Annotated in this window: 50 protein-coding genes (2 of these 50 cut by a window edge); 26 read left to right on the top strand and 24 right to left on the bottom strand. The window is 69.2% G+C overall.

Annotated elements, in window-relative coordinates; genetic code table 11:
• Nucleotides 1-49 carry the final stretch of a hypothetical protein gene (locus tag ABEA24_RS21310; RefSeq protein WP_345432706.1) on the top strand. Its footprint begins 185 nt before the window's first position, so 49 of the gene's 234 nt are visible here — the last part of the coding sequence; the start codon falls outside the window, past its left edge; its stop codon occupies nucleotides 47-49.
• Nucleotides 50-88: 39 nt separating this feature from the next.
• Here ABEA24_RS21310 and pqqE read toward each other — a convergent pair whose 3' ends face one another.
• From pqqE to ABEA24_RS21370, 12 genes are all read right to left on the bottom strand, one after another.
• On the bottom strand, nucleotides 89-1213 hold the full coding sequence (gene pqqE / locus ABEA24_RS21315; RefSeq protein ID WP_345432707.1) for a pyrroloquinoline quinone biosynthesis protein PqqE: 1125 nt from the start codon (nucleotides 1211-1213) through the stop codon (nucleotides 89-91).
• On the bottom strand, nucleotides 1210-1470 hold the full coding sequence (gene pqqD / locus ABEA24_RS21320; protein ID WP_345432708.1) for a pyrroloquinoline quinone biosynthesis peptide chaperone PqqD: 261 nt from the start codon (nucleotides 1468-1470) through the stop codon (nucleotides 1210-1212). The genes pqqE and pqqD overlap by 4 nt, the downstream gene beginning before the upstream one ends.
• Nucleotides 1467-2168, bottom strand: coding sequence for a pyrroloquinoline-quinone synthase PqqC (gene pqqC / locus ABEA24_RS21325; RefSeq protein ID WP_345432709.1), 702 nt, complete (start codon nucleotides 2166-2168; stop codon nucleotides 1467-1469). The genes pqqD and pqqC overlap by 4 nt, the downstream gene beginning before the upstream one ends.
• Nucleotides 2165-3034 carry a pyrroloquinoline quinone biosynthesis protein PqqB gene (pqqB, locus tag ABEA24_RS21330; protein ID WP_345432710.1) on the bottom strand — a complete coding sequence of 290 codons (870 nt, stop codon included), beginning with the start codon at nucleotides 3032-3034 and terminating at the stop codon, nucleotides 2165-2167. Before pqqB ends, pqqC begins: the two co-directional genes overlap by 4 nt.
• 5 nt (nucleotides 3035-3039) lie before the next feature.
• On the bottom strand, nucleotides 3040-3162 hold the full coding sequence (pqqA, locus tag ABEA24_RS21335) for a pyrroloquinoline quinone precursor peptide PqqA (protein ID WP_345432711.1): 123 nt from the start codon (nucleotides 3160-3162) through the stop codon (nucleotides 3040-3042).
• Nucleotides 3163-3220: 58 nt separating this feature from the next.
• Nucleotides 3221-5008 (bottom strand): discoidin domain-containing protein, encoded by a 1788-nt coding sequence (locus ABEA24_RS21340; RefSeq protein WP_345432712.1) that lies wholly within the window; start codon nucleotides 5006-5008, stop codon nucleotides 3221-3223.
• Nucleotides 5009-5133: 125 nt separating this feature from the next.
• Nucleotides 5134-6459, bottom strand: coding sequence for a glycoside hydrolase family 27 protein (locus ABEA24_RS21345; RefSeq protein WP_345432713.1), 1326 nt, complete (start codon nucleotides 6457-6459; stop codon nucleotides 5134-5136).
• A 2-nt stretch (nucleotides 6460-6461) separates the two neighbouring features.
• Nucleotides 6462-7979: a glycoside hydrolase family 28 protein gene (locus ABEA24_RS21350; RefSeq protein ID WP_345432714.1), complete on the bottom strand. Its 1518-nt coding sequence runs from the start codon at nucleotides 7977-7979 to the stop codon at nucleotides 6462-6464.
• Between the two features lie 31 nt (nucleotides 7980-8010).
• Nucleotides 8011-9219, bottom strand: a complete 1209-nt coding sequence (locus ABEA24_RS21355; protein WP_345432715.1) for a glycoside hydrolase family 88/105 protein — start codon at nucleotides 9217-9219, stop codon at nucleotides 8011-8013.
• Entirely contained in the window at nucleotides 9212-10972 is a 1761-nt protein-coding gene (locus tag ABEA24_RS21360) for an alpha-L-fucosidase (RefSeq protein WP_345432716.1), read from the bottom strand. Before ABEA24_RS21360 ends, ABEA24_RS21355 begins: the two co-directional genes overlap by 8 nt.
• Nucleotides 10973-11101: 129 nt before the next feature.
• Nucleotides 11102-13138 (bottom strand): PQQ-dependent sugar dehydrogenase, encoded by a 2037-nt coding sequence (locus ABEA24_RS21365; RefSeq protein ID WP_345432717.1) that lies wholly within the window; start codon nucleotides 13136-13138, stop codon nucleotides 11102-11104.
• A 258-nt stretch (nucleotides 13139-13396) separates the two neighbouring features.
• Nucleotides 13397-14401 (bottom strand): chitinase, encoded by a 1005-nt coding sequence (locus tag ABEA24_RS21370; RefSeq protein ID WP_345432718.1) that lies wholly within the window; start codon nucleotides 14399-14401, stop codon nucleotides 13397-13399.
• Between the two features lie 387 nt (nucleotides 14402-14788).
• Between ABEA24_RS21370 and ABEA24_RS21375 the strand changes: the two genes are divergently transcribed.
• From ABEA24_RS21375 to ABEA24_RS21390, 4 genes are all read left to right on the top strand, one after another.
• Complete coding sequence (locus tag ABEA24_RS21375) at nucleotides 14789-16819, top strand: zinc ribbon domain-containing protein (protein ID WP_345432719.1); 2031 nt, start codon at nucleotides 14789-14791, stop codon at nucleotides 16817-16819.
• Between the two features lie 70 nt (nucleotides 16820-16889).
• Nucleotides 16890-17561, top strand: coding sequence for a FadR/GntR family transcriptional regulator (locus ABEA24_RS21380; RefSeq protein WP_345432720.1), 672 nt, complete (start codon nucleotides 16890-16892; stop codon nucleotides 17559-17561).
• A gap of 298 nt (nucleotides 17562-17859) precedes the next feature.
• A complete protein-coding gene (locus tag ABEA24_RS21385) occupies nucleotides 17860-18438 on the top strand; it encodes a sigma-70 family RNA polymerase sigma factor (RefSeq protein ID WP_425551212.1) in 579 nt (192 codons plus the stop codon).
• A complete protein-coding gene (locus ABEA24_RS21390; protein WP_345432722.1) occupies nucleotides 18435-19238 on the top strand; it encodes an anti-sigma factor family protein in 804 nt (267 codons plus the stop codon). Before ABEA24_RS21385 ends, ABEA24_RS21390 begins: the two co-directional genes overlap by 4 nt.
• A 39-nt stretch (nucleotides 19239-19277) precedes the next feature.
• On the opposite strand, the gene ABEA24_RS21395 is transcribed toward ABEA24_RS21390, so the two are convergent.
• From ABEA24_RS21395 to ABEA24_RS21410, 4 genes are all read right to left on the bottom strand, one after another.
• Entirely contained in the window at nucleotides 19278-19877 is a 600-nt protein-coding gene (locus tag ABEA24_RS21395) for a GTP-binding protein (RefSeq protein ID WP_345432723.1), read from the bottom strand.
• Nucleotides 19858-20328, bottom strand: a complete 471-nt coding sequence (locus ABEA24_RS21400) for a DUF742 domain-containing protein (RefSeq protein WP_345432724.1) — start codon at nucleotides 20326-20328, stop codon at nucleotides 19858-19860. Before ABEA24_RS21400 ends, ABEA24_RS21395 begins: the two co-directional genes overlap by 20 nt.
• On the bottom strand, nucleotides 20325-20738 hold the full coding sequence (locus ABEA24_RS21405; RefSeq protein WP_345432725.1) for a roadblock/LC7 domain-containing protein: 414 nt from the start codon (nucleotides 20736-20738) through the stop codon (nucleotides 20325-20327). The genes ABEA24_RS21400 and ABEA24_RS21405 overlap by 4 nt, the downstream gene beginning before the upstream one ends.
• Nucleotides 20739-21250: 512 nt before the next feature.
• Nucleotides 21251-22906 carry a prenyltransferase/squalene oxidase repeat-containing protein gene (locus ABEA24_RS21410; RefSeq protein ID WP_345432726.1) on the bottom strand — a complete coding sequence of 552 codons (1656 nt, stop codon included), beginning with the start codon at nucleotides 22904-22906 and terminating at the stop codon, nucleotides 21251-21253.
• 507 nt (nucleotides 22907-23413) lie between these two features.
• On the opposite strand from ABEA24_RS21410, the gene ABEA24_RS21415 reads away from it, so the two are divergent.
• The 5 genes from ABEA24_RS21415 to sthA all read left to right on the top strand — a co-directional run bounded on the left by ABEA24_RS21415 (nucleotide 23414) and on the right by sthA (nucleotide 29966).
• Entirely contained in the window at nucleotides 23414-24697 is a 1284-nt protein-coding gene (locus ABEA24_RS21415; protein ID WP_345432728.1) for a cytochrome P450, read from the top strand.
• A 10-nt stretch (nucleotides 24698-24707) separates the two neighbouring features.
• Nucleotides 24708-25592 (top strand): terpene synthase family protein, encoded by an 885-nt coding sequence (locus ABEA24_RS21420; RefSeq protein WP_345432729.1) that lies wholly within the window; start codon nucleotides 24708-24710, stop codon nucleotides 25590-25592.
• 242 nt (nucleotides 25593-25834) lie between these two features.
• Nucleotides 25835-28240: a sensor histidine kinase gene (locus tag ABEA24_RS21425; protein ID WP_345432730.1), complete on the top strand. Its 2406-nt coding sequence runs from the start codon at nucleotides 25835-25837 to the stop codon at nucleotides 28238-28240.
• A 43-nt stretch (nucleotides 28241-28283) separates the two neighbouring features.
• A complete protein-coding gene (locus tag ABEA24_RS21430) occupies nucleotides 28284-28538 on the top strand; it encodes a hypothetical protein (RefSeq protein ID WP_345432731.1) in 255 nt (84 codons plus the stop codon).
• A 30-nt stretch (nucleotides 28539-28568) separates the two neighbouring features.
• Nucleotides 28569-29966, top strand: coding sequence for a Si-specific NAD(P)(+) transhydrogenase (gene sthA / locus ABEA24_RS21435; RefSeq protein WP_345432732.1), 1398 nt, complete (start codon nucleotides 28569-28571; stop codon nucleotides 29964-29966).
• 44 nt (nucleotides 29967-30010) lie between these two features.
• Here the strand turns inward: sthA and ABEA24_RS21440 are convergent, their stop codons facing one another.
• The 3 genes from ABEA24_RS21440 to ABEA24_RS21450 form a co-directional block, all read right to left on the bottom strand.
• Nucleotides 30011-30697 carry a FadR/GntR family transcriptional regulator gene (locus ABEA24_RS21440; protein ID WP_345432733.1) on the bottom strand — a complete coding sequence of 229 codons (687 nt, stop codon included), beginning with the start codon at nucleotides 30695-30697 and terminating at the stop codon, nucleotides 30011-30013.
• 296 nt (nucleotides 30698-30993) lie between these two features.
• Nucleotides 30994-31755 (bottom strand): RICIN domain-containing protein, encoded by a 762-nt coding sequence (locus ABEA24_RS21445; protein WP_345432734.1) that lies wholly within the window; start codon nucleotides 31753-31755, stop codon nucleotides 30994-30996.
• A gap of 261 nt (nucleotides 31756-32016) precedes the next feature.
• On the bottom strand, nucleotides 32017-32940 hold the full coding sequence (locus ABEA24_RS21450) for a LysR family transcriptional regulator (RefSeq protein ID WP_345432735.1): 924 nt from the start codon (nucleotides 32938-32940) through the stop codon (nucleotides 32017-32019).
• A gap of 116 nt (nucleotides 32941-33056) precedes the next feature.
• On the opposite strand from ABEA24_RS21450, the gene ABEA24_RS53610 reads away from it, so the two are divergent.
• From ABEA24_RS53610 to ABEA24_RS21480, 7 genes are all read left to right on the top strand, one after another.
• The gene (locus tag ABEA24_RS53610) at nucleotides 33057-33323 is read left to right on the top strand and encodes a type 1 glutamine amidotransferase family protein (protein ID WP_425551213.1); all 267 of its coding nucleotides are present in this window, start codon (nucleotides 33057-33059) and stop codon (nucleotides 33321-33323) included.
• The gene (locus tag ABEA24_RS53615) at nucleotides 33268-33519 is read left to right on the top strand and encodes a type 1 glutamine amidotransferase family protein (protein ID WP_425551214.1); all 252 of its coding nucleotides are present in this window, start codon (nucleotides 33268-33270) and stop codon (nucleotides 33517-33519) included. Before ABEA24_RS53610 ends, ABEA24_RS53615 begins: the two co-directional genes overlap by 56 nt.
• A 2-nt stretch (nucleotides 33520-33521) precedes the next feature.
• Nucleotides 33522-34052, top strand: coding sequence for a TetR/AcrR family transcriptional regulator (locus ABEA24_RS21460; protein ID WP_345432736.1), 531 nt, complete (start codon nucleotides 33522-33524; stop codon nucleotides 34050-34052).
• A 51-nt stretch (nucleotides 34053-34103) separates the two neighbouring features.
• Nucleotides 34104-35117, top strand: coding sequence for an NADP-dependent oxidoreductase (locus ABEA24_RS21465; RefSeq protein ID WP_345432737.1), 1014 nt, complete (start codon nucleotides 34104-34106; stop codon nucleotides 35115-35117).
• 120 nt (nucleotides 35118-35237) lie between these two features.
• Nucleotides 35238-35999: an SDR family NAD(P)-dependent oxidoreductase gene (locus tag ABEA24_RS21470; RefSeq protein WP_345432738.1), complete on the top strand. Its 762-nt coding sequence runs from the start codon at nucleotides 35238-35240 to the stop codon at nucleotides 35997-35999.
• Nucleotides 36000-36510: 511 nt separating this feature from the next.
• Complete coding sequence (locus tag ABEA24_RS21475; protein ID WP_345432739.1) at nucleotides 36511-38334, top strand: RICIN domain-containing protein; 1824 nt, start codon at nucleotides 36511-36513, stop codon at nucleotides 38332-38334.
• Nucleotides 38335-38463: 129 nt separating this feature from the next.
• Nucleotides 38464-39945, top strand: a complete 1482-nt coding sequence (locus tag ABEA24_RS21480; RefSeq protein ID WP_345432740.1) for an endo-1,4-beta-xylanase — start codon at nucleotides 38464-38466, stop codon at nucleotides 39943-39945.
• Nucleotides 39946-40086: 141 nt separating this feature from the next.
• Here ABEA24_RS21480 and ABEA24_RS21485 read toward each other — a convergent pair whose 3' ends face one another.
• A complete protein-coding gene (locus ABEA24_RS21485) occupies nucleotides 40087-40818 on the bottom strand; it encodes a TetR/AcrR family transcriptional regulator (RefSeq protein WP_345432741.1) in 732 nt (243 codons plus the stop codon).
• 86 nt (nucleotides 40819-40904) lie between these two features.
• Here ABEA24_RS21485 and ABEA24_RS21490 point away from each other — a divergent pair, with 86 nt between their 5' ends.
• From ABEA24_RS21490 to ABEA24_RS21505, 4 genes are read left to right on the top strand one after another with little or no spacing between them, the layout of a single operon-like run.
• Nucleotides 40905-42407 (top strand): MDR family MFS transporter, encoded by a 1503-nt coding sequence (locus ABEA24_RS21490; RefSeq protein ID WP_345432742.1) that lies wholly within the window; start codon nucleotides 40905-40907, stop codon nucleotides 42405-42407.
• Between the two features lie 8 nt (nucleotides 42408-42415).
• Entirely contained in the window at nucleotides 42416-42754 is a 339-nt protein-coding gene (locus tag ABEA24_RS21495; protein WP_345432743.1) for a DsbA family oxidoreductase, read from the top strand.
• Nucleotides 42744-43331: an NADPH-dependent FMN reductase gene (locus ABEA24_RS21500; protein WP_345432744.1), complete on the top strand. Its 588-nt coding sequence runs from the start codon at nucleotides 42744-42746 to the stop codon at nucleotides 43329-43331. The genes ABEA24_RS21495 and ABEA24_RS21500 overlap by 11 nt, the downstream gene beginning before the upstream one ends.
• Before the next feature lie 9 nt (nucleotides 43332-43340).
• On the top strand, nucleotides 43341-44096 hold the full coding sequence (locus tag ABEA24_RS21505; RefSeq protein ID WP_345432745.1) for an SDR family NAD(P)-dependent oxidoreductase: 756 nt from the start codon (nucleotides 43341-43343) through the stop codon (nucleotides 44094-44096).
• A 143-nt stretch (nucleotides 44097-44239) separates the two neighbouring features.
• On the opposite strand, the gene ABEA24_RS21510 is transcribed toward ABEA24_RS21505, so the two are convergent.
• The 3 genes from ABEA24_RS21510 to ABEA24_RS21520 form a co-directional block, all read right to left on the bottom strand.
• On the bottom strand, nucleotides 44240-46618 hold the full coding sequence (locus ABEA24_RS21510; RefSeq protein ID WP_345432746.1) for a ricin-type beta-trefoil lectin domain protein: 2379 nt from the start codon (nucleotides 46616-46618) through the stop codon (nucleotides 44240-44242).
• A gap of 86 nt (nucleotides 46619-46704) precedes the next feature.
• On the bottom strand, nucleotides 46705-49098 hold the full coding sequence (locus tag ABEA24_RS21515; RefSeq protein WP_345432747.1) for a ricin-type beta-trefoil lectin domain protein: 2394 nt from the start codon (nucleotides 49096-49098) through the stop codon (nucleotides 46705-46707).
• Between the two features lie 187 nt (nucleotides 49099-49285).
• Entirely contained in the window at nucleotides 49286-50092 is an 807-nt protein-coding gene (locus tag ABEA24_RS21520; RefSeq protein WP_345432748.1) for a FadR/GntR family transcriptional regulator, read from the bottom strand.
• A 375-nt stretch (nucleotides 50093-50467) separates the two neighbouring features.
• Here ABEA24_RS21520 and ABEA24_RS21525 point away from each other — a divergent pair, with 375 nt between their 5' ends.
• From ABEA24_RS21525 to ABEA24_RS21545, 5 genes are all read left to right on the top strand, one after another.
• Complete coding sequence (locus ABEA24_RS21525) at nucleotides 50468-51841, top strand: ABC transporter substrate-binding protein (protein WP_345432749.1); 1374 nt, start codon at nucleotides 50468-50470, stop codon at nucleotides 51839-51841.
• Nucleotides 51838-52758 carry a carbohydrate ABC transporter permease gene (locus ABEA24_RS21530; RefSeq protein WP_345432750.1) on the top strand — a complete coding sequence of 307 codons (921 nt, stop codon included), beginning with the start codon at nucleotides 51838-51840 and terminating at the stop codon, nucleotides 52756-52758. Before ABEA24_RS21525 ends, ABEA24_RS21530 begins: the two co-directional genes overlap by 4 nt.
• Nucleotides 52748-53701 carry a carbohydrate ABC transporter permease gene (locus ABEA24_RS21535; protein ID WP_345432751.1) on the top strand — a complete coding sequence of 318 codons (954 nt, stop codon included), beginning with the start codon at nucleotides 52748-52750 and terminating at the stop codon, nucleotides 53699-53701. The genes ABEA24_RS21530 and ABEA24_RS21535 overlap by 11 nt, the downstream gene beginning before the upstream one ends.
• An 83-nt stretch (nucleotides 53702-53784) precedes the next feature.
• Nucleotides 53785-55746 carry a DUF8034 domain-containing protein gene (locus tag ABEA24_RS21540; protein WP_345432752.1) on the top strand — a complete coding sequence of 654 codons (1962 nt, stop codon included), beginning with the start codon at nucleotides 53785-53787 and terminating at the stop codon, nucleotides 55744-55746.
• Nucleotides 55743-56783, top strand: a complete 1041-nt coding sequence (locus ABEA24_RS21545; RefSeq protein ID WP_345432753.1) for a zinc-dependent alcohol dehydrogenase — start codon at nucleotides 55743-55745, stop codon at nucleotides 56781-56783. The genes ABEA24_RS21540 and ABEA24_RS21545 overlap by 4 nt, the downstream gene beginning before the upstream one ends.
• A gap of 44 nt (nucleotides 56784-56827) precedes the next feature.
• Here ABEA24_RS21545 and ABEA24_RS21550 read toward each other — a convergent pair whose 3' ends face one another.
• A protein-coding gene (locus ABEA24_RS21550) for a LacI family DNA-binding transcriptional regulator (protein WP_345432754.1) crosses the window boundary here: on the bottom strand, nucleotides 56828-57671 show its 3' portion. Its footprint extends 173 nt past the window's final position; only the last 844 of its 1017 coding nucleotides appear in the window; the start codon falls outside the window, past its right edge; the stop codon is at nucleotides 56828-56830.

Below are 57671 nucleotides of genomic sequence, written 5' to 3' on the forward strand. Positions count from 1 at the left end.
CAACGACCGCGTTGAGTGGGATGGCTGGGACCTTTACATCCTGGAGTAACCGGGGCGCGTTCACCGCGCCCTCGGTACGGCCGGGTGGTCACGCGCCCGGGCGGCGGTAGACGAAGTCGGCCGTCGCGGGCGCCTCGGTGAGCGCCTGGATCAGGCGGTGGTCGGGGGACAGGTGGCAGGCCGGATCCGTACGGGCCGCGTCCCCGGTCAGCGCGAACGCCTGGCAGCGGCAGCCGCCGAAGTCGACCTCGCGCTGCGGGCAGGTGCGGCACGGCTCGCGCATCCAGGCGGTGCCACGGTAGGCGTTGAACGCGGGGGAGTGCTCCCAGATCCAGGCGAGGGAGTGGTCGCGGGCGTTCGGCGGCGACAGGTCCGGCAGCGCGTACGCGACCGGGCAGGGCAGCACGCGTCCGTCCGGGGCGATCGTGATCGAGCGATTCCCCCAGCCGCCCATGCACGGCTTGGCGATGCCCTCGTAGTAGTCCGGCACCACCCAGATCAGCTCGATCGAGGACCGCTCGCGCCAGCGGCGTACGGTCTCCTCGGCGGCGGTGAGCAGCTCCCGGCCCGGCAGGAGCGCCGTCCGGTTGCGCAGCGCCCACCCGTAGAACTGGGTGTTGGCCAGCTCGATCCGTTCGGCGCCCCACTCGGCGCCCAGCCGGATGATGGCGTCGAGGCCCGCGAGGTTGTGCCGGTGCAGGACGACGTTGAGGCCGAGCGGCAGGCCGGCGGCGCGTACGACCGCGGCGGCGCGTTCCTTGTCGGCGAACGACCGCCGGCCCGCGATGCGGTCGGAGGCGGCGGCCGTGGCGTCCTGGACGGAGAGCTGGACGCTGTGCAGCCCGGCGTCGGTGAGCTCACCGAGCCGGGCCGCGTCGAGGCCGACACCGCTGGTGACGAGCTGGGTGTAGATCCCGGCGCGTTCGGCGGCGGCCACGATCTCGGTCAGGTCGGGCCGCAGGAGCGGTTCGCCGCCGGAGATGTGGGCGTGCACGATGCCCAGGTCGCCCGCCTCTTCCATCAGGCGGACCCACGTGGCCGTGTCCAGCTCCGTCGAGCGCCGGACCAGCTCGACCGGGTTGGAACAGTACGGGCAGTGCAGCGGGCACGCGTGGGTGACCTCGGCCAGCAGCGCCCACGGCGGATCGACGGTCCCGGCGGCGACGGCCTCGGAACTCCGCTCCGGTCCCACGGCGGTCTCCTCGACGCTCATCTCACCCACCCCTCGCCGCGTACGCGGTCGAGGAACTCGCCGACGTCGTCGGCGACAGAGGCGTCCGGGAAGTCCTCCGCCAGCTCGTCGACGATCTGCGTCGTCGTACGGCTGCCGTCGCACAGCCGCAGGATCCGGCCCGCCTCCGGGTTCAGGACGACGACCCGCTCGGGCATCACCAGCAGGTCCTTGTCGCGCACCCGGTCGTGGCGCAGCCGGATCGATGAGGCCAGCGCGGGCCGCCACTCGGCGGTCATCCCCGCTCCACGGCGTCGAGAAGGCTCCACAGCACGTCGCACTTGAAGGACAGGGCGGCGACCGCGCGCTCCTGGTCGGCGCGGGTCCGAGCCCAGTCCAGGACGAGGGCGATGGCCTCCTGGCTGTCGTTCCGGCCCTGGGAGATGCGGCCGCGGAAGTACCGCAGCCCGGCCGCGTCGACCCAGGGATAGTGGCGTTCGAACGCCTCGATGCGGACCCGCATGAGGTCCGGGGCGAACAGCTCGGTCAGCGACGACGCGACGGCCTCCAACGGAGGGCGCAGGCGGCAGAAGTTGACGTAGCCGTCGACGGCGAGGCGCACGCCCGGCAGCACCTCTTCTCCCGACAGCAGCCGGCCCCGTTCCAGGCCGGCCGCCTCGCCGAGGCGCAGCCACCGCTCGATGCCGCCCTCGCCGGGCGCGGTGCCGTCGTGGTCGTGGATGCGGTGGATCCACAGGCGCCGCAGCTCGGACGTCTCCAGCTTGGCCAGGATGAGCGCGTCCTTGATCGGGATGTGCTGCTGGTAGTGGAAGCGGTTGAGGATCCAGCGCCGCAGCTCGTCGGGGGTGAGCGTGCCTTCGTGCATCCGCAGGTTGAACGGATGGCGGTGGTGGTAGCGGCGCGCGACCACGTCGCGCAGGCGCTCCTCCAGCTCAGCCGTCGTCCAGGGGGCCAACTCCGTGTCGGCGATGCTCACAGCTCGATCACCGTCCTGTCGGGCGCGACCTCGATGCCCAGGGCCGCCAGCGACGCGTGCGCCGGGGCGGTCGGGTCGACGAGGGGATTGGTGTTGTTGAGGTGGGTGTACAGCTTCCGGCGGGCCGGCAGCCGCGACAGCGGGCCGGCGGTCCAGGTGATCGGCAGGTGCCCCATCTGGGTGGCGGTCCTCTCCGAGACCCCCATCCGGCGGGGCTCGTCGTCGTCCCAGAACGTGCCGTCGACGATGATGCAGTCGGCGGCTGTGAGGACCTTGTCGAGGGCCGGCGTCCAGTCGGCCAGGCAGGGTGCGTAGACCGCGGTCCGGTCGCCGTCCGCGAGGACGAGGGCCACCGACCACGCCCCGTCCGGGTCGGCGTCGGCGGCGTAGCGGGGCCGTTTGCCCGAGACGCGCACGGCCTGCACCGACACGGTGCCGCCGAGCCGTACGGGCCGGTCCTCCGGGAGCTCGTGCCAGGTGAGGCGGGTGTAGGGGGCCAGGACGTCGCCCAGGCGGAGCCGGTCGCACAGTGCGCCGGTCACCGCCGGTGTCGCGATGACGTCGACCGACGCGGCCTCGCGGAGCCGGGCCAGTCCCAGGGTGTGGTCGAGCTCCGCGTCGGTGAGGATCACCCCGGCGAGAGGGGTGTCCCGCGAGCCGGGTGCCGGCGTGCCGCAGAACTCGACCTGGTCGGCGATGTCCGGCGTGGCGTTGATGACGAACCATCGGTCGCCGGCGCGGATCGCCGCCGAGGCGTGCCGGCGCCGGCGCTCCGGGTGGGAGCGGGCGCCGGCACACCCCGGGCATGCGCAGTTCCACTGCGGCACTCCGCCGCCGGCGGCGGTGCCCAGGATCTGCAGGAGCAAGGGTCTTACCGCGTGGACAGGAAGTAGGCGGACGCCTCCATCGACGTCTCGACGATCTCGTAGTCGGGCTTCCTCCAGGTCGTCTGGTCGGTTCCCCGGCGTTTGCCCTTGCCGTGGATGTCTGCCATCGTCACCATCCCTTCGATCGATCGATGGCCCCGGCGGACGGCGTCCACCGGACGTCTCTCATCGAGCGCCTCCGCGGCCGGCGGGGGAGCCCCAGCCCACGTGGATCTCGTCGATGGCGAGCTTCTTGAAGAAGGCCGGCACGCTCTCGGCGGCCCAGGTGCTGTCGACGTCCAGCCTCACGTACCGCGCCGTGGTCGTCGTCGGCAGGTCGATGAACCGCACGGCCTTCGCGCTCTCCAGCACCCCGGTCTTGACGGGGTCGCCCCAGGTCACGCCGTCATCACTGACGTAGACCCGGTAATCCTTGATGCGAGCCGAGTCCTCCTTGCGGCCGAACGTCTCCCGGTTGTGGGTCGGGGAGTTCTCTCGCTGGTTGATCGCCAGGAAGCGGACGGGGCCGCGGCGCCGCAGGTCGAGGGTGATCGAGACCGGCACGGTGGCGTTGCCGTCCCAGTAGTTCAGGTAGCCGCCGTCGGTGAGGTTCGCGGCCGGGTGGCCATCGGCCGAGGCGGTCGCGGTGGCGGTGACGTGCCGGTACAGGCCCTCGCGGCCGGCCAGGTCGACGCGGAACACCGTGTCGTACCGATCCCAGAGGGTGATGCCGGAGATGGTCACCCGCCCGTTCGCCTGGGTGAAGGCGAACCGGTGCCCGGTCCGTACGTCGGTCACGCGGGCGACGCGGTAGCCGTTGTCGCGCACGGTGAGCGTGTCACCCGACGGCCGGGTCAGGACGTGCAGGTAGTTCCGGAACGGGTCGTCCTTGGCGACCGTGACGGTGCCGTACGCGCCGTCGTTCCACGCACCGGGCTGCAGCCCGCCGTACATGTAGCCGCCGCCCTCGGTCCCGTGGATCGACTTCCAGATCGGGTCAAGGTACGTGTCGAGGAAGTTGTTGAAGGCTTCCTGCTTGTCCGGGAAGCGCCCGTTCACCATCGCGGTCTCGGCGATCAGGTTCTTGATCGAGGCCCCGGCGTTGGTGATGTACCGCCCGACGCTGAGCGGGTAGTCGATGTCGGAGTCGCTGCCGTCGTACCACCACGCGCCCTTGGTGGGCAGCTTGAAGTCGGCCTCGGTCAGGCGCGGCATCGGCGTCCAGGTGGCGGCGGGATAGTCGTACGCCGGGGTCATGCCGGTCTTCTGCTCGTTGCTGACCGTGTCCATGATCGGCGTGTCCTCGTTGTTGTTGGACAGCAGCATGTCCGGGCGTTCCTTGCGGATCAGCTCGTACAGGCCGTTCTGCTCCCAGTACTCGTTGTCGTTGTCGATCCAGAACCCGGACAGGCCCGGGTAGTTGTGCATGACCTCGACGAAGTTGTCCCAGCTGAACTCGCCGAAGCCAGGCCGTGTCGAAAGATCAACACTCCTGCCCTTGTAGGCCGAGTAACCGGCGGAGTCAAGCCATTCGTGGCCACTTTCGTCGTGCCACTTCGGATCGTCGGTCATGTAGAGGATGACCCGCAGGCCCTTCGCGCGGGCCGCCTTGATGAGCTCGCCGAGGAAGTCGCGCTTGGTGCTGCAGCTGCCGGGGATCTTCGACGGCCAGGGCCGGGAGTAGCCGAGCCGGCTGTGGAAGCTGGCCAGCACCAGGTACGACGCGTGCAGCTTCCGCGCCTCGCGTACCCAGTAGGCCGGATCCCAGCCGCCGTCGGTCACCGCCTTCTCCCAGGCGGCGCAGTCGGTGTAGCCGGGGCTGGTGCGCATGCCCCAGTGCAGGAACAGTCCCGCGGTGGAGTCGCGCAGCCAGATCTGGCGGGGGTTGAAGAGCTCGGCCCGCGCCGAGGACGTCACGCCCATGGTGAGGACCAGGGCCAGGACGGCGAGCAGCGCCGCCGCTTTCGAACGCATCGTCTGTCGCTCCCAGGGATGAGCAGTGCCATGGAGACTCGGTTTCGGATCGAGAAGAGCCGGATACGGTGCGGTGGACCGGCCGTCGCGAGGGGCTGGGACGGCCGGTCCACCAAGGTGGGCGGTTAGAGGGGATGCGCGCGGATCAGGCGCGTCTCTCCGGGCCGGAGGGTCGCGCTGTAGGAGTCGGCCACCGTTCCGGTGGCCTTGCCGGACCACAGGTCGGTGACGGAAGCGCTGCCGGAGAAGCCGACCTGCGACCAGTTCACGCTGACGGTGGAGTTGCCGGAGGTCCCGGTGTTGAACAGCGCCACGACGTAGTCGCCGTTCGACTCCTTTTTGCGCCAGACCTGCTTGACGCCGCTGTTCACGATCCGGCCCGCGGCGACGCCGTCCTGGTCGACGCCGATCAGCCGGTCGTTGGTCAGCATCGCCGTGTCGGTGCTGTTCAGGTTCGTCAGGTCGGTGCCGAGCAGCAGCGGCGAGGCCGCCATCGCCCACAGCGTGAACATCGACCGGCGCTGGTCGGCGGTCAGGCCGGCCTGGTCACCGTTGCCGATCTCCAGGGAGTCCAGGTCGTTCCAGCCGCCCGGCCCGGCGTACTGCTGCCAGGACGCGGCCGTCCCGAACCGGCTGGACACGTGCGACCAGTCCGTCAGCGGGTAGCCGCTGCCGTTGGAACCCGAGCCGCAGTAGCACTCGACGTCGCCCTGGGTGCGCCAGCTGTTGGCCAGCTTCTTCCAGGTCGTCGCGTTCGCGATGGGCAGGTTGTTGGACAGCGCGAAGTTGATCGGACGGCCGGTGGCGCGCAGCGCCTTGTCCCACGCCTGGACGTCGGGGACGTCGGCGCTGCCCACTCCGTCGATCTTGAGGTAGTCGACCCCCCACGAGGCGAACTGGTTCGCCCAGGAGTTCACGAACTCCTGCGCGCCCGCCTTGGAGTAGTCGATGTAGTACATGTTCTTGCAGTTGTAGTTCTTCTCCGTCTTGGACGTGTCCGCGATGTCCTTCGCGTGGTACGACGTGCCCTCGATCGGGGTGTTCTTGGTGACGGCGTTCTTGGCGATGCCGGGCGTCACGTAGAAGCCGAACTTCAGCCCCTTGCCGTGGACGTAATCGGCGAGCGCCTTGATGCCGGACGGGAACTTCGACGTGTCGACGGCCCAGCGTCCGTACGAGTCGACGGTGAAGCCGTTCGAGTCGCACTTCTGCCAGAAGTCGTCGAGGTTGATGTAGACGAAGCCGTGGTCCTTCAGCCCGCTGCTCGCGAGAGCGTCGGCCTGGGCCTTGATCTTCGCCTCGGTCGGCCAGCGGCGGACGAAGCTCCAGCTGCTCCAGCCCATCGCCGGCCGGACCGACAGGCCGTTGTCCGACGCGTGGGCCGCGGACGTGGCGCCCGGTACGGCCAGCGCGGTGGCCGCCACGGCGAGAGCGGTGAGACGGGCCCTCATCGTCAGCTCCCGCACGTCTGGGTCGAGCCGCCGCTGGTGGCGACGCGCAGCGCCCCGCCGGAGGTGTTCGTGCTGTTCGTGGCGCAGTAGCCGGTGATGCCCTGGAAGAGCAGGTCGGAGGGGCTGTCGCCGCCGCGCTGCGCGGTGAAGTGGTCGAAGCTGATCGCGCTGCCGGCGTTGGCGATGACCGCGGGCCGGCCGTCGTCCTTGGCGAACTTGACCGAGCTGTTCGTGAACTTGATGTTGTTCGCGTTGTGGATGTACCAGCCGTACGCGGGGCGGGTGCCGAGGCTCTTCGGGTTGTAGTCACCGCTGTCGCTGGGGACGCCGGTGCCCATCGTGCCGTTCCCGCCGGGCACGGTCAGGTTGACGTTGTTGAACGTCACGTTGCTGATCTGGTTGCCGCCCGTCTGGCCCCAGATGGTGGGGCTGAAGGACGGGCTCGCGCCGGTGCCGGTGACGTTGTCGAACGTGATGCCCGAGATGTGACCGACTCCGGGGCTGTTGCCGCAGCGTTTCCGGGTGCCGACCTTCAGCATGATCGGCGAGCGCACGCCGGACATCGTGATGTCGCTGTAGTGGACGTCGGAGATGTTCGCGCCGTCCATCGACACCATGCCCAGGCCGGACTTCTGCGCGCCGGTGATGGTGATGTGCGAGAAGTTGTAGTCGGTGAAGTCGCCGCAGGTCTCCGAGCCGAACATCAGCGCGTTGCAGCACTTGGCCGACAGCTTCGAGTCGGTGACGGTGACGTGGCCGTTCGGCAGCTTGGCGCCGAGCGCGTAGTCGCTCTTGAACGGGAGGGCGTCGTCGTTGGCGGAGATGTTCGCGTTGGTGATCGTGACGTTGGTCGTGCTGATGATGTTCCAGCCGTCGCGGTCACTGGCCGTGTCGATCGTCAGGTGGTCGGACGTGACGTGGTCGCAGCCGTTGATGAGCGCCGCGAAGTGGCCGCCGCGCCGCAGCGTGATGCCGCTGAGCGTGAGGTTCGTGCAGCGGGTCAGCGAGATGATCTTGTCGGCCTGACCGCTCTTCGGGTTCCCGGTGATCAGGTTGCCGCCGCCGTCGATCGTCCCGGAGCCGGTGAAGCCGATGTTGGTGAGCTTGTCACCGTAGATCATCGCGTCGTGGAAGTGGCTGTGCCCGTAGTCCTGGTACTTGTCGTTGGAGTTCGACTCGGCCTTGTCGTAGCCGGTCCCGCTCGCGCCCTTGATGGTCGAGCCGGAGTCGAGTTGCAGCGTGACGTTGCTCTTCATGTGGATGGTGTTCGAGGACTTGTACGTCCCCGACGGGAAGCGCACCGTGCCGCCGCCCGCGTCGTTGGCCGCGGTGATGGCCTTGTTGATGGCGGAGGTGTCGTTGGCGTCGCCGTCGCCCTTCGCGCCGTAGTCCTTGACGTTGAAGGTGCCGGCGGCGGCGCGGGTCGCGGCCGGCACGGGCGGCTGGACGAGGCCGAGGACGGCGACCAGTCCGATGAGGGCCGCGAGTGTTTGTACGAGGTGTTTCAGTGGGATCTTCATGGTTTCTTCCGAGAGGAGGCGGAAAAAGGGATTAGCAGGTCACGCCTTCGGTGCGGACGAACTGCTCGTTCATGATCAAAAAGGCGCCCAGGCCGTGGAAGTCGTTGGTGGCCCGGGTCCTGCCGACGTAGTAGGAGTACGAGCCGACGTTCGTGCCGACGGAGATGTCGGTCAGGTTCGTCCGGCCGTCGCTCCCCAGCGAGATCTTCTTCAGCACGCCCTGGTAGGCGCGGTCGGCGACCGCCTTGTAGTGCGCGTCGACATAGCCCTGCTCCGCGGCCCGCGACAGCGCGAACGCGAACATGCTCGAGCAGGACGTCTCCGTCCAGTTGCCGGACTGCGAGCCCTTGTCGACCACCTGGAACCAGCGCCCCGTGGCCGGGTCCTGGTAGCGCTCGAGGCCGGCGGCGAGGTCGCGCAGGATGGTCAGCAGCTGCGGCCTCCGCGCGTTGGTCGCCGGGACGGCGTCCAGCACGTTGACCGTGGCCATGGCGTACCAGCCGATCGCCCGGCACCAGTGCTCCGGCGCCAGGCCGGTCTTGGAATCCGCCCAGCTCGCCTTCTTGGACTCGTCGTAGGCGTGCCGCAGCAGGCCGTTCGACACCTGCAGATGGGTGCCGTACGCCACGAGCTGCTTGGTCGCCTCGTCGTCGGTGTAGGCGGTGTCGCCGAACTCCTTGCCGTACTCGACGAGGAACGGGTTGACCATGTACGCCCCGTCGGCCCACAGCTGGTGCGCCCGGCTGCTGGACGTCCCGTGCCAGAACGCGCCGTCGGAGTTCCGCGGGTACGACTTCAGCCGGTTGCGGATCTTCGCGGCGGCGGTCTGGTAGCGCGCCTGGCCGGTCTCGTGGTGCAGCAGGACGAGGATCCGGCCCGCCTGCATGCTGTCGAGGTTGTCGAAGCTCTGGCCGATGTTCCCCTTCGAGTCGACGAAGCGGTCCGCCCAGCTCTTGATGTACGACAGGTACTTCGCGTCGTGGGTGCGCTGGTAGACGAGGTACTGGCCGTACAGGTACAGCCCGACCGGGTACGACCAGCCGCCGATCTTGCTCGGGGTGTCGCGCGCGATGGTCGAGTCGACCACCGCCACCGACCAGTCGGTGGCCGCCTTGGCGGCGCGTCCCGGGCGGGCGGCCGACGCCGGCGTGGTGAGCGCGGTCAGCGCCGCGCAGAGCACCGCCGTGAGCGCGACGGCGGGCCGCCTCGATCCCAGAATGCGCTTTCTCGGCCTACGCATAGTCGGATCCCAGCCACATCTCGTCGATCAGCAGCTTCTTGTAGAACTTGGTCGCGGACGACGCGGCCCACGTGCTGTCGACCTCGAGGCGGACGTAGCGCGCGGAGGAGATGCCGAGGTCGATGAACCGCACGCCGCGGGCGCTGGGCATCGTCCCGGACTTCACCGTCGACCAGGTCTTGCCGTCGGTGCTGGACAGGACCTTGTACGCCTTGATCCGCGCGGAGTCCTCGGTGCTCGACCGCTTGTAGCTCACCGACCACTCGCGCTGGTTGACGCCGAGGTAGGCGACCTTCTTGGCGGAGCCGAGGTCGAGGGTGATGTTCACCGGCAGGGTGCCGTTGTTGTCCCACCACTTCAGGTAGTCGCCGTCGACGAGGTTGCCCGCCGGGTACCCGCTCTTGGACGCGCTCGCGGTCGCGGTCACGCCGGAGTAGATGCCGGTACGGCCGGACGTCTGGACCTTGAAGACGGTGTCGTAGCCGTCCCAGTCACCGATGCCGGTGATGATCAGCGAGCCGCCGGACTGGCTGAAGTTCAGGGCCGCGCCGGTGCGCAGGTTCGTGACCCCGGTGACCTTGTAGCCGTTGTCGCGGACCTTCAGCGTGCTGCCCGAGGGCTTGGTCAGCACGTGGATGTAGTGCAGGTTCGGGTCGGTCTTGCTGATGGTGGTGACGCCGTACGCCCCGTCGTTCCACGAGCCGGGCTGCAGGCCGCCGTACATGTAGCCGCCGCCCTCGGTCCCGTTGATCGAGCTCCAGATCGGGCCGAGGTAGGTGTTGAGGAAGTCGTTGTACGAGGCCTGATTCGACGGGAACTTGCCGTTGACCTGCGCCGTCTCGGCCATCAGCGACTTGATGGAGGAGCCGGCGTTGGTGATGAGCCGCCCGACGTTCAGCGCCTTGTCGACCGAGGAGTTGCTGCCGTCGTACCACCAGGCGCCGCTCGAGGGGAGCTTGTAGCAGGCCTCGGTGAGGCGGGGCGCGGGGGACCAGGTGGCGGCCGGGTAGTCGTACGCCGGGGACATGCCGGTCTTCTGTTCGTTGCTGACCGTGTCCATGATCGGCGTGTCTTCGTTGTTGTTGGACAGCAGCATGTCCGGCCGGTCCTGGCGGATCTTCTCGTAGAGGCCGTGGTCGATCCAGTACTGGCTGTCGTTGTCGATCCAGAACCCGGCCAGGTCGGGGTAGTTCTGCATGACCTCGACGAAGTTGTCGTAGGAGAACTGCCCGAAGCCGTCGTTGGTCGTGAGGTCGACCGTCTTGCCCTTGTACTTGGAGTAGGCGGAGGAGTCGAGCCACTCGTGGCCGCCCTCGTCGTGCCACTGCGGGTCGTTGGTCATGTAGAGGATGACCTTCAGGCCCTTGGCCTTCGCGGCGCTGATCAGCTCGCCGAGGAAGTCGCGCTTGGTGCTGCAGCTGCCGGGGATCTTGGACGGCCAGGCCCGCGCGTACCCGAGCCGGCTGTGGAACGACGCGAGCACGAGGTACTTCGCGTGCAGCTTCTGGGCCTCGCTCACCCAGTAGTCCGCGCTCCAGCCGCCGTTCGTCACGTCGGACTCCCAGCCGCTGCAGCTCGTGTGGGCGGGGCTCGTGCGCAGGCCCCAGTGCAGGAACAGGCCGGCGGTCGAGTTGCGGAGCCAGTCCTGGCGCGGATTGGTCAGCTCGGCCCGGGCGGGGCCGGCCGTGGTGGTGAGGGTGAGGGCGAGCGCCGCCAGACCGGCGGCCGGCAGGCGCAGTGATCGTCGTCGCATGGGCGGGGGTTCTTCCTGGGTGTGGCAGGGGACTGCCCGGATGGGGACCGGCGGGAGCCGGGATGAGGGTGACCGCGCCCCCGGGCCCCTGGCGCACCGGGGACGCGATCACGTATTCGGGGGGAAGGGCTACTTCAGGTCGATCCGGAACACCTTGTCCGAGCCGTCGGCCTGGTTGCCGTTGTTGTCGCAGTTGGTGGTGGACAGCCACAGCGCGTTCTTGCCGGGGATGGTCTCCACGGTCCGCAGCCGGCCGTACGTGTTCACGTAGTAGGCCGCCGGTGTGCCGGTGGTCGTGCCGTCGACCGGGATGCGCCACAGCCGCTGGCCCTTCAGCGCCGCGACGTACAGCGCGCCGTCGGCGTACGTGATGTCGCTGGGCGAGGCCTGCGACACCGACCACTGCACCTTCGGGTTGGTCATCCCGGAGGTGCTGCACTTTCCTTCGCACGTCGGCCAGCCGTAGTTCTTGCCCGGCTCGATGAGGTTGACCTCGTCGTACTTGCTGTTGCCGAACTCGGCCTCCCACAGGCGGCCCTGCGGGTCCCAGGTGATGCCCTGCGGGTTGCGGTGCCCGTAGCTGTAGACGAGCGTGCCGAACGGGTTCCCCGGTGCGGGCTGGCCGTCCGTGGTCATCCGCAGGATCTTGCCGTTGAGGGAGCTCTTGTCCTGCGCGAGGTCGGGCGTCTGCGCCTCGCCGGTGGTGGCGTACAGGTAGCCGTCCGGGCCGAACTTCAGCCGCCCGCCGTTGTGGTAGCGGTTCTTCTTGATGCCCTGGACGAGGATCTTGTAGCCGCTCAGCGAGCTGCCGTCGTAGGTCATCCGGACGATCCGGTTGCCCTCCGACGCCGTGTGCATGATGTACACGTAGTGGTCGCTGCTCCAGTTCGGCGAGACCGCGATGCCCAGCAGGCCGCCCTCGCCGTCGGTCGTCACCGCGTTCGGCACGGCGCCGACCTGGGTCTTCGTGCCGCTCTGGGTGAGCTTGAAGACCTTGAAGGAGTCGCGTTCGGTGATCAGCGCCGAGCCGTCCGGCAGCCAGGACATCCCCCAGGGGATCGTCCAGCCGGACGAGACGGTGGTGATGCTCGAGGGCACGCCGCCGCCGGAGGAGGACCCCGTCTTCACCGTCACCGCGTTGCTCGCGTCGGAGACGTTGTTGCCGGCGTCCTTCGCCTTCACGGTGAACGTGTAGGAGGTGTTCGCGGCCAGGCCGCTGATCGTCGTGGAGGTGGTCTTGACCCCCGTGACGATGGCCGTCCCGCCGCTGTAGACGTCGTAGCCGGTGACGCCCACATTGTCGGTGGCCGCGTCCCAGGCCAGGGAGACGCTGCCGCTCGTCACGCCGGTGGAGCGCAGGTTGGCCGGCGCGCTCGGCGGCTGGGTGTCGTCGGTCGCCGCGGTGGTCACCGTGACCGAGGCGCTGCTGGGCGACACGTTGCCCGCGGCGTCCCGCGCGAACACCGTCAGCCGGTACTGCGTCTTCGGCGTCAGCCCGGTGATGGTCTTGCTCGTCGCGGTGCCCGCGGCCTCGGAGATCTTGTTGCCGTCGTTGTAGATGTCGTAGGCGGCCACGCCGACGTCGTCGGTCGAGGCGTCCCAGGCGAGGGTGACGCTGTCGCTGGTCACCCCGGTCGAGTGGACGTTGCCCGGGGTGGTCGGCGCCTGCGTGTCGCCGCCCGTCCCGCCGTAGACCTGCAGTTCCTGCAGGGAGTAGCCGTAGCTGCTGGTGTCCCGGCAGCGTTTCGTCCCGTACACGCGGACGTACCGGCCGCTGGCCTTCAGACCGGTCAGGTCGTCCGTGCCGCCGTCGCCGGAGGTCGTCGAGTAGACGTCCGTCCAGGTGGAGTGGTCGCCGGAGGTCTGGACGCGGTACGCCGTGGCGCACGACAGGTCCCAGACCAGCTTGACCTCGCTGATCTGCGCGGTCGCGCCGAGGTCGACGTAGATCCACTGCGGGTCGGAGTCGCGTACGCTCGCCCACCGCGTGGAGGTGTCGCCGTCGACGGCGTACTTCCCGGCGTATCCGGATCCGCCTTCCGAGGACGCCGTCGTGGGCTTGTTCTGGCTCAGGAGCACGGGCGCGGCCGCGTGCGCAGAGGATGTACCGATCAACAGCCCGGCGCCGAGCGCGCCCGAGCCGAGCAAGGCAAAGGTTTTCATCATGATCCTGCCGCCGCTCTTGGAACGGAAAGATGGGATCTTTGCTGGAAATGTAACAGCGGTGTTTCCGCTGTCAATGACTTGTTGAATTTTGGTCGATGCAGGCCTGACGCGTGTTCGATTGGCCGTTCGACGGTCGAGCTGGGGTGGGTAGCCGGCCAGATAGGTCGGATGTATCCACCCTCTGCCGGTCGCCCGGCGTGCCTCGCGCGGAGGCGCGCCGGGCGAGGGCGTGACCCGCTGTACCTCGACCAGGTTGGGTCAGCCGGTGTACTGGGCGAAGATCTTGGAGTAGGCGTAGGCCGACTGGGACACGCCGCTGCACGAGTCGCCGGCGCTCTCGCCGGAGCCGCACTTGCGGTCGCGGTTGACGGCCCAGAAGGTGAGCCGCGCGATGTGGTGGGACTTCGCGTACGACAGGATCGTCTGGAAGTCGCCGGTGCTCACGGTCTCGTCGGACTCGTCGGTCTTGCCGTTCATCGACGAGATGCCGATGTGGGAGTAGGCCACCGAGTCGCTGTACCCGTATGCGCTCTTGACGGCGTTCTTCAGCCCGTCCGCGGCGGCGGTCGTCGCGCTGCCCATCGAGCCGCTGTGGCTGCCGAAGTCGAACGGCATGATCGTCCAGCCGTCATTGTCGAGCCCGGCCTTGGCGCCCCGGTTGATCAGCGACTTGCCGGTGGAGTCCGGGCCGCTCGGGGTCGTGCCGAACGTGATGTACGTCTTGATCCCGGAGTTCTTCGACTTGACGATCTTCAGCGCGTCGATGACCCGCTGCTGCACCGTCCCGTTGGAGAACTCGGTCGACTCGATGTCGATGTCGATGGCCTTCAGGCCGTAGGCGTCGATCACCTTCTGGTACGCCCCGGCGAGGGCCGAGGCGCTCGAACAGTGCTCGCCGAGCTTGTTCCCGCTCCAGCCGCCGAACGAGACGACGACGTCGCCGCCCGCGGAGCGGATGGAGTTGATGGCCGTCTTGTCGGAGCCGGTGAGCGAGCGGCTGCCGTCCCACTTCGGGTTGCAGCCGCCGTCCGACAGGATGAAGGCGAGGGTGAGCCACTTGACGCCCGTCGCGGACAGCACCGAGGCGGGCGCCTGCGGGTTCCCCCAGCCGAGGTACTCGTACGGGGCGACGGCGACGCCGGGGGAGGCGGCGGCGCTCACGTCGTGGGAGGTGGGAGTGGCGTGGCCGGGCGCGGCGAGGGCCACCTGGGCGGCCGTCACGGCGGCGGCCGCGGCGAGCAGGGTACGCGGGGCAATGGGCACGGTCGGTCTCCTTTCGCCGATCCGGTACGCGGCCCCCGACGCGCCCCCGGCCGGCAATGTCCGAGTGCGGTCTTGGTTAGGAAACCTTCCTAACCTATGACTGCAGATGTCACCACCGTCCGCCGCGTCCCGTCAAGCCCCGTCGTGCGTGTGGCCGGTGTGGGCCACATGGCAGGCTCACGGGTTTGCTTAGGGATCTCGAACGTTAGGTGGCGGTAGCTAGAGGGCGTCGAGTTGCCGTGGATGCGCGATGACGTTTCGCCGCTGACGGTCGACGCCCTGAGGGGCTGACCTCGCTTGAATTTTCGAATCACCGAGCGGAATGTCGATGAGGATCGTTACCGTGCGTATGTGTTTCGTCGCGTATCGGGAAGTGGGTCGTGTCGTATGAGCCGGGAACTGCCGTTGGCCGCCGGTCAGGTGGCCCGGACGGCGACCGCCCGCGTGCTGCTGCGTGGTGGGATGGAGGAGAAGACCGGAGAGATGGTCTCGGCCCGGACGGTGGCCGAGCGGGTGGACTGGGCCACAGACCTCGTCGCAGGGATGGCCACCGATCTGCTGGCCGAGCATTGGAACGCCGGTGACGTGGCCGTGCTGGCCGGTGGGGTGGATGAGGCGGGCCGCGTCTTGCCGTCGAATGCGTGGATGGCGTTGCGCAGGTTGGGCTGGGCGGTGACCGTCCCTGAGGGGATCAAGGTCAATGACCGGATCGTGCGGATGGCTCAAGAGCAGGCCGGGCGGATCCTGCGCGGTGCGCAGCACCGTGTCCAGATGGTCGCCGGGATCGTGGCGACCTGGCCCGCCGACCCGGACAAGCGCACCCCGGCCGAATGGGACGCCGTCCGCGAGACGATCCCCGACAGCAGGGCCCTGTCCAGCAGCGTGATCAAGGCGCGCACGAGGCAGGTCGCCGCTTTTCTCGACGAGCGTGGGCGGCTTCCGGCCGATGTGTTCGAACTGGAAGAAGCGCCGAACGCGGCGCGGATGCTGGTGCTCGCCGCGGTGGACCGCCAGCAGGCCACCGTGGAACGCGCAGAGGACGACCCGTCCAGGGTGTTGCTGCGGCTGCAACTGCCGACACGCCCGGATCCGCGCTCGTATGCCGACTGGACCTGGGTGGCCTGCCCTCTCACGCTGCCGCCCACCGTCCCGCCCTTCGCGGTGCTGCACCTGCCCACACTCCGCCCCACCACCGGGCCAGGCGGTGGCAGGGTGCACGCCGACCTGGCGTTCTCCCATCCCGTTCCCAAGGCTGAACCGAAGGGCCACACGACGGCGCTGGGTGTGGACTGGGGTCTGAACACCCTGCTCAGTGCCGGGGCGTGCCGTTTGCATCCCGGCGGCACCATCACCGCGCTGGGGGCCGGGGCGATGTTCCGGGCCGGTGGGGTGATGGCCCGCCAGCACCGGCTACGCCGCCACAGCGAACACCTGCACGCCAAAACCGACACCTACGTCCGCCTCATCGGCAGCAACGAGGACCACCATCTGGCCGCCAAACACGCCGTGCTGAAAGCCGAACGCCAGCATGTCGCTGATCGCCGGTCGGGCCTGAACGACGCACTTGCCTGGTCGGCGGCGCGGTGGGTGGTGGATCAGGCGATCGCCGCGGGTGCGAGTGTGATCTATGTGGAGGATCTGCGGTCGATGGAGGCCAAGGGCATGGGCCGCACCCTCAACACCCGGCTCTCCGAGGCCGTGCGTGGGCAGATCGTCGGCAACATGCGGCACCTGGCCGCCGAGGCCGGCATCGCCGTGGTCACCGTCCCGGCCCGCAACACCTCAAAGCGCTGCCCGGCCTGCCTGATGCCGCTGCGGCACTGCAAGGCACCCGACCGGCCCACCACGCCCGGATGGAAGTGGGCGTACTGCCCCGACCCGCAGTGTGGCTGGCAAGGCGACCGCGACCACGGTGCATGGCGGCGCGTCGCCGCCCGCGGCCTGACCCACGAGCACAACACCACCGTCGACCGCGCCACCGGCCAGATGACCATCGGCCGCATCATCGATGAACTCGAAGCGAGTGCGGTCATTACCCCGACCGCCGCTCCTCAAGCCAGCGGGGGTGATCGGTCCAAGACCGGCCCCACCCCGCGCCGAACCTCACGCCCCGCGCCCAGGCGACGCGGGGCACCCTCCACCCCCGGCCCCTACGGGCCGGCGGGTCAGCGTCCGGAGGGACACGCTCACACGGACCGCAAGCTGCCTCGCGCGGCCTGCCGGTACCAGGGCGTGCGCACCACTATCGTGCATACGATCAGCTCAAGCACACCCACCCCCAGCCGGGACCGCCCACGGCACCGGCCCAAAGGAACGGCACTGGGCGCAGGCTTCCACCTACACGCCCACGCCACCCCACCCCGGTGGACAGATCCCCCAGTCACAAATACCCAACATGACTACGGATCCCTAAGCTGATCAGAGACGTTGGGAACGCACAAGGGCCCGGTGGCGTTCATCGGGAGGAGCGGGTAGGGGAGGGGCGACGATGCCGATCACGGATGACGCGATCGAGAAGATCAAGGGAATGATCGTGTCGGGTGAACTGCGGCCGGGCGACCGCCTTCCCAAGGAGGCGGATCTGGCGGCCCAGCTCGGGTTGTCCCGCAACTCCCTACGGGAGGCCGTACGGGCCTTGTCCCTGGTCAGGATCCTCGACGTCCGGCAGGGCGACGGCACGTACGTCACGAGCCTGGAGCCGAAGGCGCTGCTGGACGGCCTCAGCTTCATCGTCGACCTGCATCACGACAAGACCGTGCTGGAGTTCTTCGAGGTGCGCCGCATCCTCGAGCCGGCGGCCACGGCGCTGGCGGCCCAGAAGATCAGCTTGGAGACCATCGACGCCCTGCGTGACCACCTGGCCAAGGTCACCGACGAGTCCGCCGTGGAGGACCTGGTCGAGAACGACCTGGAGTTCCACCGCCGCATCGCCGAGGCCGCCGGCAACTCCGTGCTGTACTCCCTCGTCGACACCATGTGCGGCCCGACCATCCGGGCGCGGGTCTGGCGCGGGCTCACCCAGGAGGGCGCGCTGCGGCGCACCCTCGACGAGCACCACGCCATCCTCGACGCGCTGGCGACCCGGCAGGCGGACGTCGCCCGGGCGCTGGCCACGGTGCACGTCGCCGGCGTCGAGCAGTGGCTGCGCAAGGCCCTGTGAGCCGCCGCCCGCGATCCGGCGAGAAAAATCGGCAGACGTTGAACCGAGCGCCCGACCGGGCGCGTACACCCTGTCGTCACCGGGACCGCCGGCACCGGATCACGGGAGGGATGACGATGGGACTGCTCCGGCACGGGCGCGCGGAAGCCCACGCGTTCGCCACGAGAGCCCAGGCACTCGCCACAGGAGCCCACACGTTCACGGACGAGCCGCCGCGCGCGGCCGTGTGCGAGCGATCCGGCCGCCGCCGGGTCTATCGTTGACCTTCGCGCTCCCGACCGTCCGGAGAACCCCCGCCATGGCATTTCCCGGAGCGCGCGGCAGGACGAAGGCTCGGACCTGGTTGCGCGCGCTGCGTCCGGTGACCGACGCCGACGACGAACTGATCATCGCCGGGCTGTACCGCGAGTACCACGCCCCCCTGCTCGCCTTCGTCATCCGGCAGACCGCGGGCGACCGGCAGTGGGCCGAGGACATCGTGCAGGAGACGATGATCCGCGCGTGGCGCAGCCTCGACCAGCTCGACTCCGACTCCGGGAGCCTGATGCCTTGGCTCGCGACGGTCGCGCGCCGTATCGTCATCGACGAGAGGCGCCGCCGGGGTGCGCGGCCCCAGGAAGCGGGCGAGGGACCTCTGGAGAATCTCCAGACCCCGGACGGCATGGAGGATCTGCTGCGCGGCGTGGTCGTATCCGAGGCGTTGAAGGCGCTGAGTCCCGCGCACCGTGAGGTGCTCACCGAGACCGTCCTGCGCGACCGTACGGTGAACGAGGCGGCCGAGGTCCTCGGCATCCCCGTCGGCACGGTCAAGTCGCGGGTCTACTACGCGCTTCGCGCGCTGCGCGTCGTGCTCGAGGAGAGGGGGGTGACGCCGTGACCGAGCGTGGCGAAGAGGCCGTCCCGCACACCGACGTCGGCGCGTACGCCCTCGGACTGCTCGAGGAGGACGACCGGCTGGCCTTCGAAGCCCACCTGGCCGGGTGCCCCGACTGTTCGGCGGAGGTCGCCGACCTGTCCGGCATGCGGGAGCTGCTGACCGACCTCCGTCTGGAGCCGGAGGCGGGCCTCGGTACCGAGGGGCCGGTGGAGATCGGTCATGGCGCCGCGCGGCTGGAGGACGCCGCTCCCGGCGCGGCGCGGCAGGATGCGCCCGAGCGCTCCGCCGACGTCACGAGCCTGCTCCGCCGGCGCAGGGCGGCCGCGCGCCGCCGGCGCCGGGGCACCGCGATCCTCAGCGCCGCGGCCGGTGTCGCACTACTCGCCGGCGGGGTCACCGTCGGCGCCGCCGTCGCCGGACACGGCGGCGGGATGGTGATGACGCACGATCACGCGAACATGCCGGCGGACCTCCTCGGATGGGGTGAGACGCACAGCGCCACGAGCCCGCGGACGGGGGCGAGCGGAATCGTGGCGATGGAGAAGAAGGCCTGGGGCACGCACGTCGCCCTGGATCTGGGCAACGTCAAAGGCCCGCTCACCTGTCGGCTCGTCGCGGTCAACCGGTCGGGGCAGCGGCACGTCGTGACCGAGTGGGCCGTACCCCCCAAGGGCTACGGCGTCCTCGGCTCACCCGACCATCTGCAGGTCCACGGAGGCACCGCCGTCTCGCGCGAGGACCTGGCGAGGTTCGACGTGGAGGTGGAGGGCGGCGGCACGCTCCTGAGCATCCCGGTGTGACCAGGAGCGCGACGACCTACGGCCGTCGCGCTCCAGGGTCTACACCGTGGCGGTCCGCGGCTGTTTCCGCGTCTTCATCGCGTGCTGGACGAGGGCCACCAGGACGTCTTTGCAGGACTCCTTGTCGCGGGCGTCGCACAGCACCACCGGGACGTGCCGCCCGAGGTTGAGCGCCATCTCCACCTCGTCCAGCTCGAACCGCTTGGAACCCTCGAAGCAGTTCACCGCGACGATGAACGGCGTGCCCCGCCGCTCGAAGTAGTCGACCGCGGGGAAACAGTCGGCGAGCCGCCGGGTGTCGGCGAGCACGACCGCGCCGAGCGCCCCGATCGCGATCTCGTCCCACATGAACCAGAACCTCTCCTGACCGGGGGTGCCGAAGAGGTAGAGGACCAGTTCGTCCTTCATGGTGATGCGCCCGAAGTCCATCGCGACCGTCGTGGTGGCCTTCGCCTCGACGCCCTCCACGTCGTCGACGCCCACGCTCTTGTCGGTGAGGAACTCCTCGGTCCGCAGCGGCTTGGTCTCCGATACGGTCCCGACCAGGGTCGTCTTGCCCACGCCGAAGCCGCCCGCGATCACGATCTTGATCGCCTTCGGCAGCCTCCGGCCCCGTCGATCAAAGCGCCTTGAGTCCATCGATCACCGCCAGGTAGAGGTCGTCGTCGTCCGCGAGCTCCGCCTCCGTCTGCGGGTCCTCAACGGTGATGAGGCCCTTGGCGAGCAGGTCTCCGAGCAGCACTCGGACGGTGACGGTCGGAAGGTTCAGGTGCCCGGCGATCTCGGCCACCGACATGGGCTCGTCACAGAGCCGGAGGGTGGCCTGATGCTCGGGGTCCAGACCGAGCCCGGGCGCCGGGAGGATTCCGGTGGCCGCCACCATGGTGATGAGATCGAACGTTCCACGGATCGGCTCGGTGCGGCCCCGCGTCATGACGTACGGGCGGACGAGCGGGCCGGCCTGTTCGTCCAGCCAGCGTTCCTCCGGCTCGCCGTCTGCGGGAACGGCGACCGGCGATCCGCCGGGCGGGGCGTCGACGAGGTCCGGCGCCGGGGCCTCCTCTTCGGGGATCTCGCTGGCGTCGGTCACGGCACAGGATCCGTGGTGCGCGACGCGGCCGTGAGGTGATGGCCGAGGCCGGAGACGAGCATCTCCATCTCGTAGGCGACGAGCCCGATGTCGGCGTCCTCGCTGCTGAGCACGGCCAGGCAGGCGCCGTGCCCGGCGACGGTCACGAGGAGGTACGCCGACCGCATCTCGACGATGGTCTGCAGGACGGGGCCGCCGTCGAAGCGTTCCCCGACGCCCTTGGCCAGGGACTGGATCCCGGCCGCCACCGCGGACAGGTGTTCGGCGTCGTCCTGGTCGAAGTCCGCCGAGGCCGCCATGAGCAGGCCGTCGGCGGACAGGACGATCGCGTTCCTAGCCTCCTTGACGCGCTTGACCAGGTCGTCGAGCAACCAGGCCAGTTCGGCGGGAGGGTCTGTCTTCTGGGCCACTGCTTGTCCTTCTACGCTTCTTCGTCTGCGGTCGGGTGGGGCTTCGTGCTGACGTTCGACCGGTTCCCGGGCGTGTCGGGTGGCGGCCTGCAGGCCGCCGATGGATCTGCGGACCTCCCCGATCGACCGGCCCCCACGTGGTGCGCCGTGTTCGGCCGGCCGGGCGACGGGCGGAGCGTCCGCGCGCAGCGGAGCGGCGATGCTCGTCTGGGGAACGCGGATCGGGAGACCTGAGGGGGTCCGCGACGGCTCCGAGGGATTCGAGTCCACGCCGAGGGGGTTCAGGCCGTCCAAAAGTGCATCCACCAGTTCCAACGAGAGCCTACGGAAGAACTCGCACGCCGTCGTGAAGCGTGAACGGCCGCCGAGCATCCGATGCCGAGCGCGTCACGGCAGGATGCCGCCGTTCAACGCCTGTCGCACTTTAGCAAGCCTCTGCTTACCCGGCGCAATTGCCGGTGTTGCCACAGCCCGCCAGGATTCAGGCGATATGTCCGTTGTTAGGAAATTTGTCATTGTTTTTCGGTGGCGATGAGGACGGCCACCGAAGGGTCGCGGCGCGCCAGATGCACGGCGGCCAGGACGGCGGACCGGACGATCGCGTCCGGCCGGTAGAGGTCCTTGTCGTGCCACAGCGCCGGTCCCGCCGGGCCGCCCGCGGAACGCGTCAGGTAGGCGTGGCCGCGTGCGGCGGCAGCGTGTGACTCCTCGCTCACGGCATGGGTCAGCAGCAGCATCTGCAGTGCGTAGGCGGTCTCCTCGGGCGTGCCCGCCCACCGGCCCCATGAGCCGTCGGCGCGCTGTGTGGCGAGCACCCAGCGCACGGCCCTGCGGATCGCCGGCAGCGCGGCATCTCCGCCGAAGCGGCCGAGTGCGAGCACGCAGCACGCCGTCGCGTAGTACGGCGAGGCGTGCCATCGATCGAGCCAGCCGCCGTCGTCGCGTTGGTGGTCCAAAAGGAGCGACGTGAGTTCCGTCACGACGGCCGCGTGGCGGGGGGTCGCATCCGGCTTCCGGGCGGCGTACTGGCCGAAGGCCTCCAGCACGTGGGCGTTGGTGCTGATCGAGAACCCGTCCTCACCCTGCCACGTGCAGAAATGCCCTTCCAGCCGGAACGGCCAGAGGCTGTCGGGCCGGTGCGGCAGGCCGAGCAGGCCGAGGGCGTACAGCGCGGCGGACGTGGTGTCGGCGTCCGGCGGGAGTCCTTCGCCGGCCGGCGTGCCCGAAGGGCTCAGTGCGCCCCGCAGGCTCGCCGTCAACGCCGCGGGCACCTCGACCGTGATGCCGGCGCGGACCAGATTGGTGATCACCCAGGCCCGTTCGAACACCGTGATGGGGATGCCGCAGGGGACCGGGCCGCCGCCCAGATCCGCGACCGTCTCCAGGAATCGGCGGGCGGGGTGGGCCGGGTCGGCGCGGCCGTCCCGGTCGAGCCATGCCGCGGTGGCGGCCGGCGACGCCCCGATCGTTCCGGAGGGGGCGGGCCGGACCGTGCGGGCACCGCGCGCCGCCTCACCGACCGTCTCCAGCGCGTGCAACAGCTTCTCGGGCGGCGCGGCGCCCACGTCGAGCATCGCCCGGACGGCGTAGAGACGCTCGGAGGACAGTCCTCGCGGTAGGCGCAGCCGCTCGCCGCCCGACCATCGGCCCAGGCCGGTGGCCGGTGCGTCGTTCAGGACGTGCAGGCTCCGGTTGATCGACGCGACGAGTGACGCCGTGATCAGTTCGATCGCCGGCATGTCGGGGATTGAGGTCATGTCGAGGCGGGGCAGGAGCCGGAACAGCGCGCTCAGTCCGAGGTCGGCGACCCGCGTGAGGCCGGGCCGGTCGCCGTCGCCGATGCCGTCGCCGGTGTGAGAGCGGATCAGGGCGGACAGAACCGCGTCCGTCGCGCTGAGGGTCGGCGCCAGGGCATAGCCGTCCGGGCCGCCCCAGGCGCCGTCCGCCCGCTGGGCCGCGGACAGGAAGTCCACCCGCTGTGCGTGGCCCTTCAGCCAGGGCGCCAGGGCGACCAGCCGTGCGGTCTCGTAGACCGATGGGGAGGCCTGGCCCCAGGGCCGGGCCGTCAACCCGGCGATGAGGTCGCGGGCGGCCGCGCGGCCGTCGCCGGCGTTCGCGGGTGTGAGGGACTCTTTCGTAGCAGGCGCGTGGCCATGGGAAATGCTCATCTGCCGGGCAGGACCCTTTCGAAAAGTGGTCGACGTCACAATCGGGGGCTGAGCTGCTGACGAAGTCCATTGGCGGCGGATATTCCGCTACCTGTTTCTCGGGTCCTGCTCTTTGGTTGTCGTCCTCGCTTTCGCCGACGTCAGCGAAATACCACATGAAAGAATCGACCATGCGCCAGTGACGCCTGGGTAAGGGTTAGCTTACCGTGCGTTGAGTCGCCGTGACACCCCGCCCGTACGGTCGGCAAACGTCCGTCAGCGGCGTCGGGAGCCCGGCGGCATCGGGGGCGGCGCGCCCGGCGGGCGTCGTGTGTGATGTGATTCATTTCCGGCTCCCCGCCGGTTTGAAATCGCCGCCAGGGTGGGAATCAGTACCTCCGTTTCCTCCCGACTCCCCGGCCCCCTCCAGGAAGAACCGCGTGCACTGCGATGCTCGATTCGACTGAAATCCCCGCTCGCGAATCCCGCCTCGTCACCTTCCCTTTCCACCGCATCGTTCCTCGGCTCTTGCGCGACCCACTGGCGGCATTCGAGGACATCGGAAGGCGGGCCGACGGCTCCATCGCCCGGCTGGACCTCGGCCCCTTCCGGCCGTATCTGGTGACCCGTCCCGAGCACGTCCAGCACGTCCTGCGCGACAACGCCGCCAACTACCCGCGCCGGGGAATGATGTGGGAGCCGTTCTCCCGGCTGGTCGGTGACGGCATCGCGGGCGAGGGCGAGGCCTGGGCGGCCAGCCGTGCCACCCTGCAGCCGGCCTTCGCCGGGCGGCACATCACCGCGCTCCTGGACGAGATGGCGGCGACGGTCGACGAGGCCGTCGCCGACCTGGCCGGCCGTGCGGCGCGGCAACAGACCCTGGACCTCGGGCTCGAGATGACGCGCATCGTGCAGCGCGTCCTGAACCTGGTGTTCTTCGGCGGCCGGATACGCCTGGAGGACGCGGACCGGCTGGGCACGGCCGTCAGCACCGCGATGATGTCGTTCCTCTGGCGGATGATGATGCCGTTCGTCCCGCTGACCGTCCCGATGCCGGGCGACCGCGCGTTCCGCCGGTCCACCCGGACGGTCGAGGAGATCCTCGGGCCGATCGTGGCCGAGGCGCGCCGTTCCCCGACCGGGGGAGGGGATGTCGTGTCCCTGCTGCTGCGGGGCACGGGCGCCGACGGCGCTCCGCTCAGCGACCGGCAGGTCCGCGACGACATCGTGGGCCTGTGGGTCGCGGGCTCCGAGTCGACCGCCGTGGCGCTGACCTGGCTGTGGGTCAACCTCGCCGCTCGCCCGGACGTGGCGGACCGGCTCTACCGGGAGATCGATGAGGTCGTCGGCACCGACGCGCCCGGCCGTGACCACGTGCGTCAGCTGCGGTACACCACGATGGTGCTCAACGAGTCGCTGCGCATCCACTCGGTCGGGTGGGTGGTGCCCCGTACCAGCGCGGCCGAGGACGTCATCGACGGGGTGCCGATGCCGGCGGGCGCCACCGTCCTGGTCAGCCCGTACCTCACGCATCGCCTGCCCGCCGTCTGGGAGGACCCGCTGACGTTCGACCCGGAGCGGTTCGCCCCCGGGCGCGCCCGGGAACGCCATCCGCTGGCCCATCTGCCGTTCGGGGCGGGCGTGCACGAGTGTCTCGGTCAGCACTTCTTCATGGTGGAGGCGGCGCTCATCGTCGCCGCCGTGCTGCGCCGCTTCCGGCCTGTCGTGGACCCGGCCGTGCCCGTACGGGCGCAGGCGTCCTTGACGGTACGGCCCGCCCGGCCGGTGTCCTTCACGCTGCGACCCCGCTGAGGAGGCCGGAATGGATTCCACCGTTCCGGGCACCGGCGAATCGCTCTCCTCAGAGCGGATCGCGCGGCTGACCGCCGAATGCGCACGAGACCTGCGGGAGACCGCCGCGGCCTACCCGGAGCTGTACTCGGACTTCGGATCACCCGAGCTGTACCGCAGGGTCGCCACGGCCAGTGTGCTCGGCGCGCCGTGGCACACGGCCGCCGAGCTGAGGATCACCTGCCGTGCCGCGCTGTGGTTCTTCGCCCTCGACTGGCTCATGGACCGCGTCGCGACCTCGAGGAGCCAGGTGGACGACGTCGTCTCCGCGTGCCGGACCGCCGCCGACGGCGCGGCCCCCCGTACCCCTCTGGCCCGGTTCCTCGCCGACATCCGCCGGGATCTCATCACGGTCCCGGCGTTCGCCCTGTCCCGCGCGGCCTGGCGCGAGGAACTGGAGCAGGTCCTGCTCGCGATGGCCCGCGAGTGGGACTGGAAGACGGAGCCCGGCGCGGGACCCACGCTGGAGGAGTACCTGAGCAACGCGCACAACTTCGGCTCGACCTGGATCAACGTCTCGTACTGGATCTTCACCGACGACCCGGACGACCGGCCACGCGCCGTGGACGTCCTGGACGAGCTTCGTCAGGCCAGCGACGCGGTACAGCGGACGCTGCGCCTGGCCAACGACCTCGCCACCGAGGAACGAGACCGCAGCTGGGGAGACCTGAACGCGTTGATGATCGTCGGTCGTGAGGCCGTGCGCGAACGGATCGGCGAACTTTACCGGGAGAGTTGCGACGTTCTGCGGTCGCTGGAAGCCCTCTGCCCCCGGCAGGCCGACTATCTCCGGCGGCAGCTCGAATTCAATCTGGATTTCTACGGCGGCGGATCGGACTACTGGGACTGGCGCTGACGGAACCCGCCGTACGTCCACGCGTGCCGGGGGAATAAGGTCGGTTGCGAATCGTTCACGCTCCATGCCGGAAAGTGGCGCTTCGTGAGCATCGACGTTGCTAGGGTCCTGTGCGGACTCGATCATGTCGAGTCGGTCGATGACGCTGTCCGGCCGCCCGTTCCCCTTGACCTCGGGAGTGGTGGCCGCCTGTCCGGGATGGGTTGGGGACGATCTTGCGACTGAGGCGCGGCAGAGGCCGTATGCCGAACACGCGGCTCCGGCTGAAGGTCACGGTCCTGCTGACGGTGGTGACCTGCCTGTGGGGATTCGCGGCGTACGTCACTGCCCGGCAGGGGCTGGACCTGCTGAGCGTCAACACGATCGACCAGAGAGTCGGGCGGCCGACCGTGGACCTGGTCACGGCCCTGCAACAGGAACGCCGGCTGTCCGCGGTCTACCTCGGTGATCCCTCGCCGGCCAACCGTGCCGCACTGGACGCCCAGCGGGGCCGCACCGACAAGGCGGACGCGACGTTCCGCGCCAACGCTCGCGTCGCCCTGCACAGCCGGATCAGGCAGGAGGTCAAGCGCCGCGTCCGGGAGATCTTCCCGCTGCTGCGCGAGCTGCCCTCCGAGCGAATCACGATCGCCGCGAGGAGCGTCACCCGGGCCCAGTCCGCCCAGACGTTCGACCGCATCGTCGACGGCGCGTTCCTGATCTACAGCCACAACGCCGAGCTCGACGACCGGGGCGTCGCCAAGGACGCCCGGACCCTGATCGCGTTGACCCGCGCGAAGGAGGTCCTGTCCCGCGAGGACGCGCTCGTGGCCGGCGCGTTCGCGTCCCGGCACTTCACCGCCCAGGAGCGCCTGGACTTCACCGAGATCGTCGGTACCCAGCGCTTCCTGCACGCCGAGGCCGTGGCCGAACTGCCGGCCGCCGACCGCGACCGCTACGACCGGATGGTGGGCGGCCCGGCCTTCGTCCGCTTCCGCGCGCTGGAGGACCGGGTCAATCGCCCCGTGACCCGCGCGCGATCCCAGAAACTCCCCGTCAGCGCGACCGAATGGGCCCAGGGGATCGAGCCGGTCCTGACCGCGCTGGACAAATTCGTGCTGGCCTGCGGCGACGAACTGGTCGAACGGGCGAAGCCGGGCGCCTACGGCGTGATCTTCCGGCTCGCGCTCGCGGGCGGGCTCGGTCTCGTCGCGGTCATCGCGGCGATCGTCATGTCGATCACCACGACCCGAAGGCTGATGCGGCAGCTGCACCGGCTGCGGAACGCGGCACGGGAGCTGGCCGACAAACGGCTGCCCGGCGTGGTCGAGCGGCTCGGTCACGGCGAGGCCGTGGACGTCGAGATCGAGGCCCCGCCGCTCGCGTTCGGCAGCGACGAGATCGGCCAGGTCGGCCGCGCGTTCAACTCCGTTCAGCAGACGGCGATCCGCACCGCCGTGGAACAGGCGGAGCTGCGGCGGGGCTTCCGCGACATCCTCCTGAGCCTGGCCCGCCGTTCGCAGGCACTGCTGCATCGGCAGCTGAGCCTGCTGGACGAGATGGAGCGGCGGAACGACGACGCGAAGATCCTGGAGGAACTGTTCCGGATCGACCATCTGGCCACCCGGATGCGGCGGAACGCCGAGAACCTCATCATCCTCTCGGGCGCCACCCCGGCCCGCGGCTGGCGGCGCCCGGTGCCGATGATCGACGTCGTCCGTTCCGCGGTGGCCGAGGTCGAGGACTACACCCGGGTGAAGGTCGAATCCAACACCGCCCACGTCGCGCTCGAGGGCCGGGCCGTCGCCGACGCCATCCACCTGCTGGCCGAGCTCATCGAGAACGCGCTGCAGTTCTCGCCTCCGACGACGGAGGTGAAGGTGACCGGCCGCATCGTCGCGCACGGCTTCGCGATCGAGATCGAGGACCACGGTCTCGGCATGACGGACGAACTCCTCCGGGAGACGAACGAGAGGATCGGCAACCCGCAGGAGTTCACCCCCTCCGGCACGCTGCACCTCGGGCACTACGTCGTCGGTCGCCTCGCCGCCCGGCACCAGATCAATGTGGTGCTCAAACCGTCCGCCTACTTGGGCACGACCGCCGTCGTGCTCGTCCCGCGCGAGCTGATCACCGACGTGCCGGCGCGCACACCCGGCGCCGAGATGACCGGTCCGGTGGCCGCGCCCGCCGTGGTCGGTGCCGGCGGGACGGCCCGGCCGCCGGAGATCGCGAGCGTACCGGCCGACGGGCGCCCCGCCGCGATCGTCTCGGCGTCCACCTCGACGATCACTCCAGACGGCAAGCCCACCGTCCAGCGGATCTCCACCCGGCGAAGGCGCCAGGAGCACCGGGCATCGCCGCTCGCCCGGAAGGAGCCGCCGCAGGTCACCCCGGAGGAAGAGCCGCGGCCGGCGGGGGGCGCGTCGCACACCCCCAACGGCCTGCCGGTCCGTGACCCGCAGGCCAGCCTCGCCCCGGCCCTGCGCACCGACGGCCCACCCGCCGCCCCGGCGGAGGAGACCGAGGCCGACCGTTCCCCGGAGACCGTCCGCCGCTCGCTCACCGGGCTCCAGGCCGCCACGCGGCGCGGGCGTGCGGAGGCGGCCAAGTCCCACACCGCCGCCGATCCGGGGGACGGCGAGGCACCCGACGAGGACGGTTCCTGACGGCGGAACGTCCCGCTCTGGCCCGGCGAGAGAGGCCGACTTTGTGATCTACAACGTAAAGGCGGTCGGCTTCTCAGGCCACGCGAAGGTGGCATTGCCGCTTCTGTCGACCGAGGTCCGCGAAAAGCTAGATCATTGCGCCGATGCCGGTCAGACTGGGGCGGTGTACGACTTCGACGTGCTCGTCCTGGGAACGGGACCCGGCGGTCAGAAGGCCGCCATCGCGGCGGCGAAGCGTTCTCTCTTGTACGCGCGTGTTGCAGCCGCGGCCTCGGCCGGATCGTCGGCATGCCGGTGAATGAGTTCCTTGGTCAGGAGGTCTGTACCGATGTATGACTTTGACTTTCTTGTGCTCGGCTCCGGTCCGGGAGGCCAGAAGGCGGCCATCGCTGCGGCAAAGTTGGGCAAGCGGGTCGCGATCGTTGAGAAGCGGCACATGGTCGGCGGGGTCTGCATCAATACCGGCACCATTCCGTCGAAGACCCTCCGGGAGGCGGTGCTCTACCTGACGGGGCTCAACCAGCGGGATCTGTATGGGGCGAGCTATCGGGTGAAGGACGAGATCACGGTCGCCGATCTTGGTATGCGTACGCAGCATGTGATCGGGCGAGAGATTCAGGTGATCCGTAGTCAGCTCAGTCGCAACGACGTGACGATGCTGGAGGGGACCGGCCGGTTTCTGGACGAGCACACGATCGGGGTCGGCGAGGAGAAGAAGGTCACCGCCGAGAGGATCGTGATCGCGACGGGAACATCGCCGGCCCGTCCGTCCAGTGTGGAGTTCGACGATCGGACGGTAATCGACTCCGACGCGATCCTGCACCTTGACCAGGTGCCTAAGACACTCGTTGTGGTTGGCGCAGGCGTCATAGGCATTGAGTACGCCTCGATGTTCGCGGCGCTGGGCACCAAGGTGACCGTGGTCGAGCGCCGGGAGCGGATGCTGGAGTTCTGCGACCTGGAGATCGTCGAGGCGCTGAAGTACCACCTGCGGGATCTGGCCGTGACGTTCCGGTTCGGCGAGACCGTCGCCGCGGTCGAGCGACGGCCGCATGGGGCGCTGACCGTGCTGGAGAGCGGCAAGAAGATCCCGGCGAACTGCGTGATGTACTCGGCGGGGCGCCAGGGCAAGACGGCCGAGCTGAATCTGGAAGAGGCGGGCCTCACCGCCGACGAGCGGGGCCGTATCGCGGTCGACGAGTACTTCCGCACCGCCGTGCCGCACATCTACGCGGTCGGCGACGTGATCGGCTTCCCCGCGCTGGCCGCGACGTCGATGGAACAGGGACGGCTGGCGGCCCAGCACGCGTTCGGCGAACCGGTCGCGGACATGCAGGAGCTCCAACCGATCGGCATCTACACGATCCCCGAGATCAGCTTCGTCGGGAAGTCCGAGGACGACCTGACGCGTAAGAAGATTCCGTTCGAGGTCGGCATTTCGCGGTACCGCGAGCTGGCCCGGGGACAGATCATCGGCGACTCGTACGGAATGCTCAAGCTGCTGGTCTCCCCGGACGACCGCCGCCTGCTGGGCGTGCACGTCTTCGGCACCGGTGCCACCGAGCTGGTGCACATCGGCCAGACGGTGATGGGCTGCGGGGGAACGGTCGACTACCTCGTCAACGCGGTGTTCAACTACCCGACCCTGGCCGAGTCGTACAAGGTCGCCGCCTTGGACGCCATGAACAAGATCCGGGCGATCACCGAGCTTACGGCCGAGTTGTGACTACGCCATCGAACGTGACGCCGGCACCACAAAACTGGCGATGGTCAATGGCGCAGGTGCTCCCTCAGCCACTGCTCGGTGTTGCTGACGTGCAGCAGCGCGGCGGCCTGGCTGAGGGCCGCGTCGCGGGTGGACAGGGCGTTGAAGATCGCCTCATGTTCGGCGAGGGTCCGCCCCGCGGCCTGGGTGTCGACCAGACCGCGCCAGATACGGGCGCGCAACGTGCGGCCGGAGACGCCCTCCAGGAGGGTGAGCAGGATCTCGTTGCCGGTGGCTGAGACGACGGCGCGGTGGAACGCCGCGTCGTGGGCGTTGAGTTGCTCGACGTCTTCGCGTGCCTCGCGCATGGCGTCCAGGTGCCGCTTCACCTCGGCCAGCTGCTCCTCGGAGATCCGGGTGGCGGCCAGCGCGGTGGCGATCGGTTCGAGGAGCCGTCGTACCTCCATGAGGTCCTGGAGGGCGGTCGAGTCGCCCTGCAGCAGTTCGACCGCGCCGCCCAGACCTTCCAGGAGCAGGCTCGGCTGCAGGCTGGTCACATAGGTGCCGGCACCCCGCCGGACCTCCAGGACCCGCGCGACGGCCAGCGCCTTGACGGCTTCGCGGGCGAGGTTGCGGGACAGGCCGAGCTGGGCGGCCAGATCCGGTTCCGGTGGCAGCTTCGAGCCCGGTGGCAGCGCTCCGGTGCGGATCAACTCACGGATCTGCTCAATGGCCCTGTCCGTCAAAGACAACGCGAACTCCCTCCGTGCCCGTTCGCCGCGGGCACGGCCGGCCTGAACAGTCCTTGGGCGCGGAGATCGTCCCAGAGACCTTCGAGGATGTGCTGCCGGTGGAGTTTCACGTTCCGTACGACCTGTTCCGGGTCCCGCATACCAAGGGTGATATTGATGATAGTGGGATGGGTGTACGAGAAGGCGATCGTCTCCAAGCGGTCCAGGCCTAGGTCGCTGAGTGGTTCTGTTCTGCTGGAGCCGGGCGTGGGGACCGGCGACCGTCGTCGGTCCCCACGCCCGTAGCCGTCACACTCCTACGGGCTGCCATTCCTGGTTGGCGCCGCCGTTGGAGGGCCACTGGATGATCTTGGCGCGGTCGGCGGTGGCCCGCTCTGCACGTCCGCGCACAGTCCGCTCTTGATGTTGACGAGGCGGTAGTAGCCGCTGGTGGCCGCCGGGACGAGCTTCCACCACTGGTTGCTGCTGTTGGTGTCCGACCACTGGTCCAGCGCCGTGCCGGCGTTGGGGGAGCCCCCGGGATCGTCGAGCACCTTGCCGCTGTTGCGGTTGACCAGCTTGAAGGGACCGGTCAGCAGGCCGACCGTGATCGTGGTACTCGTTCCGGCGGTCAGCGACACGACCCGGGCGTGATTGCCGAGGGGTGACGTGGTGACCGCGGCTCCGGTGCCGACGGACGTGATGCCGCGCCGACAGATGAAGGTGACATCCTGGTTGATGTCCGAGGTGAGCTTGACGATGGCGGTGCGGGCCGACGTGTCCCAGGACAGCGATTGAACGGTGATGCGGTTCCGGCCGCGTACTCCATTGATGCTGCCCTTGGCCAGCTGGTCAGGGAGGGCGGGGAGGATCTCAAGGACGCCCGGACGGGTATAGATCAGCGCTTCGGCCGCGGCGGTCCAGCCGGGCCGGAGCGGAGCTCTTCGACGTAGATGTGGCCCTTGCGGCACGAGCCCGCGTGTCATGGCTCCCGTATGCGCGAGGATCGTGCAAGTGCCAGCGAGTATCGTTCTCACGTTTTCGCAGGTCACGTTGGTTGAATCGACGGCCTCTTCCATCGCGGCAGAGTAATGCAGCCATGAGTGCCAATTATGGCTTCGAGGCCACCCTGATCGGCGCGCCCGGAATGGGCAACCAGCTGGTTGAGACACCGACGTACCGCAAGGAAAGCTGGACCTTATCCGTGGCTGACGCTGGAAAATGGCCAGTGCCGGACTTAATGAATGCGTGGGATTCTCAATATGTTTTTCAATGCATAACGGGAGGGTCGGCTCGGTCTCTGGGAAAGTGTGCTGTTCAGCGGTCGCAAATGTGGCCGATCAGCATGAGTGTGTCACCCGGAGAAGGTGGTCGCGGACGAGGGTGACGTGGGGGAGGGGCTTGGCGCCGCTGCGCTGGGCGAGGAAGCCGGTGTTGATGGGGGCGTCTTCGGGGTCGAGGAGGAGCCGGAGCGTGCCGTTGGCGAGTTCGGCGGTGCATAGGTAGCGAGGGAGAACGGTGACGCCGAGACCTGCGACGGCGGCGGCTTTGACGGCTCGGAGGTCGGGGATGACCAGTGCGGGTTCGGCGACCAGGCGGGTGTCGAAGACGTGTCGCCAGTAGCGGCGAAGAATGGGCAGGTCGTCGGCGTAGGAGATGAGGGGGACGTCGGCGAGGGCGGCGGGGCCGTCGCGGGTGAGGAGGTCGTGGTCGACCTGGTCGGTCCAGTTGGGGGCGGCGACGAGCACGAAGTCCTCGTCGGCGAGGGGTTCGGAGGTCAGGGCGCGGCCGCGAGGGCGGATTGTGGAGACGACGAGGTCGTAGCGGCCTGCATGAAGCCCCACCAGGAGGTCCTCTGACAGGCCGGTGGTGATGCGGAGCCGGACCCCCTTCTCCAGCAGCGGGCCAAGGCTAGGGATGACGGTGGCGGCGAGGAACTCCGCAGGCCCGGCCAGAAGCACCGGCGGCTCGGGCACCGCCTGATCGGGGGTGCCACCGCCGGCGATCGCTTCCAGGGCGTCCATCGGGGCAGCGAGTCGGGCGGCCAGGTCGTCGGCCACGGGGGTGGGCGTCACGCCGCGGGGCAGTCGTTCGAATAGTTGGCGGCCCATGTGATCTTCCAGGGCGCGCAGCTGGGTCGTCACGGTCGGCTGGGAGAGACCGACGAGCCGGGCGGCGGCGGTCAGGGAACCGGCGCGGTAGACGGCCAGGAAGGTCCGTAGCTGCGTCAGATCCAGCGGGCCATTGGATTTTCTATCGCTCACCTAGAAGAGTCTATTTTGTGGCCGAGAGTGCGGGTCTTAACGTGAGGTGCCGGCGGATCGACGATCTGAGCGCGGAATGTCGAGCCGCCGGTCTACCGCATTCCAAGGAGACCCTGATGTCCAAGATTCTTTTTGTGGTGACCGGCGCGACCCATTGGACGCTCAACGACGGCACCCGGCATCCGACCGGCTTCTGGGCCGAGGAACTCCTGACTCCGTACAAGGCGTTCACCGAAGCGGGCCACGAGGTCGTCTTCGCCACGCCGGGCGGCGTGGCCCCGGCCGCCGACCCGGGCAGCCTCGCGCCGGAGGTCAACGACGGCCGCGATGCGCGCCGACGGCACCTCGGCCTTCGCCGGCCGGAAGATCACCGCTTTCTCTAACGAGGAGGAACGACAGGGCGGTCTGGCCGACAAGGCGATCTGGCTGCTGGAGGACCGGCTGAAGGCCATCGGCGCGGACGTGCAGGTCGCGGCCCCGTGGACGCCGAACGTGGTCATCGACGGCAGCCTTGTCACCGGCCAGAACCCGATGTCGTCCGGCCCGCTCGCCGCCGAACTGCTCAAGCAGCTGGGCTGACCGTGTCTGCAGACCGGCTCTCGGCGGTCTTGGACTCCACCTACGAGTGCTTGCTGCTGTGTGGGGTGCGCCGGACCACGATGGACGACATCGCCCACCGTATGGGCCTGTCCCGGTCAAGCCTCTACACCTACGTCCACAACAAGGACGAGGCGTTCCGCCTGCTCGCCGAGCGCCTGCACAGCCGGGCGTTCGAGGCGGCACAAGCCGCAGCCGCCCGCACCGACGCCACCGCCGAGGAACGGGCACTGGGGATCCTCACCGCCAAGCTCGACCTCGTACTGGCGCTCAGGGACTCCCCGCACGTCGCCGAACTCTTGGACGCCCGAGCCCGCCTGTTCGGCGACATCTGCACCGTCTTCACCGCCCGCCTGCGCACCCTCCTCACCGAGATCTTCAAGGAGGCGGGCACCGACCGCCCGCAGGATGCCGCCGACATCTGCCTGACCCTGGTGCACGGCTTCGAAAGCTCACCACAACAGGCCCACCTGATGCAGCCGGCCGCCGAAGCCGTCATCAACGGCCTCCTGTAACCCGTCCGGCGGGCTGCCTTCGCCATTCATGCTCATACCTGGAGTACTGCCGTGTCTGAAACAAGCCGCGAGATCCGCCTCGCCTCCCGCCCGGTGGGCGAACCGACCTCGGAGAACTTCTCAGTAGCCGACGTTCCGGTCGGCGAACCTGGCTCCGGCCAGGTCCTGGTCCGCAACACTTGGCTGTCGGTCGACCCCTACATGCGCGGTCGCATGAACGACGCCAAGTCCTACGTGCCGCCGTTCCAGATCGGCGAGCCGCTGCAGGGCGCGGCGGTCGGCGAAGTCGTCGCCTCCAACGCCGACCAGATCCCACTCGGAGCGACCGTGCTGCACTTCCTCGGCTGGCGGGAGTACGCGATCGTCGATGCCGCTGCGGTCCAGGTCCTCGACACCACGATCGCCCCCGCGCAGGCATACCTCGGCGCGCTGGGCATGGTCGCCCTCACCGCCTATGCGGGTCTCAAGCGCATCGCTCCTGTCAAGGAGGGCGACGTGGTGTTCGTCTCCGGTGCGGCCGGCGCGGTGGGCATCATCGCCGCACGGGTGGCCAAGCACTTCGGTGCGGCCAAGGTGATCGGCTCCGCAGGCGGCCCGGTCAAGGCCAAGCGGCTGGTGGAGGACTTCGGCTACGACGCCGCCATCGACTACAAGGCCGGCGATCTGGACGGTCAGCTCGCGCTCGCCGCTCCAGATGGCATCGATGTCTACTTCGACAACGTCGGCGGCGACCACCTGCGCGCCGCGATCAACGCCATGAACCGCGACGGCCGCATCGCCCTGTGCGGCGCGATCTCCGTCTACAACGCCACCACCCCGCCGCCCGGCCCCGACAACCTCTACCAGGCGATCGGAAAACGGCTCGCGTTGCGCGGCTTCATCGTCGGTGACCACCAGGACCTCGCCGCCGAATACGCCCAGCTGGCAGCCGCATGGCTGAAAGACGGTTCCCTCCAGTATGAAGAGACCATCGTCGACGGCATCGACAACACCGTCGAGGCATTCCTCGGCATGCTCAAGGGCACCAACACCGGCAAGATGCTCATCCGCCTCAAGTCAGCATGATTTTCAGCCGTCTCACGCCACGGTGAAACAGGTCGGCCCTGTACGGCCCTCCAGGGGGCCGTCGATCCCCTATCCCGTACGGCCCGGAGCAACGTAGCCGTTTATCGAAAGGCATGAACCATGACTTCTCGTCTTGAAGGAACCGTCGCTCTGGTCACCGGAGCCTCCAGCGGCATCGGCCACGCCACAGCATTGGAACTCGCCCGCGAAGGGGCATCGGTGGCCCTGGTCGGACGGCGCGAGGACCGGCTCACCGATCTGGCCGCGCAAATCTCCGACGCCGGCGGGCGGGCCTTGGTCGTGCCCGCCGACATCACCGACGCCCAGGCCGCCACAGAAGCGGTCGAGCGGACCGTCGAGGGCCTGGGCCGCCTGGACACCCTGGTCAACAACGCCGGTCTCATGCTGCTCGGGCCCGCCCCCGGCGCAAACCTGAACGACTGGCGGCGCATGATCGACATCAACCTCATGGGCCTGATGTACACCGCCCACGCGGCCGTTCCCCACCTGGTCAAGGCAGCCGCCGAGCAGCCGCGTCAGGTCGCCGATATCGTCAACATCGGCTCACTCGCGGGCCGCGCCGCCTTCGCCATGTCCGCGGTCTACAGCGCCACCAAGTTCGGCGTCGGCGCCTTCAGCGAGGCGCTACGCCAGGAACTCACCCGCCAGCACGTCCGCGTCTCCGTCATCGAGCCGGGCAGCGTCGACACCGAACTCCGCACCCACAACCCCGACGTCATCCAGCAGCAGATCGTCGCCGCTCTCGGCGACATCGAACGGCTGCAAAGCCACGACATCGCCGACGCCGTCGGCTACATCGTCACCCGCCCCCGGCACGTGGCCGTCGCCGAACTCCTCGTACGCCCCACCCAGCAGGCCTAAGCACCTCCCCGTCGAGGCGGTCGAAAGAACACAAGAGCACCTCAGAGAGAGGAGCGGGGGATGGCGCGATTAGCCGCCGTCCCCATGGCAAAGCGACCGCTCGCGCGTCCGCCAGGGCGCTGCGGCTCGATCGCCCTCGCGGCTTTCACCGTCCGTCGCGGTTGCACCGCAGGGGGCGTGCGGTGTGAAACTTTCGCGGCGCCGCATGGTCGGGGAGGAGCGTTCCGGCGAGTGCGGGTACCGCCGAGCAGCGGCTTTCCCGGCTGCCAGGTCACCACCCCGGCCGGGGGTGCGAACTCTGGCATTGACCCTCTCTCATCTCGGTCGTAATCTCCCAGCGAATCGATTCGCGAACCGGTTCGACATCGTTTGACCCACGCCAACCTCACGCATCGTCGCGCCTTGGCCGTCACCGCCGCCAGGCCGGCGGCACCGTACGAGTGGCGCGGCCGTGAGCCCGCTCGATCGCGTCATCCCGGGCCGCCCCGGACCGGAGGAAGGTTCGATGAGGATGAGAGGAAGACTGGGCCGTCTGATGATGGCGGCCGGAGTGGTGCTGGCGCTGGCGATTCCGTTGTCAGCGCCAGCGCAGGCCGCCACCGAGTCGATGAACGTGAACCTGGCCGCCACGACGCGGCCGTCGACCGGAGTGGGCGAAGGCTTCCTGTACGGCATCAACCAGGACGGCACGCAGCCGCCGGACCAGTACCTGCAGCCGCTCCACCCCAACGCCTACCGCGCCGGCGGGCACGTGAACCGGGCCTGGATCGGGGACGGTTACAAGTACGGCTCCCAGACGCAGACGGATGTCAACACGGTGATCGCGCAGGCCAAGCGCCTCGCCCCGTACAACACCGAGTTCCAGGTACTCGTCACCGACCTGTACGGCCTCGACGGAGGGCAGCCGTCCAACACGGTGTACCCGTGCGACAACGGTGACTGCTCCAACTGGGTGAGCTTCATCGACGCGACAGTGGGCGCGCTCCAGGCGTCCGGGCTGAAGTTCGCCTACGACATCGACAACGAGCCGGACATCTCCGTCTTCTGGAAGCGGGGCGTGAACAGTCCCCAGTACTTCCAGATGTGGGACACCGCCTACCGGGAGATCCGGCGCATCGCCCCGAACGCGAAGATCGTAGGGCCCTCACTCGCCTTCACCCCGCTGGGAAACCCGGGGGAGTGGCGGACGTGGCTGGCGCACGTCAAGTCCGCCGGCACGGTGCCGGATGAGATCACCAACCACGACGAGGGTGACGTCGACGACCCGGTGACCGTGGGGCAGGCCATCAACAGCGCGCTGGATTCCGCGGGAATCGCACGCCGCCCACTGTCGGCGAATGAGTACCAGCCTGCGGACCGGCAGACCGCCGGGGTGACGGCCTGGTACCTGGCCCGCTTCGCCCAGTCCGGCTACACCAACGCGATGCGCGGCAACTGGGTCTGCTGCCTGATCCCCAACCTGACCGGGATCGTCGCCGTGAACGGCGGCAGCTTCGCCGCCACCGGCAACTGGTGGGCGTTCCGCACCTACGCCGACCTCACCGGCGACCTGGTGTCCACCTCCGGGCAGGTCGGCAGCACGGCGATCTCCGCCGCCGCCGACAGCGCGAACAAGCGGGCCGTCGCCATCATCGGGGACTCCAACGGATACACCGGCGGCGCCTCGGTGACCTTCAGCGGACTGTCGTCGCTGCCCTGGCTGACCAACAACGGCAGCGTCCACGCCACCGTCTACCGGATCCCGGACCAGTCCCCGCTGAACGCGCGCCAAGTGGTCCTCGATCAGGATATGAGCGCCGCCGGCGGCTCCATCGCGGTGCCCGTCACGTTCCAGGCCTCACACGACGCGTTCGGCATCTACCTGACGCCGGCATCGGGCGGTGGCGGTGGTGGAACCGGCGCTTTCCCGAGTGGCTATCACCAGTTGGTGGTCGGTAGCGATGGGCTGTGTCTGGACGTGTACGGGAACACGAGTGCCTCGGGTGCGGCGATCGATCAGTGGTCTTGTAACGGGCAGTCGAATCAGCAGTTTCAGTTCGTGCCGGGGTCGAGTGGTTTTGGGGAGTTGCAGGCGCAGAACTCCGGTCTGGTGGTCGGGGTCGCGGGCGGTTCGACGGCGCAGGGCAGTCCGGACATCGTGCAGCAGGCCCGTAACGGTGCGGCGAGCACGATGTGGAAGCCGGTGGCGCAGTCCGATGGTTCGTGGTCGTTCCAGAACCAGAACAGCGGGTTGTGCCTGGACGTCTACGGCGCCGGCAGTAACCAGGGCCAGCAACTCGACCAGTGGCCGTGCAAGAACGCGGCCGGTACCAACCAGGACTTCACCCCCCGCTGACCACGGCGGCTTGACCCGGATCCCTCTTCGCCGGCGGGCGGGCACCGACCGCGCGTGTCGTGCCCGACTGCCGGAGCACGACTCCGTGCGGTGAGCGGAGAGAAACTTTCGTTCGAAAGGAGGTCGAATGTGACCGCGAGTGAAGGCGCGTTCAGACCCGGGGGTGTTCGGCTCGGTGGCTGGGCCGCCGCCGTGGTGACCGTCGCGGTGGCGATGGTCATGGCGCTCGGCGCCGCCGTGCCGGCGCGGGCGGCGACGACGCTGAGGGCTCTGGCGGAGGCGGACGGGCGGTACTTCGGTACCGCGCTGACGGCTGGGGACCTGGGCATCAGCGGCGAGATGAACGTCGCGACGGCGCAGTTCGACATGGTGACCCCCGGCAACGAGATGAAATGGGACACCACCGAGCCGTCTAACGGGAACTACAACTTCGGGCCGGGCGACCAGATCCTCAACTTCGCCCAGTCGCACAACATGCGGGTGCGCGGACACAACCTGGTCTGGCACTCGCAGCTACCGGGCTGGGTGTCCAGCCTGCCGTCCAGCCAGGTCAGGTCGGTGATGGAGTCGCACATCACCACGGAGGCCACGCACTACAAGGGCAAGGTGTACGCCTGGGATGTCGTCAACGAGCCGTTCAACGAGGACGGCAGCCTACGCGCGGATGTGTTCTACAACGCGATGGGCAGCGGGTACATCGCCGACGCGCTGCGCACGGCGCACGCCGCCGACCCGAACGCCAAGCTGTATCTGAACGACTACAACATCGAGGGCGAGAACGCCAAGAGCAACGGGATGTACAACCTGGCGCAGTCGCTGCTGGCTCAGGGCGTGCCACTGGACGGCATCGGACTCGAAAGCCACTTCATCGTCGGGCAGGTTCCCTCCTCGACGCTGGCCAACATGCAGCGGTTCGCCGCTCTTGGCCTGGACGTCGCGGTCACCGAGCTCGACGACCGCATCCAGTTGCCGGCGTCCGGCTCCGCCTTGGCGCAGCAGGCCACCGACTACAGCACCGTGGTCAAGGACTGCCTGACCGTCTCCCGCTGCGTCGGCGTCTCCCAGTGGGGTGTGGATGACGGGCATTCGTGGATTCCCGGCACCTTCCCCGGCTACGGCGCGGCCACCATGTACGACTCCAACTACCAGCCCAAACCCGCCTACAACGCCACCGTCGCCGCTCTCGGTGGCTCGCCTGGCGGTGGAGGCGGCTCCGGCAGCGGCGAGCTGCATGCGGTGGGCGCGGGAAAGTGCCTCGACGTTCCGAACTCCAGCACCACGGCGGGCACCCAGCCGCAGATCTGGACGTGCGCCGGAACGAGCAACCAGATCTGGACGCACACCGCCGCGAATGAGCTCACCGTCTACAGCGGCGGCACGACCATGTGCCTGGACGCTTACAACAAGCAGACGTCTGCGGGCACGAAGGTCGAGATCTGGCAGTGCAACGGCGGCACCAACCAGCAGTGGCAGGTCAATGCGAACGGCACCGTCACCGGCGTGCAGTCCGGCCTCTGCCTGGATGTGACCGGCGCGTCGACCGCCAACGGCGCCATGGTCGAGCTGTGGACCTGCAACGGCGGCAGCAACCAGCAATGGACCCTCGGATGACGAGCTGGACGCCGAGGCCGGCCGGCCGCCCCGACCGGCAGAGCCGGAGATGATGGGCGGCGTATCCCGCCGCCATGACACCTGAGGCCGTGGCCCGGGCCGGCACCGCGACGCCGGCCCGGGCCACGGCGCGACGGGGTGTCAGATGCGACCTTGCGCGCCGATTCCGTTGAGGACGCGTTCGAGCCCATGCTGGAAGCGCGCGGCGGGAGATAGGTGTGACATCCGGGATTCCAGTATGGACCGGTTGAACAGCGGATAGGCGCCCGACTCGACGACCTGTCGGACGTACGGCCCGACGTAATCGCGCTTCCATGTTTCCGGGTCCAAGCCGGTGCGGCGGGCTTCCTCCTGCCAGCCGATTTCGCGGCGGACCGCACTGTGGATGTAGTCGTTGAGCATGCCGACGTAACCGGCCATGTCGTCGATATCGAGGACGAACCCATCGAGTGCGGCCAGGGCGAACTCGTGCACACGCAGTAGCTGAGGGCCGAGGGTGGGGCGGCCGGAGAGCAGTGGGACGAGCCAGGGGTGGCGTAGTCCTGCGGCCCGCGCCTGGTGGGCGACCAGGGACAGGTCGGATCGCCAGTCGCCAGAGGGCTGGTCGGGGAGCTCGATCTCGCGGATCACCATGTCGATCATCAAATCGAACAGGTCGTCGCGCTTAGGAACATAGCGGTAGAGCGACATGGCGCCGGTGCCGAGTTCGCAGGCGATCCTGCGCATGGTCGTGGCCTCCAGACCCTCCGTGTCGGCGATCTGGACGGCCGTCCGGGTGATCTGGTCCCGGCTGTAGCCGGGGCGCCGTCCGGGCCCGGAGCGCTCCAGGCGTTCCGGTCGCATCCAGATGCTCGTCGGCTGGTCGTCGGACATCCACACGCTCCTTTCATTTGCGTACAGGGTACCTGAATGGCTATCGTCCCATTTCGAGTACGGGGTACGCGAAAGAAGGTCGAGCTGTGGGTTCATCTCTTCGTACGGGTGTGATCGGCGTGATGCTCGGCATGATCACTGCTCCGCTTGACGGCATGATGCTCGGGCCGGCCCTGCCGACGATCGTGGGAGATCTCGGTGGTCTGGAGTACTTCTCCTGGGTCGCGACCTCCTACCTGATCTGCATGGCCGCCGCGACGCCGATCTGGGGAAAGCTCGGTGACCTCTACGGGCGAAAGCCCGTTTACATGGCCTCGATCGTGCTGTTCCTGCTGGGCTCGGGGCTTTCGGGGATGTCGCAGGACATGATCCAGCTCATCGGCTTCCGTGCGGTGCAGGGGTTGGGTGCCGGAGGTCTGATGGTGGGTGCCCTGGCGCTCATCGCCGAGCTGGTGCCGCCCAGGCACAGCGGCAAGCTCATGGCGCTGTTCGGGACGATGATGCCGATCGCCTTCATCGCCGGCCCCCTGCTCGGAGGCCTGTTCACCGAACAGCTCAACTGGCGCTGGGCCTTCTACGTCAATCTGCCCGTCGGAGCCGTCGCCCTGCTGCTCATCGGCGGCGCCGTACGGCTGCAACCGCGACGGATCCGCGCCCGGATCGACTACCTGGGAGCGGTGCTGCTGACGACCGCCCTGGCGGCACTGAGCCTGATCGCGAGCTGGGGCGGCACACAGTACGGTTGGATGTCCGGCCCGATTCTCGCGCTGGCCCTGACCGGAGTGTTGTCGCTGGCCGCGCTGGTGAAGGTGGAACGGCGCGCCGTCGAGCCGATCGTGCCCTTGCGGCTGTTCGCCGACCGGAACTTCACCCTCGCCCAGATCGTGCGCTTCCTTGGCGGCGTCGGCATGGTGATCGCGGCCAACTTCCTGCCCCAGTACATGCAATTGGTCCAGGGCGCCTCGCCGATCGTCAGCGGCCTTCTGGTGCTGCCCTCGATGCTGGGCATGGTCGCCGTGCTGGTCGGCACCGGCCGGCTGATCAGCCGCACCGGCCGATACCGGATCTATCCGATCCTTGGCGGCGCCACCCTGGCCGTCGGCATGCTCCTGCTGCTCGTGCTCCGGCCGGGCACCAACCCGGTCCTCGCCTCCAGCCTCACCCTGGTCGGGGGCATCGGAGTCGGCCTGCTGACGCAGAGCACCACGATCATCACCGTCAACAGCGCCGAGCCACGAGACATGGGGGCGGCCAGCGGTTCCGTCACCCTCTGGCACACCATGGGCGCGTCACTGGGCGTGGCCGCCCTCGGCGCCCTGTACACCGGCCGTCTGCAGGACACCCTCGCACAACGCCTCGGCACCCGGACCGCCGATCGGATCGCCACCGGCCGGCTGACGGCACAGGCGCTCCAGCAGTACCCAGTGCCCGTGCGCGAGGCGGCCCGCGTCGCCGTCTCCGACGGCATCCATGCCATGGCCATCGGCGCCACCATCCTGGGCCTCATCGCCTTCGTCCTGGCCTGGTTCATTCGCGAGATCCCCTTGCGTGACCGGATGCCCGCCGAACCCGCCACGACGGCGGCATGAGGGTCCGCATGTCGTACGGACGACAGAGCGTGCACGTCCGCATCGTGTTGGACGTCATCTGCGCGCACTCCTACCTCGGCTACACCCGCCACTTCACCGACGGGCTCCACATCGGCGACGCTGCCACCCTTGCCCGCCTGGCCGCCGAGGTCGGCGTCGCCATGGACGACTTCCCGCCCGGCGAACTGCGCGCCCGGCTCCACCGGGTACGCGCCCTTGGCATCACCGCCGTGCCGGTCTTCCTGATCGGCTCCCTGCCACCGCTGACCGGAACCCAGACCGAGGACACCTTGTACGCGGCGCTCAAGGAAGCCGCGCAGACGAACGGAGAAGACCGTGACCGATAGACCGCTCAGACTCGCCGTCATCATCGGCAGCATCCGCGACGGCCGGTTCGGACCCACCGTGGCCACCTGGTTCGCCGGGGAGGCCGCACGCCGTACCGACATCGAGATCGACCTGATCGATCTGGCGGACGTACCGATCGGCGCGGCCGCCCCGTCCGTCTCGCCGCCACCGCAGGTGCTGACGGCCCTGGGCGATCTGACACCGCGGCTGGAAGCGGCCGACGGGTTCGTGGTCGTGACCCCTGAGTACAACCACAGCTACCCGGCGGCATTGAAGAACGCGATCGACTGGCACAACGGCCAGTTCCACGCCAAACCGGTGGCGTTCGTCTCCTATGGCGGCCTGGCCGGCGGACTGCGCGCCGTCGAGCACCTGCGCGCGGTCTTCGCCGAACTTCACGCCGTCACCACGAGGGACACGATCAGCTTCCACGGCACGTGGGAGTCCTTCGGCGAGGACGGCCGGCCCAAAGATCCGAACGGGCCGGCGATGGCCGCCAAGACGCTGCTCGACCAGCTGACCTGGTGGGCACGAGTGCTGCGCGACGCCAAGGCCACCACTCCCTACAACGCGTAACGGAAAGGCATGAACATGACGTCATTGACCGGAAAGACGGCGCTGGTGACCGGCGGGAGCAGGGGCATCGGCCGAGCCATCGCCACCCGGCTCGCGGGGGAGGGGGCTCGGGTCGCCGTGCACTACGGCAGCAACCACACCGCGGCGAAGGACACGGTCTCGGCCATCGAAACGGCGGGCGGGCAGGCCTTCGCCGTCCGCGCCGAGCTGGGTGCACCAGGAGACGCCGAAACGCTGTGGGCCGCGTTCGACGCCCACGCCGACGGCCTCGACATCCTGGTCAACAACGCCGGAATCCTCGGCGACCAAGCCGAGATCGACGGCGTGACCAGGGAGGGCTTCGAGCGGCTGTTCGCGGTCAACACGACGGCACCGTTCTTCATCACCCGACTCGCCCTGCCGCGGCTGCGCGACGGCGGCCGGATCATCACGGTCGGCACCATGCTGACCCGGGGCCCGGCCATGCCACGGGCGATCGACTACGCAATGTCCAAGGCGGCCCTCGACGTGCTCACCTCGACGCTCGCCAAGCAACTGGGCCCGCGCGGCATCACGGTCAACATCGTCGCACCAGGAGTGATCGACACCGACATGCACCAGGGACGGCTGGTCGGCGATGCCCTGACGTGGCTGGAGTCCCTGTCGCCGCTGGGCCGGCTGGGAACGCCGGAGGATGTCGCCGACACGGTGGCGTTCCTGGCCTCCGACGACAGCCGCTACATGACCGGCCACCGCCTGGACGTGTCAGGCGGGACGGCCATATAGCCCGAAGAGCCGTCACGGCGTCTACGCCGGGCCCCGGCACCCGCGGAGTGGCGGGTGCCGGCGGAGAACGGCGCCGGCCGGACGTCTCCGCTCGTCCGGCCGGCACGATCACAGGGCGAATGGCGTGAATGCGGGTTACGGGTTCAGTTCTGGGTCCACTTCTGGTTGCTTGCGCCGTTACAGGTCCCGAGGACCATCAGCGTGCCGTTGGCGGTTCCGGAGCCGTTCGGGTTCAGGCACAGGCCGGACTGCACGCCGATGATCGTGCCGTCGGCGTTCAGGTTCCACTGCTGGTTGGTCCCGCCGTTGCAGTCCCAGATGAGCACCCGGGTGCCCGCGGACGTGCCGGCGCCCTCGGCGTCCAGGCACTTGGAGCCGTACACCTGCAACTGCTTCGACGAGGTGGACGTCCACTGCTGGTTGGTCCCGCCGTTGCAGTCCCACAGCTCGACCTGGGTGCCGTTGTTCTGCGAGACGTTCGGGACGTCCAGGCACCGGTCAGAGGCGGAGTTGACCAGCGCGGACGTCGATCCGCCCGTACCGCCGCCCGAGCCGGGGGTGATCTTGAGATTGTCGAACTGCGCGGTCTCGCCCTGGCTGGTTCCCAGGCCGATCTGGCCGGCTCCGTAGGTCGAGTCGTTCACCGAGCCGAGGGAGTTGCCGTCGACGGCGGCGGTGATGGTGCCACCGGAGAAGCCGAGGGCGAGGGTGTGCCACCGGTTCGTGCCGAGTGCGGAGGTCGTGCCGCTGCGCAACGTGGTCCACTGCGCGCTGGTGTTGGAGCGCAGGATCGACCACGAACCCGTGTCGCTGACCCGCAGGTAGTAGGCGTTCAGCCCGTTCGGATCGCCTGTGCTCTGCGAGCCGGCGCGGCCGATGAGTTCGGCGTATCCGGACTTCTCCAGCAGCACGTCGGAGGAGACCGTGTAGTTGTTCCAGTTGGTGTTGCCCAGCAGCGCGTACGGGTCGGAGATCGGCTTCCACCCGATCGCGGCCTGCGTGCTCGCCTGGCGGACGCACATGCCGGAACGGCCGCCGCCGCAGGCGCTCGCCTCGAACGCGCCCTGCATGTCCATGAGGTACTTCGCCTCGTGGCCGGCGGTGGAGGCGTCGAAGTCGTCGCTGTACGGCAGGTCGAGCGAGCTCTGCGGCGGGCCGGCGGCGGTGCCCTTGCCCTGGCCGGTCGTGGTCGTGACGGTGTAGAGGTAGCCGGGCTGGACGGTCAGTGTGTAGTTGCCGCCGGACGGGGTGATGTCGGTGGTGTGCACGAGGTAGTCGGCGGGGTTGCCGGAGTTGAGGTTGGTCGCCCACACGTGCACCGCCCCGGTGGACAGGCCGCCGGTGGCGCTGAAGTTCAGCGTCTGGGCGCCGGTGGCGTCCGCGGTCTCGATGATCGTGCTGTAGTCGGTGTTGTTCGTCGACTTCAGCGACACGTAGCTGCCGTTGTTCCGGTTGCCGCCGAGGTAACCGCTGGAGGAGTCGAGGTACTTCCACCCGGGCGCGGTGAACTGGGTGGTGTGCGCCAGCGCCCAGGTGTCCTTGCCGACCGAATAGTGCCCCGACCACGGCTGGTTCGCCAGGATCAGCCCCACGGTCGGCCACGGGATGTTCGGAGTGACCGACGCGATCAGGTCCCAGTTGAGGTAGGCGGTCATCTTCCCGTCGATGTAGGACCGGTTGACGCCCCGGGCCAGCGGTGCGGCGCCCCCGTTGTAGTCCTGCGATCCGTTCTCGCTCGACCACAGCGTCTTGCCGGAGTTGATGAAGTTCGACGGCACCGAGCACGAGGTCTGCGCGCTCAGATATCCGCATGGGTAGTGCCCGCTCAGCACGTCCACGTCGTTACGGAAGGTGGCGTTGCTCGCGACCTGGTCGGCCCCGACCCAGGCGCCCGGGTACTGGTCACCGACGATGATCTTGATGTTCGAGTAGCCGGCCGAGTTCAGCGCGTTGCGGAGGTTGATCGTCCAGTTGACGTCCCAGAGCTTCTCGTTCTGGGCGGCCGTGAGGTAGTCGATCGACAGGTTGTGCTGCTTGGCGCAGCCCAGCCACGACACCAGATAGTTGATCATGTCGGTGGACAGGAACGTGCCGCTCCCGATCCACCCCGGCGCGCCCCAGGCCAGCCCGACCAGCTTGATGTTGGGATTGCGCGCCTTGGCCTGCTCCATGATCCACCACTCGTAGCCGCGGTCGCAGTTCAGGTCGCCGCGGAAGTGGGAGTGGCTCGGCTCGGCGCCGCTGGTGGAGTTGGTGTCGCCGCCGATCTCCGCCTTCAGGATCTGCAGGGAGGCGCCGTAGCCGGGTTTGAACAGGTAGTCGAGGATCTGGCCGCGCTGCGGTTCGGGGTAGTCGATCAGCAGCCGGCTGTTGCCGCCGCCGCCGCTGACCGCGCCGACGCCGTCGAACGTACGGCCGCCCGACGCGCCGTTGACGGTGATCGAGGTGGCCGCCCGGGCCGGAGTCGTCGCAGCGCCCACGAGGCCGCTCGCGGCCAGGACGACGCCGACGACCACGATCATTGAGACTCTTAGCCGCCGGAGCAATCGGCTGATTCCTGGCATGGGGATTCGTTCCTTTCTGGGGGTGGTTGGAACGAGTCGGCCGATCAGGTACGCGTCCATTGCTGGTTGCTGCCGCCGTTGCAGGTCCAGATCTCCACTGCGGTGCCGTTCGCGGTGCCCCGGCCGGTGACGTCCAGGCACAGCCCCGAGCCGACCCCGACCACGGTGCCGTCGGCGTTCAGGCGCCACTGCTGGTTCGTCCCGCCGTTGCAGGTCCAGATCTCCACCCGGGTTCCCGGGCTGGTGGCGTTGTTCGGCACGTCCAGGCACTTCCCGCCGTACACGGTCAGTTCGTTGCTCGCGTTCAGGGTCCACTGCTGGCCGGCGCCGCCGCTGCAGTCCCAGATCTGCAGGAGGGTGCCGTCGCTCTGGCTGCCGTTGGGCACGTCCAGGCACCGGTTGGATCCGACGCCGCGGAGCACGCCGGTGTCCCCACCGCCACCGGACTGGGAGCCCGTGCCCGCGTTCGAGATCACGGACTGGGCGCCCGCGGGCCAGGCGCCGTTGCTGACCTGGGTGTTGCCGTAGACCGTGTTTCCACGGTCGCCGTTGTTGATGTTGGTGCCGCCGTTGCTGTACCAGTTGTTGGTGAGGGTGAGCGTGCCGGTGTTGTTGTTGGCGTTGGCGTTCATCGTCGCCCAGACGCCGCCGGTGCTGGAGAACACGTTGCCCGTGGCGGTGAAGTACCGCGAGCCCTCGTCGAAGTACAGGCCGAAGTAGCCGTTGGTCCGCAGGCAGTAGTTGCCGCTGATGCGCCCGTTCGGGTTCGCCGACAGTCCGTAGATGCATCCGCCGTCGTTCATCTGCTGCATGACGTCGTGCACGTAGTTGTCGGTGATCTGGTTGTTCGACGCGGTCGTGGCGGTGCTGTAGCGCGGCTGGTAGTTGTAGAGGCCGCGGTTCGCGTAGTCGTTGCTGCCGCCGGCGTCGTTGGCACCCCAGCCGAATCCGTCCGAGATGCCGGAGTACGGCATGTTGTAGACCTCGTTGTGGGAGATCGTGGCGTTGGTGACGTACGTGGGCAGGAACGAGCTGCTGTCGCGGTAGTCGATGCCGACGTCGTGCACCGTGTTGTAGCTGATCGTGATGTCCCGGTTGATCATCCGCGAGTCGCTGGGGTGGTGCGCGTCGGCCTGCACGCCGCCGGCCAGGATGGCGCCGGCCGCGTCACCGCTGAACGTCGACTTGGTGACGGTGATGGAGCCGGCACCCAGGCCGACGCCGCTGGCGTGGGCGTTGGCGTCGTTGCCGATGCCCATCGCGATCTGGCCCAGGTTGACGAACTGGTCGCCGCTGAAGGCGATGTGGTCGGCGGCCGAGACCTGCACCGCGCCCGGCATCTGGCTCCAGTGCGGCCGGGCGGCCTCGAACGCGGTGCAGCCCGAGTTACACGATCCGAACGTCGGCCATGACCAGTTCCCGGCGAGGTAGCCACCGGTCTGCTGGTCCGCGAAGCCCTGGTTGCTGGACGGCCCCAGCCAGCTCGTCCCGGTGAAGGTGATGCCGGAGAAGGAGATGTCGTGGGCGGGGGCGTCGTAGGTGCCGCCGACGTCCAGCAGCGACTGCAGCCGCGGCAGCTCCACGTCGGCGCTGCTCATGTTCTGCCCGGACCGCGGAATGTAGTACAAGGCGCCGGTACCGGTGTTGAGGTACCACTCGCCGGGTGAGTCGAGGAACTCGTAGGCGTTCTCCACGTACAGCGGGCCCGCACGGAACGGGTTGGTGAACGTGTCCCACCCGAAGGTGTTGTTGTTCCAGGCCGGCTGCTGCATCGTGATCTGGTTACCGCCGATGCTCTGCACGGTTACGTACCGGTCGGTCCAGGAACCGATGGCCTCGACCTCGACGCGGTTCTGGTTCGCCAGGTTGTTGAGGTATCCCAGGGCGCTGTTGGAGAAGTGCAGGCCGCTGCTGTTGGCGGTGAAGTCGGAGCGGTTCACCTGGGTACGGGCTCTGATGGCCGGCGCGCCGTCGACGTAGAGCTGCCGGGTGTCGAAGCCGGTCCCCACGCTCGCCTTCCAGATGTTCTTGGACGAGTCGGCCAGGCTCCATCCGGTAACCGCCTGGGCGCCGGTGACCACCGGATGCGCCCCGGAAGCAGCCTGCCAGCTGACGGTGTGACCGCCGGTGCCGGAGTCGGTCGCGGTGAACCGCAATGGCGCGGTCTGCCGGTAGACGCCGTCGGCGAGCTGCACGACGATGTCGCCGGACATCCCGCCGTTCATCGACCGCACCGCCGCCTGCGCGCCCGCCAGTGAGCACGGCGCTGCGGAGGTACAGGCGCTGCCACTGCCCGACGGCGAGGCATAGATCGTCGTGGTGGCCGCCGATGCGGGAGCCGCCGGGGAGATGAGGGTGAATGCCGCGGCCAGTCCGACGGCGGCGGTTCTGGCCGCGGCCGCCCATCTGCGGCGGCCGAACGGAAGTGAGGAAGACATGACGGAATGCCTCTCAGGACGGGGACGGCCCTGCTGGTGGCCGCCGATGGCTCGACCTTTCGAATCGATTCGCTAGCACCGGTTCGAGCGGATGGTATGACCGGTGATCAAGGGGGTCAATGGCCTTTCACGGGCCTTTCGAACCGATTCGGCGACGCGCAGCCCCGTTCCCAAGCCAGGCGGGGGATCAGCCGAAGACGCGGCGCTGGATCTCCCGCCGGTAGTCCTCGAGCGTGTTGTCCAGGTGGACGGCGGCGGCGCGGGCGGCCGCGTCCGGGTCGCCGTCGCGGATCGCCTGGTAGATCGCGGCGTGCTCCTCGACCGCCTCCTCCGCGTGGCCGCCGACCGTGCCGTGCAGCCCGATGGCGCTGGATTGGCGCTGCAGGCGGCGGGCCTCGCGGACCGCCGCGACGAGGAACGGGTTGTGCGAGGCGGTGGCGATGCCGAGGTGGAAGTCGTCGTCGCCGCGGTCGAACAGCGCGGACTGCCCGGTCGCGTGGCCTTCGCGGCAGGTTTCGGCCGCGGTCTCGATGGCGCGCAGCTCGGCGGGGGTGGCCAGGGTCGCGGCCAACCGGCTGGCCGCGGTCTCCTGTACCCGGCGGAACTCGAACAGCATGTACACGTGGTCGAGGTCCGTCGGCAGGAAGAAACCCCCCCAGCGCGACGAGCCGAGCATGCCCTCGTCGTCCGCGACGTAGAGCCCGCGGCCTTTCTGCGCGCGTACCCGGCCGATCGCGGAGAGGATTTTGACGGCATCGTGCACGACCGTCCGGCCGGTACCGAGCCGCGCGGCCAGCTCGTTCTCGGTGGGCATGCGGTCACCGGGGTGTAGCCGTAGCTCGGCGATGAGCTCGAGGATCTGTTCGGCCACCAGCTCGTAGCGGGGCCGGTACGCACCGGCTCGCTGCGCGCCGTCCCGTTCCCGCGCGGACCCATCGGCCGGCGCCGATACGGGCGTGCCGTCCACCGGGCTGCCTCCTTCGTCGCGGTCCACACCGAGAGTATGGCCCATCGCCACACCATTGCGGAGAGCATACATATCCGGCGGCTGAGGTCGGTAGATAAGTATGACTCATCCTCTGTCCGATCCTGCGGGTCCCGAGGATTCACACGTCAAGCGGCTAGGAACATCCACTGCCCGTAACATGCTCGAAAAAATAGGTGTGCTTATCCTCTTGACTGTCAGAGTGTGCGGGCGCTCTCATGGGGCCACGACGAATCGCCAGGTTTGCCGTGATAAGGGGGTGATCGAGGTGGCCGTGCGGACCATCTCGGTCATGCGGGGGCTCCCAGATGAGTCGGACACATATCGCCTGCCGTCGCCTGCGAGATCCGGCCGGCGGGCGCCCGTACGTCAGTGGAGCAGCTCATGACAGTGAAGGTCCGCGCCGACGGCGCGAGGACATCGGGCAGGGCCCGCCGGCGCGCCGCGTTCATGGCCCTCGGCAGCGCATTCGTCCTGGCGGCTGCCGCGGCCTGCGGCAGCGGGTCCGGTGGCACCACCGGCGGCACCCAGGGCGGGTTCCGCGAGGCGCCACAGACCGCCGGTCCGCTGACGGTGTGGGTCGACTCGACGCGACTCGCGGCCGCCCAGCTGTACCAGAAGCAACACCCCACGGTGAAGATGGACATCGTCACCTACGACGGGGACGCCAACGGCTCGAACTACCTGCAGACCAAGGTGAGCCTGTTCAACCGCACCCGCAAGGGCTGGCCGGACGTCGTCTTCAGCACGCAGAACAACGAGGCCTCCTGGGCGGTGCAGGCGGGCTTCACCGCCCCGCTGAACAAGGGCCTGATCCCGCAGTCGACCCTCTCCGGATGGGCCCCGAACGCCAATGCCCCGTGCACGGTGAACGGAACGCTGTACTGCCTGCGCAACGACCTGTCCCAGACGGTGCTCTGGTACAACGCCCCGCTCATGAAGAAGTGGGGCTACGAGGTCCCCAAGACATGGGAGGGCTTCGAGGCGCTGGGCCAGAAGGTCGCCGCCCAGCACCCCGGCTACCTGGTCGGCTCGGCGGGCGACAGCTTCACCCCGGAGATCTACATGTGGGCCGGCAAGTGCGGCGCCAACCAGATCACCGGCTCCCGGTCGATCACCGTCGACACCACCAGCGCGAACTGCACCCGCATGGCGTCGCTGCTGGACACCCTGGTCAAGAACCACACCATGACGATGAGCAGCGTGTTCAGCTCCGACTTCGACAAGAACCAGGCCGACAAGATCCTGATGCTGCCCGGCCCGGCATGGTTCGGCGGCGCGCTCTTCCAGGGCACGTTCAAGACCCCCGCCGGCCAGGTCGCGGCCGCCCCGATGCCGCAGTGGTCCGGCGACCCGAACCCCACCGTGGGCAACGTCGGTGGTGGCACCTGGCTGCTGTCGGCGCACAGCGCTCATATCAAGCCGGCCACCGACTTCCTCACCTGGGTGACCACCGCGAACGACTACCAGGGGAAGGTCGCCCCCGGCTATCCCGCGTACGCGTCCGCAGCCAGGACGTGGCTGGCGAACCAGACCGCGTCCCACTACTACGCGAACGACATCTCCGGGCCTCTCCAGACCGCGGCCGGCCAGGTGTGGTCCGGTTGGGGCTACGGGCAGTTCAGCCAGGAGGCGATCTGGGCGGCCACCGTCACCCCGGGGATGACCGCCGGCAAGACCGTCGTCTCGCTGCTCCCCGCCTGGAAGACCGCCATCGCGAACTACGCGCGGGCCGACGGGTACAAGGTCGGCCCGTGAGTACACCCTCCACCACCGTCGGCGGCCGGGCCGGCGCACCGCGCGCACGACGCGCGTGGTGGCCCGGCCGGGCCGGCCACGCCTTCGTCGCCCCGTACGTCGTGCTGCTGATCGCGTTCGGCGTCGTCCCGACGGTCTACGCGATCGACTTCGCCTTCACCGACGCGACGGGTCGCTTCGCGGGCCTGGCGAACTTCACCTCCGCGGCGGCCGACTTCCGGTTCGTCCCGGCGATCGGCCACGTGGCGCTGTACCTGCTCTTCTGGCTCGTCGCGCTGGTCGTGCTGGTGGTCGGGCTCGCGCTGTTGCTGCACGGCCTGACCGCGCGCGCCGCCGACCGGACGCTGCGGTTCCTGTACTACATCCCCGGGGCGCTGGCCGGGGCGGCGAGCGTGATGGTCTGGCTGTTCATGCTCGACCCGGCGGTGAGCCCGGCCGGCTTCCTGCTGCGCGCCTTCGGCCTCGGCACCTTCCCCCAGGTCATCGCGCCCGGACACCTGCCCATCCTGCTCGCCGTCATCGCGTTCTGGACCGGCGCGGGCGGCTGGATCGTCGTCATGTACGGCGCGCTGAACACCATCTCCACCGACGTTCTGGAGGCGGCGCGGATCGACGGGGCCGGGCCCTGGCAGATCGCCCGCCGCATCCAGATCCCACTGCTGCGCAAATGGATCGTCTACATGGTGATCCTCGCCTTCGCCGTCGGCACGCAGTTGTTCGTCGAGCCGCAACTGCTGTCGCAGGCGAGCAACGGCGTCGCCGGCCGGGACTACTCGCCGAACCAGCTCTCCTACGACTTCGCCTTCCAGAACAACAACGTGAACACCGCCGCGGCCGTCTCGGTCGAGCTGCTGGTGGTCGGGCTCGTGGTCGCGGGCCTGTTCGTCGCCCGATCGGGGTTCTTCGATGCCGACTGACACACGGCGGCGTCCCGCCGGGTCCGCCCGCGCCGGCGCCGCACGGGAGGCGGCGAGCCGGAGACGACCGCGCCGCGCCGCCCGCCGGCGGCCGCCGAACCCGCTGCGCGCCCTCGTGCTCGTCGCGTTCCTGCTGTTCTTCTTCGTCCCGGTGCTCTGGCTGGCCCTGGCCGCCACCAAGACCGACGCGCAGCTCGTGCACGGCAACCCGTTGTCTTTCGGGTCCTGGTCGGCACTGCGCCACAACTGGGACAGGCTGACGGCGTACCAGGACGACGCGATCCTCCTGTGGCTGCGGAACTCGGCGCTGTACTCGTTCCTCGCCCTCGCGATCACGCTGGCCGTGACGATCCCGGCCGGCTACGCGCTCGCGATGACCGAGTTCCGCGGCCGGCGCACCCTCCTCCTGGCCACCCTCGTCGTGATGCTGATGCCGAACGCGACGCTGGTGGTGCCGCTCTTCCTCGAGATCAACGCGGTGCACCTGGTCGGCTCGATGTGGTCGATCGTGCTGCCGTACGCGTTCTATCCCTTCGGCGTGTACCTGACCTACATCTACTTCAGCACCGCGTTGCCCAGGGAGCTGCTGGCCGCCGCGAAGCTCGACGGCTGCTCGGAGTTCGGCGCGTTCCGGCGCATCGCCCTGCCGCTGGCCGCGCCGGTCGTCGCGCTGGTCGGCTTCTTCGGCTTCGTCGCCAACTGGACCAACTACTTCCTGCCCTACGTCCTGCTGCCCGAGAGCCGCCAGTTCCCCGTTCAGGTCGGTCTCGGGACGCTGCTCGACAACGTCCCCCAGTTCAACCCGACCGCCGGCACGCTCGCGGTCGAGCGGCCCGAGCTCGCCCTGGCGACGCTGCTGGCGATCACACCGGTGCTCGCCGTATTCGTCTTCTCCCAGCGCTTCCTGGTCGCCGGAATGCTCGCCGGCGCGACGAAGGACTGACCCGACCGGCCGCCCCGCGGCGACACGTACACGCGTCCACGCTCCTCGCCGGGCGCGGCCGCGCCCTGGATTGGAGAACCCGGATGCTCCCCGTCATCACGGCCTCGGTACCGGTGCTCGAACCGCCGGGCTGGGCGATCGCGCAGCGCGGGCTGTTCGACCTGCTCGACCACGCCTGGCGCCGATTCGCGCACGACTTCACCGGACCGGACGGACGTCTGCTCTACAACGGCCGGCTCACCTCGCGCGACGGCGTGGACGACTTCTATGAGACGTTTTTCAACTGGCCGCAGCTGTACCTGCTGGGCGGGGCCGATGACCTGCTCGCCGCGTCCGAACGTCACTGGCACGGCGTGACCCGTCAGCTCACCGAGCTGGGCATGCTGCACGAGGAGTACGAGCGCGGCTACGACTGGTTCCACCAGGGCGAGAGCCTGCTGCTGTTCTACTTCCTGTGCATGGCCGCGCCCGAGCGCTGGGCGGAACGGGCGCTGCGGTTCGCCGACCTGTACGCCGACCCGGTACACGGCAACTACGACCCCGAGCACCGCATCATCCGGCGCGCGCACAACGGCAGCGACCCGCGGAGGGAAGGGCTCTTCGACGGCGCGAGCTACCCCTGGCTGCCCAAGGAGGCCGCGACGTACGGCTTCCCACTCGACTGGGTGCTGCCGCCCGGCACCGGCGAACCGGAGCGCGACCGTGACCCGCGGCTCGGCGAGGAGATGCGCCGCCGCATGGGCGCCGGTGACACCGCGGTCAACCTCGCCGCCTCCGGGCTCGTCCTCAACGCCTGGATACTGTCCGGCGAGCCGCGCTACCGGGACTGGATCGCCCAGTACATCGGCGCGTGGCGCGAGCGCGCGGCCGCGAACGGCGGTGTCATTCCCGACAACGTCGCCCCCGACGGCACGGTCGGCGGTCTGCTGGAGGGCCGCTGGTACGGCGGGCACTACGGCTGGTCCTGGCCGCACGGCTGGTACAGCGTCGGACACGCCGCGATGGTCGGGGCCCTGGCGGGCGCCGCCGCGACCGGCGACGATTCCTTCCTCGACCTCGTACGCCCGGCGCTGGACGAGATGATCGCGCACGGCAAGGTCATGGCCTTCGCCGAGGCCGACTCCAGCATCCGGTCGAAATGGACCGTGCAACTGGCGGAGGACGTGCACACCCCGACCCTGCACGTGCCATTCCGGTACGGCGACAAAGGCTGGTTCGACCACAATCCGATGCTGATGGGGGTGCCCGTCGCACTGTGGCACCACTCTGCTTCCGTACCCGACCGGGAACGCGTCGAGCGGCTGCGCGCGGCCTGCGGGTACGACTGGCGGACCGTGCGGCCGTTCCGCAGCAAGGAGGAGGCCGGGCATGAGGAGCCCTGGTTCGCCTTCCTCGCCGGTGACGACCCCGGCTACCCGGAACGGATCCTCGCCGCCGCCCAGGCCCAGGTGCGGCATCGCCTGACCCGCATGGAGCACTACCGCGGCGGGGAGGTGCCGGAGGCCGACATCCACCTCTGGCAGCAGTCGAACCCGGTCGTGACCGAGGCGCTGGTCCAGCTGACCTGGGGTGGCCCGCAGGTCATCTACAACGGCGGGCTGCAACAGGCGCGCGTGCGCCACTACGACGCGGACGCCCGCCGCCCCGGCCTGCCGCCGTCGGTGGCGGCCCTCGTCTCCGCCATCGATCCGGACGCGACCGTCGTCGACCTGGTCAACCTCGATCCGGAGGCCACGCGCCGCGTCATCGTCCAGGCCGGCGCGTTCGCCGAGCACACGATCCGTACCGTGCGCCACACCGTCTGCCGGGACCCGGCCTGGATCGGAGACCTGTACGACTACGGGCACGGACGGCCTGCGGTGACGTCCGCCGAGACGCGCGCCGACGGCCCCTGGCTCCTCGTGGAACTGCCCCGCTCGACCCGTGTCCGCCTGACGCTGCGGCTCGACCTGCGCACGCGCCCGCCGTCGTACCGCACTCCGTTCGACGCTCCGGCCGCCGGGAACATGAGCCTCCGCTCCTCGACACGAGAGAATCCGCGATGACAGGCCTGGCTAACCATCGGTGCGTCGTCTACGCCGGGGCCCGACGCCTGACGCTCGGCACCGCCGAGCCCACACCGCCGCCTGCCGGCCACGTCCGCGTCGACGTGGCCTACACCGGGATCTGCGGCACCGACCTGCGCATCTTCCATGGCGACATGGACGGCCGGGTGGATCCGCCCCGCGTGATCGGACACGAGATGTCCGGCCGGATCGCCCAAGTGGGGCCCGACGTCCGCGAATGGTGGCCGGGCGACCAGGTCACCATTATGCCGCTGATCAGGTGCGGGGGCTGCCCGGCCTGCCGAGCGGGCCATCCGCACCTCTGCCACCGGCTGATCTTCCTCGGCATCGACGCGCCCGGATCCCTGCAGAACAGCTGGACGGTGCCCGCCTCCGCGCTGGTCCGGCTCCCGCTCGAGGCGCGCCTCGACCACGCCGCCCTCGCCGAGCCCACCGCCGTGGCCGTGCACGCCGTACGGCGTGCGGGCCTGCGGCCGGGGGAGAAGGCGATCGTGGTCGGCGGCGGCCCGACCGGGCTGCTCGTCGCGATCGTCGCCCGCCGGACCGGAGCCGACGTGCTGCTGGTGGAGGCCGACCCGCACCGCACGTCCGTCGCCGAAGAGCTCGGCCTGCGCACGCTCGACCCGAGCGGCGATCGCCTCGCCCTGGTGGTCGGGGAGTGGACCGCCGGCGCGGGCGCCGCGGTGGCCTTCGAGGTCTCCGGCCTCGCGGCCGGTGTCGCCACCGCGGTCGACGCGCTGGCCGTCCGCGGTCGCATGGCGCAGGTGGCCGTGCACCCGGCTCCACGGGAGATCAGCCTGCCCCGTTTACTATCGCGCGAGCTCACCCTGGTCGGCGCCTGCCTCTACGATCGGGCGGACTTCGAGACGGCCGTGGGCCTGATCGCGGACGGGGACGTCCCCGCCCGGACGCTGATCTCCCGGATCGAACCGCTCGAACGGGCCGCGCAGGCCTTCGATGCGCTCGATGCCGGCATGGGCGTGATGAAGGTCCTGGTCGACTGCCGGGCGGACTGAACGGCATCCCTGCCCATCGCGGAACAGGCGTTGCGTCTCGAAGTTCAGCGCGCTGCGGGCGCCGGACCGGTGCTGTTGCGCAGCGAGATCGGCGGAACGAACAGGTGCTGCCTGGGCGGCCCGTCCGGCTCGGCGATGCGTTCGACGAGGAAGTCGACGGCGGTCGCCCCCATATCCACCGCGGGCAGGTCGGCTGCGGTGAGCTGGGGACGGAACTGCTCGGCCCAGAAGCGCGCGGCGACGCCGGCGATGGAGAAGCGGGCCGGGATGTTCAGCCCGGCATCCTCGAGAGCCCGCTGGACGCCGGGCAGCGCCGCCTCGTTGACCGTCGTGACCGCGGTGACCTCGGGGTGGGCGCGCAGGATCTCCTGGACACACGTCTCGCCGGCCGACGCGTCGTCGGCGCAGCAGAACTCCATCCCGTCGATGCCGTGGCGGGCGACGGCGTCGGCGAAGCCCTCGCGGGCCCGGTGCGCGGGGCCGTAGCCGGAGGCGACGAGCTCGGTGGAGCGGTTGATCAGCGCGATGTGGCGATGCCCGAGGTCGGCCAGATGGTTCACACATCGGCCGACCAGCGTGGCGAAGTCGACGTCGATCCAGCACATCCCCTGCGGCCGGGCGGTGCGGCCGATGGTCACGAACGGCAGCCCCAAGGCCTTCAACCGCCTGACGCGAGGATCGTCCAGGCGGATCTCCATGAGGATGACACCGTCTACGCGGCGCCCGTCGACGATCCGTTCGAAGGAACGGTCGTGGTCGCCGCCGGAGGACGACAGCAGCACGTCCAGATCGGCACGGTCGGCGGCCTCCGTGACGCTGGCGACGAACTCCAGCTGCATGAAGGTCAGCCGTCCTCGGGCCGGCGGGATGACCAGCCCGAGCGTGCGG

The organism is Actinoallomurus vinaceus (assembly GCF_039542055.1).
Classification (GTDB): Bacteria; Actinomycetota; Actinomycetes; order Streptosporangiales; family Streptosporangiaceae; genus Actinoallomurus; species Actinoallomurus vinaceus.

Bases quoted from the DNA above. Each gene is read 5' to 3' on its own strand.
- pqqE (WP_345432707.1), bottom strand. From the start codon at position 1,213: ATGAGCGTCGAGGAGACCGCCGTGGGACCGGAGCGGAGTTCCGAGGCC.
- pqqD (WP_345432708.1), bottom strand. From the start codon at position 1,470: ATGACCGCCGAGTGGCGGCCCGCGCTGGCCTCATCGATCCGGCTGCGC.
- pqqA (WP_345432711.1), bottom strand. From the start codon at position 3,162: ATGGCAGACATCCACGGCAAGGGCAAACGCCGGGGAACCGACCAGACG.
- ABEA24_RS21340 (WP_345432712.1), bottom strand. From the start codon at position 5,008: ATGCGTTCGAAAGCGGCGGCGCTGCTCGCCGTCCTGGCCCTGGTCCTC.
- ABEA24_RS21345 (WP_345432713.1), bottom strand. From the start codon at position 6,459: ATGAGGGCCCGTCTCACCGCTCTCGCCGTGGCGGCCACCGCGCTGGCC.
- ABEA24_RS21350 (WP_345432714.1), bottom strand. From the start codon at position 7,979: ATGAAGATCCCACTGAAACACCTCGTACAAACACTCGCGGCCCTCATC.
- ABEA24_RS21355 (WP_345432715.1), bottom strand. From the start codon at position 9,219: ATGCGTAGGCCGAGAAAGCGCATTCTGGGATCGAGGCGGCCCGCCGTC.
- ABEA24_RS21360 (WP_345432716.1), bottom strand. From the start codon at position 10,972: ATGCGACGACGATCACTGCGCCTGCCGGCCGCCGGTCTGGCGGCGCTC.
- ABEA24_RS21365 (WP_345432717.1), bottom strand. From the start codon at position 13,138: ATGATGAAAACCTTTGCCTTGCTCGGCTCGGGCGCGCTCGGCGCCGGG.
- ABEA24_RS21375 (WP_345432719.1), top strand. From the start codon at position 14,789: ATGAGCCGGGAACTGCCGTTGGCCGCCGGTCAGGTGGCCCGGACGGCG.
- ABEA24_RS21380 (WP_345432720.1), top strand. From the start codon at position 16,890: ATGCCGATCACGGATGACGCGATCGAGAAGATCAAGGGAATGATCGTG.
- ABEA24_RS21385 (WP_425551212.1), top strand. From the start codon at position 17,860: ATGGCATTTCCCGGAGCGCGCGGCAGGACGAAGGCTCGGACCTGGTTG.
- ABEA24_RS21395 (WP_345432723.1), bottom strand. From the start codon at position 19,877: ATGGACTCAAGGCGCTTTGATCGACGGGGCCGGAGGCTGCCGAAGGCG.
- ABEA24_RS21410 (WP_345432726.1), bottom strand. From the start codon at position 22,906: ATGAGCATTTCCCATGGCCACGCGCCTGCTACGAAAGAGTCCCTCACA.
- ABEA24_RS21420 (WP_345432729.1), top strand. From the start codon at position 24,708: ATGGATTCCACCGTTCCGGGCACCGGCGAATCGCTCTCCTCAGAGCGG.
- ABEA24_RS21425 (WP_345432730.1), top strand. From the start codon at position 25,835: ATGCCGAACACGCGGCTCCGGCTGAAGGTCACGGTCCTGCTGACGGTG.
- sthA (WP_345432732.1), top strand. From the start codon at position 28,569: ATGTATGACTTTGACTTTCTTGTGCTCGGCTCCGGTCCGGGAGGCCAG.
- ABEA24_RS21445 (WP_345432734.1), bottom strand. From the start codon at position 31,755: ATGGAAGAGGCCGTCGATTCAACCAACGTGACCTGCGAAAACGTGAGA.
- ABEA24_RS53610 (WP_425551213.1), top strand. From the start codon at position 33,057: ATGTCCAAGATTCTTTTTGTGGTGACCGGCGCGACCCATTGGACGCTC.
- ABEA24_RS53615 (WP_425551214.1), top strand. From the start codon at position 33,268: ATGCGCGCCGACGGCACCTCGGCCTTCGCCGGCCGGAAGATCACCGCT.
- ABEA24_RS21470 (WP_345432738.1), top strand. From the start codon at position 35,238: ATGACTTCTCGTCTTGAAGGAACCGTCGCTCTGGTCACCGGAGCCTCC.
- ABEA24_RS21475 (WP_345432739.1), top strand. From the start codon at position 36,511: ATGAGAGGAAGACTGGGCCGTCTGATGATGGCGGCCGGAGTGGTGCTG.
- ABEA24_RS21485 (WP_345432741.1), bottom strand. From the start codon at position 40,818: ATGTCCGACGACCAGCCGACGAGCATCTGGATGCGACCGGAACGCCTG.
- ABEA24_RS21495 (WP_345432743.1), top strand. From the start codon at position 42,416: ATGTCGTACGGACGACAGAGCGTGCACGTCCGCATCGTGTTGGACGTC.
- ABEA24_RS21505 (WP_345432745.1), top strand. From the start codon at position 43,341: ATGAACATGACGTCATTGACCGGAAAGACGGCGCTGGTGACCGGCGGG.
- ABEA24_RS21510 (WP_345432746.1), bottom strand. From the start codon at position 46,618: ATGATCGTGGTCGTCGGCGTCGTCCTGGCCGCGAGCGGCCTCGTGGGC.
- ABEA24_RS21515 (WP_345432747.1), bottom strand. From the start codon at position 49,098: ATGTCTTCCTCACTTCCGTTCGGCCGCCGCAGATGGGCGGCCGCGGCC.
- ABEA24_RS21525 (WP_345432749.1), top strand. From the start codon at position 50,468: ATGACAGTGAAGGTCCGCGCCGACGGCGCGAGGACATCGGGCAGGGCC.
- ABEA24_RS21535 (WP_345432751.1), top strand. From the start codon at position 52,748: ATGCCGACTGACACACGGCGGCGTCCCGCCGGGTCCGCCCGCGCCGGC.
- ABEA24_RS21540 (WP_345432752.1), top strand. From the start codon at position 53,785: ATGCTCCCCGTCATCACGGCCTCGGTACCGGTGCTCGAACCGCCGGGC.
- ABEA24_RS21545 (WP_345432753.1), top strand. From the start codon at position 55,743: ATGACAGGCCTGGCTAACCATCGGTGCGTCGTCTACGCCGGGGCCCGA.